The sequence below is a fragment of the Streptococcus sp. SR1 genome (assembly GCF_000526075.1).
In the GTDB taxonomy this organism is placed as follows: Bacteria; Bacillota; Bacilli; order Lactobacillales; family Streptococcaceae; genus Streptococcus; species Streptococcus halitosis.
The window spans coordinates 1-57671 of sequence record NZ_JATR01000015.1 but is presented as its reverse complement, the minus strand read 5'-3'; the positions used below and the strand labels follow the sequence as shown (position 1 = coordinate 57671).

Below are 57671 nucleotides of genomic sequence, written 5' to 3'. Positions count from 1 at the left end.
GGAGCGGTCATCCTTTTGAAAATCAATATTTCCTTGCGGTTGAATCTGGCTAAGAAAGGCAAGGTCATATCCTTCATTTTTTAGTTGTCTTTGTCTACGTTTTGATAAATCAGGCATGCTATCTCTCCTATACTTTCTCATTCATATTGTTGTATTGCTTTATAATCTGAATTTTCTTCCTGTAGCTGATATCTTGTGGAACAAAATCATTATTTCCATAAGTTTTAGCCTTACGAACCAATTCGTCCAATTCGGTTGTTGTAGGCGCAAATAACCACAGTATAAACTCTGTATTATAGACTTCTTGTCGGATGCTTTCTTCAACTTTAATTTGGCTTTGAAGCCAAATTTCACGATCCTTGAGTTGTAAAAAACGTCTATCATTTACTGATAACTTAGACATTTCTTGTCGCACTAAATCCAAATGATGGCGCAAGTCAGAAATTTGCGTATCTGTATTTGTTGGTAAAGTTGTCGTCTCCACTTGGATATTCGGTCCAAATCGAGTCAACCAGGTTTCAAAATTTTCAATAGTTCTCATAACCTCGTTATAAGACATCGATCCTAAATCTTTACCTGGTATCTCCATCAGCTGCAAGTAGCCATAATCAACTAACTGGATATAAGCCTGGCTGTTTGGAATGATTGATTTTACATCTAACAACTCAACGCAAGAATGTAAATCAAAATATTCCTGCGTTTGTTTCTTTGTTTCTTGGATACGTCCCAGAGGGCGTTTCTCGTTTTTTGAGGGTTGAATTTGTTTAATCGCCATTATGGTTTTCTCCTTCTGATATAATTCAAGCTAATATAACGTTTTCTTCTTCGTCTGAAGAAAAGAAACATGCTGTGCCAGTTCTTTTTGCCACCGTTAGCTGGTAACACCAGATACAAACTCAAAACTGGTGTTAAAAAAATGAATGCGAACATCTGTATCCACTGGCTTTTAGGAAAGATTTTTAAGCCAACGCTCAAAGCGATTACTCCAGTAATTCCTACAAAAGCAATATCTAGAATAAGAAGGCCTATAATCTTGATTTTGGCATAGATATCTCTAGGTACACCGTATTTTTCACCGTACATGAATTTCTCCTTTATATTTGTTTTGACACTCACATTATAATGAATAATCGAAAATATCTTTTAAAGGGACAATAGCATTTTTGCCATTATCTTTCAGGAAGTAAATACACAAAAAGTTATATACTTTTTTGCACAATAAAAGAAGCCTCAATCTTGAGACTTCTTAACTAAATCAAAGAATGATTCTTCAGAAAGAAAAGTAATCAATTGGCCTTCTGATAGTCTTCTAAGCGCTGCATCATGCTTCTTAGAACTTTTATCTGGATCAAAAAGATTCAACTGCTTGTGTCCTACAACCAATATATCTGTCCTAGAAGACACATAGTTTTGCACGACAGCCCCTTTACTTTCTAAAAATCGTATGGCTTCTTCTCGAGTTAGAGGACGTAAGCTTCCTGTGATAACAATATTCTTCCCTGTTAAATCCATAATTCATCCTATTCCTCCTCTTCAGGACTTTCAGCACCTGTGATATGACGTCCTCCTTGCATACGCTGTCCTGCTTGTTGCATCTGTTGGTTCATGTAATTCATTTGACTCATACTCTGTTGAAATTTTTGTTGAGAAGAGTCTGGTTGTTTCGGTGCTTGTGTCGATTCTACAACTGATTGAGATGAACCTTGGGTTGGTGGCTCCGTTCCTCCAGTTAGATGAGGTGAATCTTGAATTGGAGCTTCCGTTCCTCCAGTTGGATGAGTTGACTCTTTAATTGGTGGCTCCGCTCCTTCAGTTTGAAGTGGTGGATCTTGAATTGGGGACTCCACTCCTTCAGCTGAAGAAGTTGGATCGACAATAGGTGCGTCCGTTGTTCCTGGGTCAATTGGAGGCTCAGGAATATCAACTGGTCCAGGCTTATTAATACCAGGAACTGCATCGTTTTTCAATGCGTTATAGGTCGCATTTTGAGCAGAGACAGCCTTATCATCCAGCTTATCTAAAACGTTACCAACTGCCCCTTTCCCATTTTGCATGGCTTCAAATGCTTTCCATTCTGCCAAATCAACCATATTACTTACACCACCTTTGGCCGCATTCATCAAGCCCTGATCTTTTATAGAGTTCAAAGCACCTTGAATACCACCTCCAGTTCTGGCTAGGCTATTTCCTAGAATCTGACTTCCTTTAGACAAGGCATCTGGAGCTTTTTGTGCCATATCCATACCAAATTGACCAAGTGCCATACCACCATTAAAGAGACCGCCTGCTCCAGCCGCAAAGGCATTGCCCATCATCATAGCTCCGAGCAGTTGTTGAGCTGTTTCACTATGACCTGTTGAAACTCCAAGCCAGCGCTCAATCATGGCCACTCCTTGCATAGCTGCGAAGAATACTCCAACATAAACAAAGGCAGCTGCTAGGCACTGTTCCCACATGTTGAGTCCGTCAAAGAATCCGCCAGAAAGCTTCGATACAGCTGAGACAGAAAGGATTGGTAAATCTCTGAAAATCTCAAGGGTTACACGCATAATGATAACTTCAAAGAAGATTCCTGCCAAGGCACCGCCAATCGTTCTTAACAACTCTTTGTATTTCTTTGAGTTTGATAGAGAACTATAGCCGAGAATCGGAGAAATCATTGCTTCAATCAGAATATCAAAAACTGATTTGACGAGCTTGATGATCATGCTGACCAATAGAACAATCAGGATAATGTACTGGAGAAACATCCCTATCCAGTTGACTTTATAGCGCATGTAAACTGATTCAAAAGCACTCAATTGATTAATGAGGCGGTGTTCTGTAATGCTTTCAACTCCTGTATTATTAGAATTCAACTTATGGAGGAACAAGCCTTTAATTCCTGCTATTTTGTCGTCTTCCTGCATCCTCTTTAGCATTTCTGGATTTGTTGTACCATAGTTTGCCCCAAAATCAATCTTGGTCGCAAAATCAGTTGTATCCCGCTGTGCAGGGTCATCCGTGATATTATTGACAGGAGTAGAGCCTTCCTGAACAGGCTTGATGAAGCCATAATCATCCATTGGAAACAGCTCCGTAGAAAAATCTTTGTAGATCAAGACTTTTAAGTCTACTACATTATTTTTCATGGGCTGAAGAGCCAAGGAAGAAATCGGTTGGCTACCAGATGGCGCTTCACTGGAGACTGTCTGGATAGACATGGCATCCTGTGCCACTGCTGTTGAGATGGTGGTCAAAGCTAGTGGCAATACGGCAGTTACAGCCGTTACCAAAAGGAAATTCGTGATGACCCCTTTGTATTTGACTGGCTTTGTAAAAACTCCAGCGACAGCCGACACGACCAAAATCAGGGTGAACAAGGACGTCCCCAATAACTGAAACCAGTAAAAGAACTGGCCTATAATCGTCTTCTGGTCGCCCAGATAACCGAAGAGACCAAAGAGCTTGAACATATTATTAAAAACATGTTCTAGGCTGGAAGTGATTTGATAAAGAGCCTTGACAATCCCTCCTGGTAAATAAGTGAGAAATGCCATAAATGCAGGAGTCGGTTCTAAATAGTTGCCCCAGTAGGAATAAAATTCCGCCAGCTTTTTTGCATTCTCGCCTGTGATTTCACCATTGAGATTCTTGACCTCATTCACCAAATCTGAAAAGGTTTGATAGTGCACTAAAGGTACCTTCTTTCTTTCTAAGATACCCCTATCATATTCGATAATGGCAAAATCGTTTTTAAAGGGACAATGAAATTCTGACAACAAAAAAAGCCTCAAGTAATTGAGACTTTTGTAAATTAATCTGCGGTTCCGTTGAAATCATAGAAAGCATTGTCCTCTTTATAGCCACGAAGGAGTTCAATAATTCGGATTTTTTTACCACCCTCAGTCAAGACGACTTGATAATAGGCACCTGCATCCTCAGGCTTATCTGCATTATCACCAACAGCGATTGTAAAGTTATCCTTTCCTTTCAGCTGACTTTCTAAACTTACAATCGTTCCTCTGAAAGTGGCTGGAATAGTCTTTACTTGTTCCTCTGATAGGACACTGTACTTAACACTTCTACCGTCGTTATTCGAGATGGTTCGTTCTGCTTTATCAAATTTCAAGGTAGTTCCTACTCCACCCTTAAAAACAGAACTATCAGAACTATGTTCTGGTGAGAAGCCTGTATAGCTATCCTTTAGCACATTTTTAGCAATAGAATCAGGTGATTTTTGACCACAAGCTCCAAGTATAATCAAGGCTAAACCTACTAAAACAATTCTTAAAAAGTACTTTGCTTTCATCATTTATCTCCTAACCATTGTTTATTTTATTATAGCAAACAGCTTTTTTTCTTGCAAGTGTTTATATAACTTATTGTATATCTTTTTAGATAACTTCATCCGCAAAGAAGTCGTCTCCATCATCATAATAATCATAGTCACCGTGAATGACACTAGCTACAGCCGCCTGGAATAGTTCATCTGTAGATGTAAATGATTGGGATTGTACCTTTTGTCCTTTACTATGACGACCTGATAGTTTAGGAGTTTCCCCATTGTTGCTGAGGAGAGGCATAGTCAAACGTTGCCTCCAGTCTATGATGTTGTTGAAGGCTGTACCTGCATCAACTGCGATCTCCTGAAGTTCTAGCTCACGGTGCGCACTTTCGACTGGAATATCCGCAAGAGTCATCGATGTATCAAACTCCTCTTGTAAAAACATGTACTTGTAAGGGAAGCTGTTCTTATCATGTGCGAAGATTGGATCCGTTGTGACCTTACGTCCAGCATTATCCCGTCCCTTGACTCCACGTAAGATAACCGCTTCTCCTTCCTGGAGCTTGGCCAATTGTGTTGGTGTCAACAACTCTTGTTTTGGATTCTCGACAGCTACATTTGGATTGGCTTCGTCCAAGATATTGCTGGAGCGCCGTCTTCTGGTGATGGTACGTGTACCCAGGTCAGCACTAAATTTCTTATTGGTATCTGAAGATGTTGTTTTAACATAAACCTTCAATGAACAGTTGTCCATAATGGTTCGAGCAACATTTTGGCCGTATTTATCATCCAATTGCTCCAGATTTTGAATCCATAGGTAATAGAGAATGTTTTGTCCCAATCCAATAGATATTTTTGTATCCATGTGAGGAATCGCAGGGATATTTGTAAACTCATCTAAGATATGGAGAATCCGATTAATACATTTACGACCACTTGAGAGAGCAAGCTCATAGTTAGCATTGAATAGCTGATCTAAAAATAACGAAACAATACCATTATACTCTGTTCGGTTTGGCGGTGTTACCAGGTAGATGACTTTCGGTTTATCTGAATAGACCAGTTCAATATCCGACTCCTGAAGAAGATTTTTAGTATCTTCTTTATTCTTAAGGACGGTTATATCGATATGATCTAAAATCGGCTTCTTGCTATACTCATCTAGTTCCAGACTATCTCCGTTTCTTCGATAGACTTTTTCAGCTGAAAATTGAAAGATTTGATCTCGAACAGGGGAATGCCCATTGTTCTTATGATTGAAATCAATCGTTACCGTAAACTGATCTGGAAGTTTAGGCTCAATGGCATATGTCAGATAGCCTTCCCCGTCAACTAAAGCCGTCGCTTGCTTTATATAATCGACTTTCTTTTCGACTTTCCCCCACTTCTTCAATCCTGTAATCGTTACTTTAGCAGTTTTGTGCTTGAACTCATTTTTAAGTTGGCTATTGGTGCTTGATCTCAACTTGACAGACAATCGACGTGGGAAGCCAACAGACTCTAAATCAATAGAGTTTTTAGAAGTCAGTTTGGCCACGTTGTCTTGCAAGAACAGGTTGATTCCTGTCATCATGCTAGAGTAGACATTCCCTTTAGTCTCATCACCACCAAAGTCTGAAGCACGAAATTCGATATCAGCCATTTGTCTAAATTTCGAGAATTGTTGTTGATTGACTTGTCTCAAATTATCAAAATAGACTGTGATTTTTGACTTTTTCGACACTTGTTGTTCTCTGCTTGGATTCTCGACGATTTCTCCAGCACCATCTACAAAGACTTCTTCAGACCCCATTGTCGCCAAGAATTTCGCAACGTTAGGGATCGTAATGGTATCCCAGGCATCGTCTTCACCATTTTGATAGGTTTCATTAGCTCGATCCATCAAAGCCATTGTAAGAGCATTAAACAGGGATATAGATGACTTACGGAAGTATTCAGCATTCCCCTTCTCTCCACCTTTTTGTTTCGGATAAATGGATTCTGCGACTGCATTGACATAGGTTTGAGTCTTCTCATAGTAGCCCTTCTTTGCGGCAGCGATGGCTAGAGCTAGCGGATTGAAAGACATAGACCAATCCATATTTTGGAAAGAAAGAACATTGACATCATAGTCACGTTGCCTCATGAGTTTGTAGGAGGCTTGATAATGTTCCCCTTTCGGGTCTGCTAGTACCATCGATGGCTGCAATTCAGCACGACTGTTGATTTCAATTGCTGGAGTAATATGACCTTCACCCTTACCTGAACGAGTCATCCCAATTCCTAACAGATTCGTCGGCTTATCTTCAATGTAATAATATCCAGAAGGAAAAGCTAACGTGCCTAAAATCCGCTCCGCATTTGTCACGTATCGGCTCATTTTTCTATTTTGCCATAACATTTGAGTTCTCAGTGTTTGTCCTGCTAAATCATGAGTCAGTTCATGAAGTACAGGAGCTCCACCTTCACCTGGATAAGTTAAATCTTTATTGGGGATCTTTTTGTATTGACGACGAATTTCATCAATCGTCACAAAACGGTCATCTCCTTCTTCATTGTTGTTATAGTCTCGAAACTGCTCGAAGTTCACCCAGGCAGATTTCCAGGCGATAACTAATCCCAGTAAAAAGATTGGAAATGCTAAAATCGGTGCTATCAAGAAGACTTTAGCGTTCAATAAACTTTGAAATAAGAGGCTGTTTAAGTCAAAGTTTACGGCCTTACTAGCATCTTTAAACGACCAAATACTAAAATAGAGAAAGCGGATTGTAGCCCTCAAAACAGTAACCAGGTAATTGGTTAAGATAAAAGCAATAAAGCTAAAACCTAATCCCATATAAACAAAACTACGGTAACTTTTAAAATAAAGAATGGGTTTCATTTCTTTATCAAAACGTTTCCGTTCCCGTTTTACAAAGGGAATCATATAAAGAATTCGAAAGAGAATATTCCAAAGAATGAGGGAGACAAGCGCAATGATTTTTGGAATCAATAACTTTACCCATTTGAACAGCCCTCTGGCTGATTGCTTCCATACCTGTTCCCAATCAATCGCATTGCGACCTTTCCAACTTCTTTTAAAAATCTGCTGAAGAAAACTCTTGCTTTTTAGTAACCGCTGATACTGCCTTAAGAAGTAAGGTTGAAAGAGTCTGAAGAGGTAATAACCTGCGACTCCTAAAAAAAGTAAGGTATTGATCCAACTGGCTCGAATCAATTGGATAAGGGTATAAAATACTACTTCAAATAACTCAAACAAACTACTACCCCCTTACACCTTCCAAAAACCATTCCATTTTTCGAGTATAGAAGCTCGAAAAGAGAAATATGTGAAACTGTAGCCTTGGAGAGGCTTTCTCATAACGGTTAAAATAGTTTTCCAACCATTTCTCTCCATCCAACTGAAGAACATTCAATCGACTGGATCGACTTTGTTCTAAGTAATTGGTCACCTGAAGAGATTCTGCAATCAATTCATCAGACAGATAATTGTATTTTTGTCTTGCCATTGTTGCACTCCTTTCTTATTATCTCTTAATTCCCCTCTATTCTAAAGGATAATATCAAATTCTTTGTTAAAGGGACAAAAGATATTATTGTATAAAAAGTTATATAACTTTTTATGCAATAAATAGACAATAAAAAAGCACACAAGTGTTCTTGTATGCTTTCAATCCCTTTAGAATGGGGAATCCGCATCCATTGGTTCAGGATAGGATGTAGGAATAGAACTTGGTATCGGCTGAGAAAATCCCTGTTGTTCCTGCTTACGTCGATTAGATGCTTCCTTATTTTCAAGGAAAGTGATTCCTCCTTGTTGGTTTGGGGAAATAAACTGATACGTCCGATGTTGACCTTGTTCATCATTATATGGTCGTTGGATAATTTCTCCTTTTAAGAGGATCGGAGAGCCTTTTGATAGACTCTGAGCCATCAATTCTGCTTGTTTTCCATAGACTTGTACATGGAAAAAACTAGAAATTGGTTTATTTGTATCATCATTCATACTTGAATCACAAACAAACTCAAATTTGAAACTGGCATGACCATTTTTAGTTTGACCTACTGCATCGCTTGGGATGAATGCAACACGTCCAGAAGCAATAAATACTTGCATTTTTTCTCCTTTCAATAAAGACCACAAGAGAGTTATATCCCAGCTTGTGGTCATCTTTCATTTTAGTTCGTCAAATTAGTTTTCTTTCGACTTACGAAGACCTGCAAGACTCAACAATCCCAAAATCATTCCTACAACTGGAAGCATGCTTGCTGCTGATCCTGTATTTGGAAGTGATGGTTGAGGATTTGGTTTTCCAGGTTCTTCAGGTTTTGGTGGAGTGTGGGTTGTTACCTTGGCAGTCATTTCTTGTCCATTTACAATGTTAACAAAAGTATTCTCAACTTCTCCAGCCGCAATACGCTCAACTTCGATGTAGAAGTCTGCATCGAAGCTACCCTTGACTCCTAAAGAGTTCAAGAACTCTTTGTCAATAGTGTAAGCCCACTTACCGTCTTGTTCATTCCAAGTTACTTTTACAATCTTCTTGATAAAGTCTGAATTAGTACCTTGATTGAACTCAAAGGTAAAGGCATAAGAGCTACCTTTAGCAATCTTATCTCCTGCCTTAATCACTTTACCATTCTTCAGAATAACATCGTATGGCAACGTTAGATCTTTTTCTGCTGTGTACTCTGTACCCTTAATGATACCTTTCCAATTACCAGTATATCGGTCATGCTTAGTATCAAGCTTGTCCACACCGTCATATTGGTACAACGTATGGTGTCTTTCTGGAATAGTTACACCATCAAGAAGGTACTGAATCAATTCACCTAGCTGGACTTCTTTGCCATCAAGAACTTTCTGACCTGTTTTATCAAGCGCATGTTTTTCTGGGTGTTTTGGTTTAGGTGGCTCTGGTGTACGAGTAATAACCTTGGCAGTCATTTCTTGTTTATTGACAATATTGATGAAAGTATTCTCAATCTTATCACCAGTTTCAATACGCTCCGCCTCGATGTAGAAATCTGCATCAAAGGTTCCTTTTACTCCTAGAGAGTTTAGGAAGTCTTGATTGATAACGTAAGACCATTGCCCACCTTTGGCATCCCACTTAACAGTCACAAGTTTCTTGATAAACTCTGAATTGGTATCTTGGTTGAACTCAAAGGTAAAGGCATAAGAGCTACCTTTGGAAATCTTATCTCCTGCCTTGATCACTTTACCATTCTTCAGGATAACATCGTATGGCAACGTTAGCTCTTTTTCTGCTGTGTATTCTGTACCCTTGATGATACCCTTCCAATTACCAGTATAGCGGTCATGCTTAGTATCAAGCTTATCCAAACCGTCATATTGGTACAATGTATCATGTTTTTCTGGAACAGTTACTCCATCAAGAAGGTACTGAACAAAATCACCTAGCTGAACTTCTTTGCCATCAAGGACTTTCTTGCCAGTTCTATCAAGTACATGTTTTTCTGGCTTAACATTTGGAACTTCAACTGTTACAAGATTTGACTGATAACTATTACCAAAGTCAATTTGTTTAAAGTCATTCTTGACTTTCTCCCCTGCTTTAACCAGGAGTTTAGCTGGGAGATCAATCGTCACGTTTTTATTTTGTTTCACGTAGTTTTGGTAGAAACTCTTAGAATCCTTGGCTACCCAGAGATAGAACTCACCTTTAGGATTCAAGTTCAATTCCTTCAGGATATTCTTGATTGCATCTGTACGTCCTTTGTCTGAAAGCACGTGATACATATCAAAGAGATTTTTCACGTCTTGACCTGCTGCAGTCATTTTGATATTGCCTTGATAAACTGAGAATGCACCATCTTGAACATCATCCAGGATTCCAAACTTCTTACCAAGTGCTTTTGCTGAAGCAAGAGTTTTTGTGTACGGGCTATAATCAGTCATCAAGCGGAAGGTCACGTTGCGGTCAAATGTTGTTGCGCCGTTGATATCCTTACCAGAACGATCCAGAACAGCTTTGACTGGTTTTGGTGGTTTTGGTGTTTTGGTGGTAACAGTGTTTGAGTACACCTCGTATTTATTCACTAACACTTTATAAGTGTTGTCATAGAAACCTTTATCATAGATTGGCTTCCAGGTAATCACTGGAGCTTCTAGGCGTTTCCCTTCGTAAGTTGCAGTAAAGGTGTAAGTATTCTTTCCTGCATCGTAAGCAACGCCCCATCCAGCTTTCTCTGCTGCTGCTTTCGTCACAGTTACATCAGGAACTGCTCCAGCTTCAAGCGGATCAATGATGGTGATCTTATCCCCTTTTTTAAGGTTCGCATAGATATTGTCATGATGCAATGTATAAAGCTGAGTAGCATTTTTAGCTACTGTTTGACCGTTTGTATTGGTCTTATCTGTATCTGCTACAGATTTGCGGACAACTGGCTTATACTGCAATTTGTAGCCGTGATAACTTGCTGATAATTTCTGATTTTTGGTTTCAGAAAGAGTTTTAAGCGCCAAGGTTGGCTTAACTGGATTCTTCGCTTTAACCAACTCAGCTGATACAGGTTCAGGCTTAACTGGCTTCACGGTTGTTTTAGTAATGGTTGCAGTAGCTGGAATTTCAACAACTGGCGTTACAACCTTCGTATTCAAAGCGAACCAGTAAGTTTGACCATTTGGATTATCTGGTCCATCCCATTGGATAAATTCGGTTGTGAAGGCTGTCCCTTTCTTGAAAACACCAAGTGCAGCGCCCTTGTATTGGTAAGGTGAGTCAGATGTATCCCAAAGATGCCCTACATCTTCTTGGCGGTTGTAGTCTTCAGCGTAAACATAACCATAATTCTTGTTATAGGTTACAGTTGAGCCGTTAATTTCAACATGAGTTCCGTTAATGGCTTTCGCACCTTCCCAACCAATAATATTATGGTTGAGTGAGGAATAGGTCAGGGTTGCAGGAGTCTTTTCACTTGCTTGGAAGGCTACTTCTTTCCCATCCACATTGTAGTAGTAGGTATCCGTAACCAAGAAATTCATGTAGTCTGCTGCTCCACCAGCTCCATCATTACGAGCTACTACAAATCCTTCTGTTGGATCATTCAGGACATAGACATCATTCAATCCTGTCTTCCCTTGATTAAGAATCTCGAATTTTCGATGGATACGAGAAATATCATGCTTTTTACCATCTGCAGTTGAAACGGTCAAACCTTTCAGTTTAGTGTAGTCAACTTCTGTTTTCCATCCAGTGCCAACATCCTTGTATTTCAAGACTTTAGTTGAGTCAAGAACACGAGTATAGCCTGATGTACCATTTGATGAGGCGATGTAATCTTTAGTAGTTACATGCGCTCCTGAAGCCGAGGACTTCACTGTTGCTTCAGGATTTGCTGTCGCAACACTAAGGGCTTGCAAGACTACTTCTTTAGTGTAGCCTTCCGTACTTGTTTTAGATTGAAGTTCATTGTATTTCTTCTGCCAGTCTGCTTGTGCTTTCTTAGCCTTGTTATAAGCTGCTTGGTTTTGTTTCCCAATTTGCTTAGCTTCATCAGCTGAAGAAACTTCTTGAGTTTTAGAGGTTAAAAGTACACCAGAGTTTTTCAAATCTGTTGATTTACGATCAGCATCTTGGTTGACTTGATCACTAGCATTCTTCTTCTCTGTGTAGGCAGCCATGATGGCTTTGTTAAGCTCCACTTTGCCTTTTGCAGTCGCAATAGCCTGGTCATTTTGTTTCTTCAATGCTTCTACTTCAGCAACAGAAGAAACGGTACGTGTCACTACATTAACCGTTACGTCCTTTTTCTCCAAATCTCTTACAGCAGCTTCTACTGCCTTATTTAACTCAGAAGCCTTCTGAACATTAGAATCATAGGTCCCTTTTTCAACCAGGTAATCTGCTACTGCTTTCTTGTTCTCTGACAAGACTTTCTTAGCTGTTTGAGTAGCTTTCTTGTTTTGAGTTGCTGAACCATCTGTAGCAGTCGAACTGTCATTCGTCACTGTGACAGTTGTTTCCCCTTCATGCTTGGCTTTTTCATCAGCTACAAATTGATTGTTAGCTTGAATAGCTTTTTGCGCTTCATTGAAGGCTGTATTGTTTTCAACTTGTTTTGTAGTCGCTTCTTCAAGTTCCTTGACTTGCTTGTCCTGATCTTGTTTAATCTCAGACTTAGACTGTTCAAGTTTTGGAGCAGTGGTATCTGTTCCCTTATCAACAATCTGAGTTTCAGAAACGTTCACCCCTGCTTCTTTTGCTTTTTCAGCAGCCTTTGTAACTGATCCATTATCGATCGCTACAGACTGGCTTCCTGTTGCTTTACCAGCTTGTGTAGCATAAATGTTATTGTCGTTTTTGCTTTCAGGCTGGACTGCTTCATCCGCAAATGCTGAACCTGCAGAGAATGCTACAAAACCTGCAATTGCAATACCTGATGCTAAACCTTTAGCCCATTTTTTCTTACGGAAATATCCGTGTCCTTGTGTTTTTTCTGTCATTTTTCTTTCTCCTTCACTTAATTAAAATAGTTTCTTCTTGTAGAAATAACCTACTGCCGTCAACAACATAGACCCAATAGCACCCAAAATGCTTTCTGCTGTCCCTGTATTTGGGAGTGTTTTGAGCTTGCCATCTTTGTCAGTAACAGAGATAGTCTTATCTTCGTTAACTGTTCCGCCAACTTCTTCTGGAGCCACTACAGAACCATCCGAAAGGACTACGTTACCATTTTGAGTGCTGACAATTGCAACTCCTGTATTTGTTTCAACAGGATCTTTTATCACATCGTGAACTACCTGCCCTGTTGAGCTTGAAGTAGTTCCAATTTGTGACTTACCTTGCTGGTTCGCTTGATCAGTTGTTTTTGGCTTTTCAGCTGGGACTCCATCAAGGCTACCTGCATTATCCTTGTCCTGTGGCTTGTCTGAAGGTGCTGGTTTATCTGTTGTCACTCCGTCAAGACTTCCTGCGTTGTCTTTGTCTTGTGGTTTATCTGATGGTGTTGGTACACCATCGAGGCTACCTGCATTATCCTTGTCCTGTGGCTTATCAGAAGGTGCTGGTTTATCTGTTGATACCCCGTCAAGACTTCCTGCGTTGTCTTTGTCTTGTACACTTGGCGTTGTTGGGTCAACTGGAGTAACTGAAGGCTCTGTTGGCTGAGTTGCTGGTGCCTCTGTTTCTGTTGAAGCGCTAGGTGTTGTTGGCGTAACAACTTCTGTCGCTGGAGCAGAAGAATCAATTGGTGTTACTTCATCAGCTGATACAAATCCAGCTTGTGCTAGTGCGATTGTTGATAGTGCTAGAGTAGCTAATACTTGTTTCTTGTTCATTTTAATTTTTCCTTTTCTAATTTTTTAGATAATTTGATTCTTTTGGTTCTGTTTCTACAACAAATCCATATTTTGAAGAATCAGAAGCTTTTATATCAAAGGTTAATCTAACGCTAGATGATTTATCCCCTTTTTTGACGGACAAGATATAGGAAACCGTATATTTTTGAGTTTCTGAATCATAATTCAATTTCTCTAAAATAACGGACTGTAAAATCCCTTCTTTTGGTTTGGTAAATTTTGCATCACCTTCAGAAAGAAAATCTACTAGATTTTCTTTTTTGCCCGAGTAATAAGAAGGTAAGAAATGACGACTAAATACATCAACTTCATTTTTCGTTGAGATAAGATGTTGAGTATTTTTTTGTTCCTGATATAAGAAATTTACTTTTTCAGACTGGCTTGATAGTTGAGCGAAAGCAAAAAATACACCAACGATATTTACTACTGCAAGCACTCCTAAAAAACCTAAGAATAGATAAAATTTCTTCAGAGAAACTGACTGCTTTTGAGATACGGGAGACACAATATCTGTTTGATCCCTTGCATTTGGAACAGGTGGTAGGCGATTGGGTTGTGAAACAGCCATCGTCTCACCTTCAGCTGGGAAAATAGGAAGAGAAGAATCAGACAATCCCATACTTTGTTTATATACAGGATAAATCTGGTTCTCAAAATACTCCCTTTTTTCTTGATAGCTATAATTTGCAAATTCAGAGCGAGTAAGTATCGCTTGAATGAGGGGAAGCAAGAGGTTTTCATAGTCTTCAGTAATCAGAAATGGACTAGCATAAACCTCCCCTTCTGTCACCACGCTTTTCCCTTCCAGATGGGCGATGGCAACTTTTTTCAGCTGAAACTGACCATACATCTGTTTCAACTCTCTAAATAACAACTCTGCCTGTTGAAATGTTAGGTAGGGGAAATTTTTTGAAATCCGCTGAGAATAACCTGAACTATGATCCAATACATCGATGATAGCAAGTAACTCACTATCATCCTCTGGACCTCTTCCATCTTCCCAGGTAATTTCTAGAAATAGATCATCTGTAATCGTACAGCGACCTTTATTAAAGAGTGAAAAAGCCATAAATCACCACCCCTTAACTTTTCACGAAATCAAAAATCCATTCAATGATACTTGGTCCTGCTGAAACACCAATAATTGCAATTGCAATTGATACCCAATGTTTTTTCATTGAGGCTTTTAACTCACGTCCACCAAACGCATAAATGAGCGAGGTGACAACGGCAGCTAGACCAAATAGCGCAACACTGACTAGCTGAACTTTTGTAATTCCTTGTTTTGCCAAGTTATCCGACTTAACAAATGGATCGTCCGCATACACTGTAGATCCTGTTAGGAATAGGGAAAGGCTCAATAAAAACATCTGTGATTTTGTTTTTACTTGCTGAATTTGTCTTGTCAAATAATTTTTCATAGAAATCCTCCTTTGTTTTTTTGACAACGTTAGTATAATAGATAATTGAAAAAAATTTTTTAAAGGGACAATCATTTTTTTCAAGGTGAGTTTTAAGAAAATAAAGCTTCACCAAATGACGTATTTTCAGCTTCGACCTCGAATAATATTTTTCTTTTGTCTTCACGGTGATACTCATCTGGTGCATCACCTTCTACCCAAAGATGGAAATGATACTCTTGGTTGGGATCAGATAAGTTCAGAAACTCTTTAGAAATTAAAGGAAGTACTTTATGCTTAATCACTCTTTCAAGTGGTCGTGCACCGTCCTTTATATTTGTTCCTACATCCAATAAATAAGTAACCAAACTTTCTTCGTAAGAGAGAGTCAACTTTTTATTCTTCATTCGTTCTTGAATTTCTGATAGCTGTTTGACAATAATTTCCTTATTCACTTCCTCGTCTAACATGTTAAAAATCAATTTATATTCAATTCGATTGAGAAATTCTGGTCGGAATTTAGTCTCCAATTCCAACGTCATGCTCTTTTCAAACTGAATTTTATCCCTATCGGTTAGCTTTTTAAAATTCCCTTTCAATTCGTACTGCTTAATAATTTTTTGAGAACCAATATTCGTAGTAATAATGACAATCGTATTCTTAAAGCTCACTTGCCTTCCAGTTGAATCAGTCAAACGTCCTGCATCAAGCACCTGCAAAAATAAATCTACAACTTCCGAGTGTGCTTTCTCCACCTCGTCGATCAGAATAACGCTATAAGGTTTCTGTTTAATCTTCTCAGTCAATTGACCTTTCGTTCTAGTTTGACGATCGCCAATCAGCTTTGTGATATCTCCCTTTTGTTTATACTCAGACATATCAAAGCGAATGATTGCATCCTCATCATCAAACATCCCCTCTGCCAATGCCAGGGCAAGCTCTGTTTTCCCAACTCCTGAAGTTCCTAAAAACATGAAGGAAGACAAGGGCTTTCTTTGATCCTGTAAGCCAGCTTGTGCAACAGTTATAGCGTTCACAACAGCTTCTACAGCCTCATCTTGGCCTTTAACACGTCGTGACAGCTTTTCTTTTAAACCATCTAGCCTTTCCTTGTCACCTTTTAAAATCGTCGTGACAGGAATACCTGTTTTATTTTTCAGCACCTCTGCAATTTCTTGCTTACCTACATGGCCTAACCCATTTGTAGAACAAATTGTCGCTGCTTCATCTATTAAGTCGAAGGCTTTATCAGGTAAAAATTGATCAGGTATGTAGCGAACAGATAGAAGTACAGCTTGTTTTACAGCATCGGAACTAATAGACACCTGGTGAAATTTTTCATAAATAGTTTTAGCTTGTTCAAGAATTTCAATCGCTTGAGTAGTTGTTGGCTCCTCAACTATAATTGGCTGCATCCTTCGCTCTAGCGCTCGATCCTGTTCGACATACTCATGAAATTCATCTAAAGTAGTTGCGCCAATCAATTGCATCTCACCACGTGACAAAACTGGCTTTACAATATTTCCAGCATCTAAAGCGCCCTTATCTGAACCACCAGCACCAACAATAGTATGAAATTCATCAATAAAGAGAAGATTCTCTCCTTTGGTTTCTACCATCTCCTCAATAATTTTTTTAAACTTAACAATAAATCCTCCATCCTCATCTGACATTAAGCTAGATAGTTCCAGAGAACGCACGGTCAAATTTTTTAATTTTGGAGATACCTGGTTTCTTAAAATGGCTAAAGCAAATCCTTCAACAATAGCTGTTTTTCCAACTCCAGCTTCTCCTACCAAAATAGGATTATTCTTAGTTCGCCTGAGAAGAGTGGTCTGAACAGCTTCTACTTCTTTATCACGTCCGTACACCTGATAATCTTCCGCTTTTTTTGAAACTTTTTCTGTCAAATTATCTGTATAACGATCTAAATAGGGTGTTTTTTTCTTTTCTTCAGTAGTCACACTTAGTCACCTCTTTCTTTTACTTCCTTGATTTGAAGAGTGAGCTTATCTTTTATCGCATCCACAAATTCTCGTGGATTGATTGTCCCTTCTCCAATCTGAGATAGAAACATTTCCCAGCCTCCTGTTGTCTCTGGATCAGAGAATTCATTGTCATAGAGATAATTGATAAGTAGATAGGCCTTATTGGTGGGAGTTAGTTGACCTGTTTTTTTATCTTTAACAACATAACCCTTACTTTGAATTTTTTTAATGATTTCTCCTCTAGTGGCTTGTGTTCCCAAGCCATATTTAGGAAATATTTGGCCAATCAATTGGCTTTCAGTTAGTCTTTTAGGTGGTTTCGTTTCACCCCCTACAATCTGAACCTGCGTATCAATTTTATCTCCCACTTGATAATCAGGAACTTCAACTGGACCTCGTACCTTTCGTGAACTCCATTCAGCCCATCCTAATTTATGAAGCGTTCTACCCTTTGTTTTAAAAACAAGACCATTATTTTCTACTTCAATTGTTTTGGTTGAATAATAACAATCATCCGCAAACATCAAGATTGCCTGCTTCACAACTGCTTCATAAATCAGTCGTTGGTCAGTTTTTAAATTTGAAAGGTTTGGAATTCTTTCAGTCGGAATCAAGGCTGAGTGGCTTGTACCAGATACTTTTTCATCATTGACATAATCTTCTCTAGGCTCCAAAAACGCTGGCTGAAAATGACAATTAATAGCTTTTTGATAGGCAGATAGATTTTCTTTTAAATCGTTAAACTCAAATTGATTGATGTATTCTGAATCTGGTCGTGGATAGGATAGAAATCCTTCCAAATACAGTCCCTCAACAATGCTCTCTGTTTTATCTGAGTCAAATTTCCAAGCACTTGCTGCAAAACTTTGTAATGCAGACAAGGTAAATAATTGTGGAGCTGATTTCTGATGATTTTCTATCTCAACTGAAGAAATAACAGAGGTGGTTGATAATCCCCTTGAAGAGGCTAAAATAGCCTCACTATCCTTAGTTTTGTCTTTTGTGGTGAAAAATACCCCATTTTTCTTATCCTCCAACTGAAGCTTCCAATATTTTTCTGGAGTAAAGTTGCGAATCTCTAAATCATTCTCACAAACTAGTCTGACCGCTGGTGTTTGAACTCGGCCAACAGATAGATGGCTACCTTTTGTTCGAGGGAGTTGCCCTCTTGCTTGAAGATCAATCGTTGCAAGAGGTGATAAATTCATGCCTACCAACCAATCGCTTTGTGCACGTGCTTCAGCTTCTAAATAGTAATTATAGGTTTCTGAAGGTTCCTTCAATTCCTGAAAAGCTTTTTGAAGAGTTTTCTTTGTCATGGAGCTTGCCCAAAGACGTTTCCAAATTTTCTCCTTGCCTCCTGGTATATGCGATAAAATAGAGTACGCAATCCGCTCTCCTTCTCTATCAGCATCCGTCCCAATAATCACTTGATCCGCTGCTACCACTTCATCATAAATTCTCTTGAATTTTTCTCTTGAATTTTTGTCCTCTTTGAGATGTTGCTTAAATGAAACATTTGTCAGAGGTAATTTATCAAGTGACCAGTTGTCTGGTTCACTGTATTCAAATAGGTGCCCTTCAGCAGCCACCACATGAACTTCAGCTGGAAAATAGAGTGGTTGCCTGATAACATAGACACCTTTCTTTTTACTAAATTGTCCTAAAGCTGTAGCGTAAGCTTCTGCCTGTTTCTCTTTTTCAGCCAGAATAACTATAACCATATCATTCTCCTTCTACTTCATTTTCTGTCATTGTAAGCTATAATTAAAAAATATTTTGTAAAGGGACATTGACACAGAGTAGAACGAGTTCATATCAAAGAACAACACAAAAAGTTATATAACTTTTTATACAAAAAAGAGGCTCATAAAGAGCACTCTTTCTATACTTTAAGCCCCTTTTTTGGGCTTTGGATAAAATTTTGATTTTGTCCCACCTGTCTATTCAACTGATAAGGCTTTGTATGTTGTTCAACACTTTTTACAATCTTAGATACTGTTCCATGAATCCGTTTCATAGATTGCGCTAGTTGTTGATCATCAAGAGAGGTCAAATTATCAGTCCAAATTGCCATATAGCGAATGGCTTTCTCAGAGGTATCTAATCCAAAATGGTTAGAAACGAGATAACTTGTCATCTCAGCTTCAAGTTCTCTACGATCTTTTGAGACTTCTTCCTTATACGAGTTAGCAAATTTAGGATTATGTAGACTAGCATGCGCCAACTCGTGAATAGTGGTTGCAACGACTTCTCCAGGAGTATTATCTGGATTCAAAAGTATCTTTTGTTCATCTGGATAAAAAGCTCCTTTCGCACTCCTCAACTCTTTTGCATCGTCTTGATAGATTGTTACCCCAATATTCTTAGCATAGTCTGAAAGTCCTTCAAGCACCTCTTTTGTACGAATATGATCCATATTAAAGTTATAGTGACGATTTGGCATCGCTTTGGGATAAAATTCAGGCTTCAAGGTTGTTTGGGACAACTCAAATACTTTATACGTAGCGAATTTAGCTAAGCCTGTATTTGAATCTCTTTCTTGGAAGAAGCGAGATTTCAATTTTCCTTCTTTCTTTAAAACCTTTTCTTCAGGTGTCGCTTCAGAAAGTCTTTTATATTTTGGATTGCCTTTTCCATTTTTTACCTGGTTCCCATTTTCATCCAATACAGGAATCATTTCAACCATCATAGGTCTAAACAAGGTAATATGTGATTTTTCTCCTGTCTTAACCGAAAGATTGTTATGGACAACTTCTCTTGTTCGACCTGTTTTTTTATTGGTGTAGGTATTTCTCGTTTCAAATACCTGATCTGAAGTAATTCCAAGAACTTCCCCCATTGATTGCCATTGATTATAGGTTGCGACTGCACTCGCTCCTGGCCACTGTTCCTGAATCAAAGCTACATTTCTAGGAGAAAGTTCTGGAAACTTACTCATAAAATTCAGATACTCTTCTAACCGTTCTGGTGTTTCTGTGTACTCCCTCACTTTTTGAAAAGCAACTTCACTCAATTCATGAGGCGTTAAAGTAGCATAATCAATGCTAGTTGAGTTTACTTCAGGGGTCTCCAAATCCGAAATAGGTTCCTCTTTCAGAATCTCCTCTACACGCTGAAGCAAATTAGTTTTAGTTTCTTGCTTAGAAGATTGAAAAGCTACCGTTTTTCTTGTATCAGGAGTTTGACCTTCTCCCTCTTCCGTCAATCGAGACGATTCATTTGCTTCCTGGGAAATTTCCTTATTCACCACTCTATTTTCCAGCTGAGAAAGAATTTCTTCATCCATCGATGCTAGTATAGATTGACCGTTGAGTCGACGATATCCTAATCCTAGCATTTGTGAAATTGGTGTAGTCTCATCTCCAATATCATAACGAATTCCCTCCTTAATCAATTCACCACCTGGAGCATAGACATCAAACTTAATTTTAGTAGGAGGGATATAGCCTTCAGTATTGCCTGCAGTTACTTGTTTCATTCCTTCTTGATGAATTGGATAAAAGTCCTGATTGGCTTTGTAAAGCTCTCTAGCAAAATCTTGATAAGATATCAGATCTGTTTCTTTAAAGGGCAATTTCGGCCCATCTGGGCGCTCCTCAGACCATTGGAGACGTACATGGTAGTTTTCCTTATAGATATGATCTTGTATCCATTCTTTATAAAAATCTGAATTTGTATCTAGGAGATGATCTGCACCAGCTGAAGCAACAATCTGATCAAAATTATCATTGTGCTGTTTTGCATAGTCAAGATACTGATTCCAGGCTTGATGAAATTCTTCTGGAGTTTTTGAGATGTCACCTGGCACACCTAAATTATAGACAGTATCTAAGACTTGAGTAAAGGTAGCTGAATCAAGTGAGGTTTTATTCAGTGTGTTCTCTGGAGCTGGTAGTTCAGGTTCATCAGAAACCTCCTCATACTTCTTATTTTTTAAGATAGATAACATTTCCTCGCCACCATCTTTAACATATTCATCATTAATCGATAGTTGTTCAATCTGGCCATCACGTTCACGGAACACACCAAGAATAGGTGTTTTATCTACCGTATCTAGTTCCTTGGTAATTTTTGTCCGAGACTTAAAAACTGATATTGGAATATAGTTTTCTTCCTCTAACTCTTTGAATAGCAAGATAATATCTTTATCATCAGACTTTATAAGACTATCAAAACGTCCATCATATCGCCTAAGATTAGTTAAATCATCAAAATAGAAAGAAGTACTTTCTGTTGCGACTGAAAGATCTGATAAGACCTTTAGTTTGTCAAAAGCCGCTTCATTATTAGCCAATAAAATATTGTCAAAATGCCCATTTCCTTCTGCAAAATCATGTAAAGTTTTCTCAGGTGTCTGCCCTAATGCAATTGGCTTAATTCCTGTTAGGTGCATGAAGTGCTTTTCTTCAAAATGCACTTGTACAGTCTTATCAGGGGTAACATAATAAATCTTTGAGTTTGCCAACTCATCCAAATAATATTGTGCTGCATTTTGCAAAGCTAGTCTACGGATTGGACGATTTAATTTAGTTAATTCATCCAAGGAAATAGAGTGATAGTAGCCATCATTACTTGACTGAAACTCTTCATTTATGGTAAAATAAAGTAAATGAGAGGATGTCGTAGGACGACTGGTAACAGAGCGTTCAAAGGTGCCAACTTTTGGTACGGGTGTGGGACTGCCTTCAGCTTCAGGCTGTAAAGACCCCAGACTACCACTGGTCCTCTCATTTTTTTGTTGCTCCAAAATCACATCTAGCTCTTGAGATTTCTCAGGGGCTTTTTCTTCTGAAGTCTCCATTATCTTAATAGGATGAGTCTCAAGACGTGACATCAAGTTATCCAACAATTCATGATTTAAAACCACTTCTCCCTCTTGCTCATCCAAATAGTGAAACAATGTATTTGGTGTTGTCACAAAACCGTAGGCAAAGTCTCTTGTTCCAGATTCAATCAATGGATACTCCAGCATTCGCTCAACCGATTGTGAAAGATTATCAAGAGTTCTTTCACCAAAATAGACACCAAAACTGTCACTTGACAGGCTTTCTATCTGCTTGTTAGTATTGTAGGCTGCTATTGCAAGTTCACCAATAAACTGGGTTGAAATATCTACTCCCAAATCTCTCTGATGAGGTTTCAATGCTTGATACAAAGAATCCTGCTCAGAAGTCCCTTTTTTCTTGTATAAATCAACCGTTCGATCATCAATAGAGGCTAAAAGTGAATGAATAGGAGACAATACTTCCATTCGTTTAGCGTTGAGGTATTTAGTAGGATGGCTATTTCCTAACTTCGCAAAGACATCATACAGATAGAAATCTGGTGCAAATTCGATTGATAATTCTCCAGATTGAATCCGATTATTTAATCTCTTAGTTAATGCTTCGTTTTCCTGCTTTACCTCTTCGTAGCTCATCAATCTTTCAGCATTCTTTTCTGTATTGGCAATAGATTCTTGATTGCTTGGAATATGTTTGTCTTCCATAGTCAGATCTGTTTCAGAGGATCTAGTCGACTGAACAGAAAAAGAGATATTATTCCAATTTTCCTTCAACCATGTTGCATCTTCAGGAGAAAGGTGGCTGGTATCAGGAAAGGGACTTGATTCTGATAAAGTTGCTTCAGCCTTTTCTTCAAATTCTGATTCTCGACTATCAGATTTTTCTTCCTGCTGATTCTTTAGAACATCATTCCAGTCCGTTTTATCTTGCCCTGATCTTAGTTCTGGTAGATCCGAATTGATAACAGCTCCTTTTGCTTCCAATTCTTGAATGAATGTTCTACCTGCTTTATCATTATCTAAAGCTAGGGTGATTAAATCCGCATTTTTCCCATCTTCAAAAAAGTGATGATCAATAGCTACTTGAAGCCCGTCTGCCATTTGTTCAGGTGTCCATCTTAGTGGTTTTCCTGAAATTTCAGCTTGAATTTGAGATAGATGACGCCCAATAGTCGATTCTTTCAAACCATCCATAGAAACTAATCTGACGTCCTGAAGACTATCCTTGTGCAATTCATAGTAGGACATTAAATCGATTGGACTCTCAGTGAAAATCAATCGTTTTGGACTGCCAATATCAACATGAATACCAGTCATAGGATCGGAGTTTTTCATAATCACTTTAGCATATCCATGTTTTGGCCACTTCTCCCAATTTTCCTGTATTCCTTGTAAAGAGGCTCCAACAACTTCACCTGAAGAAGAAAGGGACTTGAATACAATGACTGGCTCAATCGCATTTGTTGAATTTCCGCTATTACCTTCCGCAAAGTAGTCAAGTTTGGCATTAGCTTGGGCTAAAACGCCCTGTTCCAAAAAATAATCAATCGTTTCATCGGATAGCCCACGTTGATTTCGTAAGTAGTCTCGTCCAGCTGATAACGGCTGCTCGTATTTCTCAAGATAGTATTTAAAATCCTCTTGAGGCCTTTCAACCATTTGAAACTCTTTAAAATTTCCATCATTTAAAAAATCTACCGATTGGTTAAAATCTACTTCCTTTATTGTCTCAACCAAAGAAATCGCATCTCCACCTGTATTTCTAGAAAACCATTTCCATAAATTCTTATCAGGTGAAATAACTAGGCTATCATGTTCTTTCCATCGATAGTCTCGTCCAGATTGAACCAGCTCCATCTGGAGCTCGTTTGCAACATCCAAAATATCTCTAGAACGTGCAAATTCAACACGTTCTCTACGACTTTTCCCACGTCTTGATTCTTGTTCTGTCATATAAAATCTCCTTAAAATCCTTCATACTGTGGTTTGTACGGCTCTTTCTCTGCTTGTAGAAACGTTTCTGGATCTAAGTGAACCAATTCCCCTACTGAAAAAGATTCAAATAGCTCAGAATTTTCCTTAAAATCTAGAACCATTTCTAAATCAGAATTTCTTCCTTGACCCTCAAAATGCACTTGCTTATTATCGGCATTCATTGCCGTAATTAACCATTCAGCTGAAAAGTCAAAGGCTTCAACTGCTACATCTGGAAATACTAGCTCCATTTTTCTTCTCCTTTCTCTTTTTATCCTTCTATTCTATGTAATAATCGAAAAATCACAGTTAAAGGGACAATATAATTCCATTTTCAACAAAAAAGTCATTGCTTTTACAATGACTCTTATATACTTTGTCCTTTTTCCTCAAGTTCTTGCCTCTCATCACTTCTCTCACGTTCCATAAGGGCTTTTTTATTTGCACGTTGGGCCCTTTGAAGAGAATTGGTCAAATTTCTCATAAAATCTGTATTGATGATTGCTTTGCCTTGGGATTGTTGGACGTTTTTTCTTTGCAAGTTCTTCCTTTCTTGCATTTTATGTGAAACAGCTTGAGCTAACTGACTTTTCTGATTGCTTTCTTCCTCTGGCAATATTTTTTGATAGAGTGATTTGAGTTCAGAAAATCCTTTCGCATTCTCCCGTTTTAATTTTTGAATAGTCGTTTGATCAGTCGTTTGTGAAATTTCCTTGTTTCGACTGTAAATCTGATGTTTCAGCTGAAAAATTGAGATATGGGTCTGTAGCTCTTCTATATAGCTATCTTTCGTAACAGGATAGCCCTTTAGAATAGTCAGCACTCCTTCATCTTGAAGAGGTTGAACTGCCGCTAATTCTCCCTTCAGACGTTTAATAGGTGCTTGAATTGTTAATGAATCAGCCTTTTCTACTGAAAAAGAAACACTATCTTCAAATTGGTTAGCAAGAGATTGTTTTAAAGATTGGTCTGCTTCACCTAGTTTATAATTTGGAGTCAGTTGCAATTCAGTCAGCTTCAGTCTTTGAAGAATCTCCTTCTTTTTCAATTCAACAAATGGCTGATCCGTTTCAAGTGGTTGAATTTGATCAAAAAGAGTTTTACGAACTAATAAACTACTTTGTTTTTCCTCCAATAAACTCAATTTTAAAGCATAGCGAAATGTTCCTAACTCCTGGCGCTCTTTTAATGATCGATCACTTTTCTTTTTAGCTGCTTCTACAAGATCTTTCAAATCAGCCGAAGAAAATAGCGATAAGTCTCGTAAACCAAGTTGCTTCTTCAGTAAGTCTTCTTTCATCTGACTCACATCATAAACTAATTCCGTAACATATTCAGGACGTCCCAAACCTGTTCCGTGTTTGTCATAAGCAGCATAGACTGGTTTTGTAATTTCAATGGGCTTTGCCCCATCTTTCAAATCATAACCCAGTTTTTTCCAGGAATCTAGTGTTTTGATAACACTTGCATTTGGATCCTGTTCTAAAATCCTTTGTTGGTTCTTTACTGAGAAATTGGCCAAATTTTTTTCCAGCCGAACGTCAGCTATTTCAGGAGCATTCTCACGAAATAGGTGCAAGATCTTATTTGCTAGTCGTTCTCTCAATTCCTTCTCTCGACTCGCTATTAATTGCTGCAGATGATAGCCTGCAGCCTCCTGTTGTGTTTTCTCAAAACGACCATCAACTTTCCGAATCTTCTCGTAGGTTGATTTTTTTTCAGCTGAATAAGCTCCTCTATAGGTTTCTAGAAAGTTCTTCGTTTCTTTCAGAAATTCTTGATAGAGCTCTTTCCCATCATTTTCTAAATAGGAGTCCAGATAGCGGTCAAGGAAGAATTTACTGACTGCAAAATCTCTTGCATTTGATCCATAACGCCATTTTTTATCCATTGGCAAATGGTTGTAAGCCTGCTCCAAAAAATTTTTTTCAGCCGAAGAACGAACCTTCTGATCTCTAAATACAGAATTAATCAATTCACTTCTGATATTCGCCAAGATTTGTTCTCGTCGAACAATCATTCCTCTAGTCTGTTCATTCAACAGACCATGAAAAACATCACTTTTAAAACGCTCAATAGTTTTCAGGGAAAAGTTTCCTCTAAATTCCATTCGTCCACGAGGTCGATAGAAAATTTTTTCTCTTGCAGATTCAACTTCAGATAAACCAAAATGCACATGAATATTGTCCGTGTTCAAGTGAATATTGGCCCACCAAAATGATGAATCAGATAAGCCTTCTTTTTCAATCAACCTTGGCAATGCTTCACGTATGACAGACTTGATAGCTTGCTGATCGACTTTCCCAGTTTCCAAATCATATAATCCTTCTTTGGCTAAAAAATCATTATCAAAAGAGATAACACCCTGCCATAGAAGAGAGCCATTTTGATAAGCCTGTTCTAACTTACTTTTCAATTCAGTTACTTTGCTACGCTGCAAGTAATTGGCCTCTTTTGTAAAAATCGCTGTCATCTCTTCATTTTGGTTTTCAGTAGCATAAGAACGATTCATATAATCGATGTACTCCTGGAAATTAAGTTTTGTTTCTGGAACTTCAGCTTGGATTTTTTGTAGTTCATCTTCAGTTAGAGACTCAATATTTTGTCTGTGCGTTTCTAAATTTAATTCATTATCAACCTCGACAGCTTCGTCTCTATTGGTGTAGTCTACAAACCCACTATTTGCTTCTGTATATTGCAGCATAAAGGTAATACTTGGACTAGAAGATACGTTCATTATTTTCCTCTCTTTGAATTAAAATAGTCCATTTTTTCTTAAAAGAGCATAGTCTTTTAATAACGGTTGTAATTCTTCAGGTTCAACTTGAAAATCATTGATCCACCGTCCTGATTGAGAAATGTGTAATTCTTTTTGCTCTTCAATAAATTGCATGGGAATCAATAAGATATTTGGTTCTTCTAACTCTGAACCACTTTCTCGTTCTAAAAAGGCGACAATAAAATCTTGATTTCCTTTTGTCCTCAATTGCCAGTGATGAGAGTTCCCGTTTTTCCTTTTATACAATGAGCTGTATTTTACATCAATCGTTAGACCATCTAGCCAAAAATCATATACTGGATTATTTTTCTTGAAATACTTATTCGCATCCGTTGCATCTGGAACATATTTTTGAAAAAGCTCCTCGGCCATTCCCCCGAGCTTAGCTGTCCTAGAACCATACTGAATTTTATCTTGAATTTTAAGGCAGCCACTCTTTATTAATTTCAAATGAGCTATATGAGTAGGCAGCCCTGACTGTTTCACCGCTTCATGAAAATCTCCTGTTTCTAAATAGATTTCAACAATATCTACCATTTACTGTACCTCAATGAGAATGTTTGATAGTTTGACCACGTGCAATATCTTCTTGAATGACATCGTTGATTCTTGCCATCAATTCATGCTGTGTAGGATCCAATCGTGAATGAATAGATTCCAATTCTTGAACATCAAAATCATCTTTCGTAATAGCATGAAAGTTGGTTAGCGTTAGATAGAGAATTTGATCAAGTTGACGATGAATTGCCTTGTTATCATTTCCAGAATCAAAGGCATCCTCCAAATTTTTTTCCAGCTGAGTCAGTCGCTCATAGAAATTTTTTCCTTCTCCTAATTCAATAAAAAGTTTATAAAAAACTTCAATCAAAGTGACAAGCGTTGCTGAATTATTTCGATACTGTTTCTGCAAAGCAGACGATTCTTTCAAGTAGGATTTTATTTCCTTAAATTTTTCATGTGTTTCTTCGCTAAAATATAAGCTAAGTCTTGGATTCATTTTTCCCTCCTCAATTTTTCTGAGATGATCCTGTCAAATAATTGATTTTGTATCCTGGTTGAATATTAAAGATATATACATCAAATGAGATCTCATCATCTTCAATACTCTGTGCTTCCATACGAACTCCTCTAGCAACTAATTCCACATTTCTAAATATAGGTGTTACTCGATAGCGGACATGGTGGTTCGTATTTTTTATGTAGTTAGCAATCTTATTTTCATAGTAAACCATTGATGATTGTTCATCTTCAAAATTTGCATTTAAAGCACGTGTACCTGTAAATAAATTTTTAGCATTCGCATTCTCTCCACTTAATTGAAAACCGATTAAGTGAGAACGATTATATAAATAATCTTCTTTTCCGTTGAAAATTATTTTTTTATTTTTCCATCCTGTTGGTGTAATAGACGAAATAGATTCTCTATCTTCAGTTGGCATCAAATCTTTTCCCAACATCGCTTCAGCAATTCCTACACGATTTAAAAAATCTAGATCAGAATATTTTTCCCAGCTGCCATTTTCTAAACTCAATTCGTCTTTTGTAAATTGTGATTTTTCATTGACGACAATCACTTGATTTTTTTCATCATACTCCTTCGATTTCAAATCATCATTTTTCAGAGTAGGATTCAAATTTGAGTTGGAATTTTTTTCTTCAGCTGAATCGACTATGTTCAATTGATTTGGGATATCATTTTGTGTCAAGCCAGATTTGATAGCATTAAAATTGTTAGGTTGTACGATAAAGATCGCAAGAAAAATGAGAATGATGAACAGTGATTTATTCTTCTTCATTTTCAAACACCACCTGACCGTCGTTCAGCTTCAAGTGCTGATACATCATCCATAAAATGTAACCAATTTGTGGTTAGTTCGTTTACAATATCTTGTTTAACATTTAAAGCTAAAAGAGAAATTTCATTCTTCAACATCAATTCTAAAATCTGACTTTGTTGTTGTTTGATATCAGATAATGTTTCTGCAAATTGATTATTGTACAAATTCAATCCGTCATTCATTACGATATTTTGAACTTGCGATAACATAAACTCATTGAAACTTGGATAGTTATATTTTTTTGAAATATCTCGAAGTTGTTCAAACATATCATCAGGTATATTTCTGATTTTGATTTCTTTAGTCATCACTTTCCACCTCTCCTTCATACTCTAACCAACGTGAAATATGATTGCCATAGCGATCCATTTTTTTTTCAAATTCAGAGAGTATCCCTGTCTGTTTTTTCATTTGTTCCAGAACATGGTCAGAAGCTAATTTCATATTTTCTAAATGAGCCACATACAAATCTTGAGCACGATTAAATTTTCCGTACTCAATTTTTTCACGACAGATTGAGAGCAGAAAATCATTAAAGGATTTGGCTTTATTTTTCTTAGCAAGAGATTTTAGATAATTAATTTCATCATCAGTAAGCCCTCTAATCTCAATTCGATTTTGTTTTATATTTGCCATTATTTTAAATTTTCCTTTCTAAAAAACAGCGCCCTTCTTTTTTCTTTTGTCGAAGCAAAAGCAAAAAGAAGCAAAAAAGAAAACTTCAACCTCGCAACATCACGAACCGATACGGTTCTATTTTTGCGGTTTTTCAACACACTAACACACACAGAGGGACTAAGGTCCTTTTTAGGTGTGTTGTGGTAGAAAAGAGCATAAGGGAAACTGTCCCCACGAAGCGTGTGGAGTTGATAGTATCAACGTTTCCAGTACCGGTAATTTTCTCGGTTTCACCTACTTACACACACATGCTATACTTACCTTTACACACTTTATAGGTGTTATACTTACACTGTATTTCTTCTTTACATACTTTTACTTACACCGTTTTTGACTTCGTTTAGAAGTTCAAAACTCAAAAATTAAGACTGATCTTCAGCTGGAAAGTTTCCTTCTTCACGATTTTTCTTCGCTGCTAAACGTTGTTCTTTTTCATCTTCTTTGATGAGGTTTAATTCCATTTTTAACTCTTCAAAAATTGATTCATACGACTGATTTTTATTTTTCTTCAATTGAATTTGAACATAAATTTTACCAATTTGTTTTTGAAGATTCTCTTCTACTTCTTTACGTTCCTGTTCCAAAGTGGCAACTTTTTTCCTTGCCTCTTCTAGTTGATTATCAATTTTTTTTAAATCATTTTTAGCCATTATTACTTCTCCTTTTTTCTAATTTCGTATTTCTTAATTCCTTAATTTATTTCCTGCAAAGCTGGTAATTTTTTCTTTTATAATTTGGAAGTTGCTCCACAAATCGCCATCTAATTTTTTCAAATCAATCACATAAACTTCATGATCATTTTTCTTGATGGTTAGTGTGAAAGAACGTTCATCAATTTTAATTTCCTGTAGAACGATGTACATTGAAGAAAACATTTCTCCTTTATATCCTGGTTTACTACGATAGGTCATTCCATATTCATCAATATCCAGCACAACCCATTTCTGTTTTCTAATCAAACCTTTTGTACTTGTGAATACAGTACGATGCTTTCTAACTGGTTGATTTTCCTTTGGTGCTAATTTAAGTTGTTCTTTCATTTTTCTGCCTTTCTTTTTTTGATTGATTCTAGTATAAGAGATAAATGAAAAAAATTTTTTAAAGGGACAATCATAAAAAATAAACCCCCTTAATTCAAAAATTAAGGAGATTCATTCTCTTTATTCACTATCGTTTATCTTATCCCACAAGGGTTGGAACCAAATAGAGCTTAACAATGGACGATATAATATCTTTGTCAAAATTGTAGAAATTAAAATACTAAACCATAGTACACTCATGGTATCGTAATAATAAAGAATTGTAGAAGAATTAAGATTTACAAACCACTGATAAGTAAGAAAGGCCGACACAGTAAGTAAAATATATAGAGTGAAGCAACAATCAATCATTATAAAAAACATTACATGGTAAAGCTTTTTAAAACTTTTCTTTGATTTCATTTTATTTTACCTCACTTTAATTCATTTCTACAGTTTCAATAGGGTTTGAAAATTCAAATGTTCCATCTTTGACTGCCTGTTTTTTCTTGTCCAAAGACTCCAATTTAGCCTTCAACTTTTCAATGTTTTTATAGGCTGTTTCGATGGTTCTATTCTTCGTTTCGATGTTTGTATCCAGAGTAGCAATATTCTTTTGATTGGCTTCGAGATCATCACCTGTTAGATATTTTGCTTCTGCTTGAAGACTCGCTTTTCGTGAGTTATCATCTTCAATAGATTCCTTCAATTGAGAAATTGATGTTGTCAATTTTTGAGACTGTTCATTCTGGAAATTGATCTCTTTTTCGATTTCCTGAAGAGTAAATTCTTCTCTGGAGACAACTTCAATAGCTTTGATTTCAAGCTGAGGATTTTGAGGAGTTACAAAGAATTGTACAGTGTCCTCTTCTCCAGATTTCTTCTGAGAAACCTTTTTAGAATCACTAGATGGCGATGAAATATTCACATCAATTGAGCTAGAAGAGACTGTCTGATTCGTCACATCGATCGCAAATGCACCAAAATTTTTCGGAACTCCTTTAATAATAACTGATACTTTATTATCAATGATTGGCACAACATCCATCTCTATTTTTGAGTCTTTATGTTGCGCATAGAGTTTCCATTTCAATCGTTTGGCATCGATGCCCCGATCTATCGAAGTCGTAGCATCTTTTGTCTCAAATTGTAAAACGATAATTCCAGTATCTGGTGAATATTCCTGGCTGACCAGTTTTATCTCACCGCTACCATTCGCAAAAACCTGCTTTGTTTTGAGTTGTTCTGAGGTGTATGTTTGTCTTTGTGGTGAGAAAATCGCTCCCATCAAAAGGCTTAACCAGGTCAAAAATAACATTGAGAAAATGACTAGTTTTCTCTTAATAATATTCTCTTGAAACCAAACTTTAGTCTTAATAAATGGCTTCAAAATTGGGCTAGATTTTATCTTTTCAATCCAGGGTTTGAATATTTCAATTAAAGTAGACATTTTATTTCTCCTTCCTGATTTTTTCATAAAACTGATTTGTTAAAGAGTTTATATCTGTCTTTTTTTCAGTAGCCCTAATTATATATAATGATAAAGAAAAAACTATAATAGCTACAAAAATAGTTACAAACATATCTCTCATAAACTCGACATTTCCAAAATAGAATGATTCAAAGACTGTCATAAAAGAAACTTCTTTTACTCCTACCAATTGAAAAAAATTTGAATTCATATCAACTAAATTTACAATTACATATGCATTAAATCCTAAAAAGAGATTTAGTGATACTAAAACTAGGGAAATAAAACCAGATACGAATCCTAAAATTGCAAAGACTCGATACTTCACATTTGTTGCCAACAACATAGCAGAAGTTGATACATCGTCGAAACTTTTTTGTTCACTCGATAGCTTGTAATTTTTTATACCTCTTAAATGTTTGTTAGCTCTTTTCTGCTTCAAACTAGATGATTTAGTTCTTCTCATGCTTCTTATATCCTTTCCAAATAAATGAAACCTTACTTTTCGGCCAAACACTTTTTAGTAACATTAAGAACGCTAATGGCACCCTCTTCGTTTTGATTTCATTTCCAAAGTTATCACATATAGTTATCCTGAAAAGCGGTACAAACCAGATCGCAATCAAGATAGTTCCAACCACCCCATGCGCAATAGCATTTAAAATTTGATACATACTGCCTCCTTAAATACAACCTAACTTTTCAGGTGCCAAATCCAATGTTAGCCAAAGAGCCTCATCTTGAGAAATATGTGTTAGTCTTCCTCCCTCGTCATTAAAACGATGTAGGGTAAACGTTCCATCTGATAATTTTCCTAAAACAACCATTCCTTCATTTGTCCTAGTACGCCATAGTTCACAATCATTTTGAAAGGCTGTCTCGGCCCATTTACTTAGCTTTAACCTTTTAGTCATTTATGGCCTCCTGAATACTTTTCTCATCTGCTACAATCTTTTCCTCTGAATCTCTTGAAGCATATAGATATTTCTTTATTTTCCCCTTACGAATCTTGATGATAGTTGCAGCTTTTTCAACCTGGTATTTTTCTACCAACTTTTGACCTTCTTCTGTCTGAGTGTCAATGTAAAATGTAGGATAGGAACCTTTATTGGCTGCATCTACAACTACACTTTTTCCAACCTGACAGTAAGGACAATCTTTTTTATAAAATACTAGATTTACATTTTGATCAAGTACAGTATTCTGGTATTCCTTCTGAGTAAGGTGAGGATCATAATCTAAGATAAAATAATCTTTATACAGCCTATATCCTCCTAAAACTGCGAGACTCACAAGTAAAATGACAAGAAGAGCCCCTAGAGCTAACTTAACATGCGTAAAAAGCTCTTTCATCCTATCTCCTCCTCATCTATAAAATCAAATATGGAACCTTGAACATAATCAATCTTGGCCAATTCTTTTATTTCTAATTTCAAGTTAGTGAACGTTGTCATCACTTCTTGAAAGAGTAAAGGATCAAATTCCTCGGAATCCAATACACGGACAATTGGCAACATTGGATAATGATCTCTCAACTCCTCCTGCAGGTAATCTGAAATCATTTTATCATTCGAGATAACACTATCTACTCTAATGATCGCTGGAATGCTAGAAATACTCTCCTCGTTTTGATAAAAAGTTAAAGCCACATCCCCTGCAGAAACAGACTCAAATTTTAAATTATCCGATGAAAGTTTAAAATAATAAGCCAATGGTTCCTGACCAACCCCTGTTAGGTAGTATCCTCTAATGATTTTGAATAACTCTGACATCGACCTTTCTCCTTCCTAACAAACTTTTAAAAGTCTAAACGGAGCTTGATACACATCAGGATAGTGAATCAATCTCTTTTTTCTTTGTTCAGGAAGTGGTTTACGGTAATGTTTTTGAAGATACTGAAAAGCTAGTCCCAAGGTATCAAAAACTAAAACTTTATTCTCCCCATTACAAATATAGTCACCTAATTCAAAACTGAAAATTACGTACTTCATTCTTCTTCTCACTTTCTATTTTGGCCAATCATTGCCAATCGATCTGTCTCTAATTCAGAATCATATCCGTTTTCAAAACGAACTTGTTGACGAATCCCTATAAGTGAGAGAACTAAGAAAAGTCCTCCTACAAATATAAGGCTAAAGAATCCAACTAAAATCAAAATCATATCATTCCTCCATAGATTATTTTATATACATTTATATCTGAGTAATAATCGTAGATATAAATGTAAGGCAGATTGCGGGTTTTTAAAATTATCCAATATCAAGCTCAAATAAAGATAGTTGTTGTGTTTGTTTAAAGCCATCTTTAACCCTTTCTATCACTCTCTGAGTGAACTCTATACTTTCTTCAAAGAAAGCAGCAATATTGGCCATATAAGCCTCCTGACGTTCTTTCTTCACCTTGATAAGGGAAAGCAAGATTGCTTTGATAGAGGCTAATCTGATGCCTCCTCCACGGCCGTGTTTGACTGTGAAGAAGATCTTTTGTTCTGTTTTGAGAACCTTCAATACTTTGTCTAATGAGCGCTCAGGAATGTTCAACTTCTCTCGTATCTCTTTTTTCGTCGTCTGGATAAATGGATCCTCGGATTGATAGAAACCTTCTAAATAGGCCATTACGTCTGTTTTCCATTCATAGAGATGACTATTCTTCCTGTCAGCACGTTTCTTCTTAAATTTGTACCAACGTTGCTTCACAAAGAGATCTGAAGCCTTGAGTTCCTGATTGACCCATGCTTTACATAAAGTCATCACATAATCACGACTAGCAGCTTCATATTTTCCTGAGTAGGCGCTTGTAATAATCTTATGATATTCAGCTGAAGAGAGTGGTTCGTCTAGATTCGCATTAAAACTAGAAAGAACCTCCTCACATTCTTCCTGATCGATTCCTGAAGAGAAGTTGGCTAAAGCTAACGTGAAAAGAACGTTGTTTCTTCCCATCAATGCTTTTCCACCTTTGATATTTCCCTCTCTCATCAGCAATTGATACCAGGGTTCATCAATCTGTTTCACCCCTTCAGAGCCTGAAATAACCGTCAAATTGGGCTTTTTACTTGGGAAAGGAAGTTCTGATTGCTTCATTGACCAATCTAACCACTCCTGGAACGAATAGGTATAGTCAGGTTCAAAGAATTCGACATTATCAGTTCGAGGAATACGAGCAATCCCAAAATGGTTACAAGTCAAATCTACTGGTAAAGTTTGAGCAAAGTAATTTCTCAAATTTTGAGAGATAGCTTTAGCCACCTTCACCACTCGAAATTGAGAATGAGCTGTAACATAAGCTGATTCTGAGAGGACAAAATAGGCTTGAAATCCCTTATCAGATTTTAGAATCAACGTTGGCATAAAACCTAACTCCAGAGAAGCGGTTAAAATATCTCCTGTCGTCATTTCTTCAGCTGCAGAGGTAATATCGAAGTCAATGTAGAATGTGTTAATCTGTCTAAGATTATCTTCAGAGTGCCCACGTGTAATCCGTCGACCAGCATCGCTATAGCTTCCGTAGCAATATACGTTAGGGGTCCAGTGCGTAAACTGATCCTGGTTCTCCAGCAATGATTCGACAGAGGTTAAAACAACACCACGTGCCTTAACCATATTCGCTTTTGAACGATAAGCAAATACCGATCCTCGTCTTCCTTCTTCAGCTGAAGAGATGAGCTGTAGATGGCTATTCTTAAATTTTTGTGTTCTTAATCCGTCCTTTGTGATGATGGATAAGCATTTTAATAAATCAATCTTTTTCATGTTTTTTAATTTCTACAAATCAACTATAAGAATCTCTTGTTTTTTTAATCCACAAAATGGACAATACCCATATTCAGTAGTACTTGTATTGTGCTGATTCTCAACACTCACTTCTGCTATCCAAAAATACTCTTTTCTACAAGATGTTTTAATTGGAACTAAATCAATTTCATCCCTCTCCACCTTTGTTTCGTTTTGTAATAGTTCATCTAGAAGACGTTCCCAAGTACAAACATGCTCCTTTAATACTGCTTCTTTCATGATAATTACTCCTCATTGATTCTCATACTTTTAGGTAGCTTTTTACTCGGTAAACAGTAACCTTCAGATAAGTCCCTTTTGCTATAAAATTCAGGACTATATGTCATGATGTGATCACTTCTTCTCCATCCTCGACGAAGTTGTTTGTAAGATAAAGAAACACGCTTCTCAATTTCTTTAAAACTAAATCCCAGCTTCAAATAGGTTGTTACAATAGTTGTAGCATGTTCTTTGGACTCTTCGCTTCTTGTTCTTCTCTGAAAGTTAATCTGCTTATCTTCTTCATTTAATGCTATCTGATAGGCAATAAACAACTTCCGCATTTCCATAATTTTATGTTGCCAGACCAAGCTGTAAGGTTGTCCTGAATATCGATTCACTAAGTCCTTTACGGGTTGTTTAAATTTCAGCTGAAGAGGATCGAATTCTCCAAGGTCAGAAAACGGATCAATGAAACCTAATGGTTCGCTTTGAATTAATTCATTGTATAGCGCTTCTCTGTCCATTCCAATATATCTCCTTCTGTCAAATGCACGTCATTGAGTCAAATAAGCTTAATTGGATGGCTGTAGGCGCTTGTTCGCTGTTTCCATTCTTATCATGATCGATAACGTCAAAGATTTCTAACGTGTCTAAATTCATTACAATCTCTAATCCTATCATCATTTAACTCCTTTCAAATAGAATTTTAAGCGAACAAAAAAGAGAACAGATTTCTCTGTTCTCCTAAAAATATTGAATTATTTGATTTTCTAAAAACTCTTACTACTTACTGATAGATTTCGATCTTGCTCTCGATTAAAAATAATAAAAGAGGCTCAAATCGAGCCTCTTCGTTTCATTCATTAGTTTGGATAAATGTAAGTAACATAACCTTCAGATGTTGTAGTTGGGTTGAACCATCCACGTTTGTTACCGATTGTACGATCTCCACCATAGTTTGATTCTGATACTTGAATACGAGTAGTTGAATCAACTGCTGTAACAACCGCTACGTGTCCATAGCCACCATCATTCCAACATGCAATCGCACCAACTTGTGGTTGAGAACCAGTACGGAAACCTGCAGCTGCTGCACTTGTAGCCCACTGTGCTCCGTTACCCCAGTAATCTCCAGCCCAAGGTGCTAATGTTTTAGCTCCCCAAGTACATTCACCAGTTGGATAACTTGAAGCATTTGTACTGTATGTTGGACGTTGTCTAGTAGGAGTCGGAGTAGGTGTAGGTGCTGGAGTGTAGCTTGAGTCCTCGTCGTCAGATGCTGATGCTGACGTTGATGTAGATGTAGATGTTGCTTGCACTTGAGCTGAGAAACTTGTGTTTCCAGAAGCAACAACTGATTGTTGTTGACTTGTTTGACGTGCTTTATAAGCTGCCTCTGCTTCAGCTGCTGCTTTCGCTTCTGCCTCTGCTGCTGCTTTTTGTTCCAACAAGGTAGCTTTCTCGCCTTCTGCAGTAGCTTTCTCTGCAGCAAGGTTCAACTCAGCAACTTTTAACTCCGCCTGTTTTGTTGTCAATGTCTGTGCATCGTCAGCAAGCGTTTGTTGGTTCGCAATGACAGTATTGATTGCTTCATTATTTGCGACTTGTTTTTCTGAAATTGATTTTTTATCAGCTTTTTGTTGCTCTAACATTTTGTTGTTAGCCGATACAATCTCGCTCATAGCCGCAACACGGGAAATAGCTTCTGTAATTGATTTTGAATTTACAATTGTGTTGATATAGCTAGTTGCAGCACCGTTTGTTTGTGCGCTACGTGCTTGTTTTTCCAAAGATTCATTACGAGCAACAATATTCTTAGAGAGCTCTGTAATTTCTCCTTCAAGTTTTTTAGATTCCGCTTGTAGTGTTTCATTTTCAGCTTGCAAGTTTGCTTGCTGTGTTTGAATGGCTGTAACTTGCGTTTGGATTTCATCTACCTGTTTTTGAGCTTCTTTTTGTTGAGCTGTCAAGTCACTAATCTTACTATCTTGAGCAGCAATTTTTTCATCAGTTGTTTCAGCATGAACAGTTGTTAACACTGCCACTTGAGACACCAATACTGTACTTAATAAAAGTGACGCTAAGATTTTTTTCTTCATATTGTGTAGATACTCCTTCTATTTAAGACATTACTAGTATACCAAAAAAAGACATAATAAATATTACGCCTTTGTTACATTTTTATTTCTTTCTTATAGATAATATTTTTCAAAAATATATTGGAAAATAAGCATCCATAAAAAGTTTAAAATCATTGATGGGACAAGGCTGTAAACAATGAAAACTGGCATTGATTCTACTGTCAGTCCTATAGCAAGGGCCAGAAGATAACTACCCATATCAAATAGGAAGCTCATCACAACTATTGTTAACATTCTCGTCCAACGGTTCAACAAAGTTACACTATTAAACTTGTGAAGTGAGGCACCTATCAAGATAAATAAAAGTGTCGCAATTCCTATCGAGTGGAAAAAATAGATATCGTACACCAAACCTGCTATACAGCAATAAGCTAAATAGAAGTATTCTGATACCTCAATTGTCTCAAACAAGAGAAATAAAAACAGGAAATGACTTGCTAAGTGAAAATGTGGATAAAAGGATTCTACTAATTGACCAATATGTGCATCAATTAGCACAAGAAAAGGAAGTAAAAAGAAAATACCAACTTGTTTTAACAGTCTCATTGCTAATTCCCCACTAACTCTACCACATGAAGATCTTTAGTATCAGCACTTAACTTTACTGTTACCTCTCGTGTTAGATAATCACTGCTATGAGTTGTAGCAACAACCTCTCCAACAGGAATATCCTTAACATTAAAGTTTCCAAGCCCCCCTGTAGTCACCCTATCTCCGGCACTAATGTCGTTGTTACTGTTTAATTGACTAATTTTAAGAAGTTCGGTTTCTTTGTCATAACCAACGATAATTCCGTAAATTTCAGTAGAACCATGCAAGATTTTAACGGAAATTTTGTCTGAATTTTCGGTGTTTGTCAATAGGTTGATCGTTGTTGAATGATCCTCCACTTTTGAAACACTGCCAATCAAGCCCCCGTTTGCAATGGCCAACATATTTTCAGAAGCACCCTTTGAACTTCCTGCATCTATCGTTAACTCTTGCTTCCAAAATACCGGTGAGCGCGTAATCACATCTGCTGCTAAGTTTTTTGTAGCCTGCAATTTTGACTTCATATCCAGCAACTGACGTAGTTGTTCATTTTCATTTTTTAAACTTTCTGATTGATTAGACTCCACTTCTAGTTTGTAGAGTTGCTTTTTTAAGCTTTCGTTTTCATTGTAAGTCTGCGTCAAATGTCCCAAATCTGATTTGAAAGTATCAAACCACTGAAAGGGTTTTTGGACAATTCTATCTACTAAGGAAATCCCATCTCCTAGTTTTGTCACGATAGCGCTTGAATAGGTTGTCACTAATAGTACAGAAACTGCCAGAACTGTGACAAAAACGATGATTAGATATTTTGATTTTTTAAAACGGTTCATATTCCTACCTTTATACTAAAAATCTGCTACAGTGAGCTTCTTATCAATCCTACAAACCTGCTAAGATTTTAAGAAAAATAAGAAACATCCCAGTACCAAAATCACAAGAATTGCCAGTGTATCCTTTTGACTCCATCTCAATTGTCTATACTGACTTCTACCCTTTCCTCCCTGATAACCACGCGCTTCCATGGCTATTGCCAATGAATCTGCACGCTTTAAGCTCGTCGCAAAAAGAGGAATTAAAATTGGAATCATAGCCTTTACTTTTTGAACGATGCTTCCCTCGCCAAAATCAACTCCACGAGCTTTTTGAGCATTCATAATTCTCGTCGTGTCATCCATCAAAGTTGGAACAAAACGCAAACTCATTGATAACATCAGACCAATTTCATGAACGGGAACTTTCACGCGTTTCAGCGGTGCTAAAAGAGCTTCAACTGCGGCTGCCAGACTCAAAGGCATGGTCGTTAAGGTTAGCAAGGTTGAAAAGAAAATAATTAACACAAAACGACAGAAAATGATTCCCGCTTGTTGCAAAGCATAATCCGTTATTCTTATAAAAGAAAACTCAAATAGGACATTTCCACTTGAAATGAAAAAGAGCTGAAAAAGAGTCGTAAAAGCAATCAAGAAGAACATGGATTTTAATCCCTGAATGAAAAATGAGAGGGAAACGCCTGACAAAGCGATAAATATACCTGTCGCTATAAACAAAATGAGATTGGTGAGAGGATTATTGGCCCAAAATACAATCAAAATCAGCAGAATCATGGCAAGCAATTTACTACGTGGATCCAAACGATGAATGATGGAATCCCCCGGTATATAACGCCCTAAAATCATACTATCCATTTAGCGACTCCTTAAACTCCTCTATCTTGATTGGCAGTTTTTTAAAAGCTACACCCCTATCTGCCAAACGTTTACAAAAGGCTGTTATTTTAGGCACACCTAACTGTACTTTTTCCATAGAGGCTACATCTTGGAAAACTTCGCTCGGTTTACCACTTTTGACTAAACGCCCCTTTTCCATAACATAGACCTGATCAGCATACGTAGCTACGTCATCCATCAAATGCGTTACCAGAACGATTGTCATTCCAGAAAGGTGGAGTTTTTTAAACAAGGTCATCAATTCTTTTCTGCCCAGAGGATCTAGCCCTGCTGTTGGCTCATCCAAAACCAGGACAGTTGGCTCCATGGCTAGCATACCTGCTATAGCCACACGTCTCATCTGGCCACCCGAAAGTTCAAAAGGACTGCGCTCAAAAAGTGACTCATCAATGCCTACCAAGGCTAACTTTTCACGCGCAATTTTCTTGGCCTCTTCCTCAGAAACTCCAAAATTTTGCGGTCCAAATGCAACATCTTTCAAAACAGTCTCTTCGAAAATCTGATTTTCAGCAAATTGAAACACTAGACCAACTTGCTTTCGAATCTGACGAATTTCTTTATTTGTTGATGTAGGGGTAATGACGGTATCGAAAACTCGAACAGAACCCTTACTTGGTACCAATAGGCCATTTAAAAGCTGTAAAATCGTTGATTTCCCACTACCTGTGTGCCCTACTAAAGCTGTATAGGAACCATCCTCAATCGTCAAAGAAACATCAGTCAAGGCTGATGAAGATAGGGGAGTCCCCTCTTGATAAGTAAAGCTCACATTTTCTAGAGTAATTCCCATAGCTTGTCCTCTAGCTCTCCTTCTGTCAAATAGCTATCCGGCAACTGATAGCCAGCCTCTCTCAAAGATCCTCTCAATTGATTAGTAAAAGGCTCATCTAACCCTATCTGGTCAAGGTCATCCCGAGAAAAAAGTTCTCTTGGGCTGCTGGTTGACTCCACTTGGCCTTTTTTCATGACCAAGACACGGTCACTCATCGCAACTTCTTCCAAGTCATGTGTAATGGAGACGACTGTCATCTGGTGGTCTTTTCGGATCTCTTGAACTGTCTGAATCAGTTCTCTGCGGCCCTCGGGATCCAACATACTTGTAGCCTCATCCAGAATTAAAATAGCTGGCCTCAGGGCAACAACTCCTGCAATAGCCACCCGTTGTTTTTGTCCACCAGATAAACGAGCTGGTTCTCTCTTCTTAAAGTCCAGCATCCCTACCAACTCCAAAGATTCAGACACTCTCCTCTTCATTTCTTCACGAGGAAGTCCCTGATTTTCTAAGCCAAAGGCGACATCATCTTCAACAGTTGCCCCCACAAATTGGTTATCTGGATTTTGAAAAACCATACCAATTTGACGGCGTAAGTCCCAAACATTCTCAGAGGACAACAACTGCCCATCTATCCAGATTTCCCCAGACTCTGCTTCAAGCAAGCCATCAAGCAAACGGATAGTTGTCGATTTCCCACTCCCATTATGACCTACAATCGAAAGCCATTCTCCCCGTTTCACGTGAAACGAGACATTATTAACGTCATAATGTTCCTGGTCTTCCTTGTAACGAAAAGACAGATTTTTTACTTCAATAATCGATTTCATTTCGAACCAAATGTCCCTTTGAATACATGAGCGCTACCCTTAAAATAATCATAGCCAGAGTAGATAGTGAAAAACAAAGCGATATAAAGCAACAGTTGACCAATTAAATTCCAATGTAAGAGCAAAAAGATAATGGCAAACATCTGACTAAAGGTCTTGATTTTCCCTGGCATCGCTGCTGCTAGAACTGTCCCTCCAGTCTCAACAAGCAACAAGCGTAAGCCTGTCACCGCAAGTTCACGACAGACGATAATAGCAACAACCCAAGCTGGAGCCATACCTAACTCAATCAACATGATGAAAGCTGACATAACCAACAGCTTATCGGCCATCGGATCAGCAAATTTTCCAAAATTGCTGACTACATTCCATTTACGAGCAAGGTAGCCATCGAGATAATCCGTTATACTAGCAACTGCAAAGATGATCGCTGCTAGCAAATGACTGCCTTGTGAATGGCCCAAAGTCAAAATAAGAATAAAGAGAGGTATAAAGAGAATTCTACCAATAGTTAATACATTAGGAATTTGTTCTTTTTTCATTGATTTTTCCTTAATCTGTAGTAAATGTAAGTGTCACAGTTCCAGTCTGAGTTGTCAGCTTCGAAGTATCAATCGTTTGATTGTCCACAGTCACAGTAACTCCCTTTACCACACCCAAAGTAATAGTTACAGAATCTTTCGTTGAAACTGTTGTTTTTGCATTCTTATTGTCTGCGGATAGTGTCACACCACCTTCCAACTCACTTCCCGAAACACTAACCCAGCTAGTCGTATCTGAAACTGCCAGCTGAACAGTAGCTGTTTCCTTACTCGTTTTATAGAGAGCTTCAATGCGGTTTCCTTCGCCTGACACTGTAATAGTTGATTCCGTAGTAGAAGACGAGCTAGACGTCTGACTACTAGAAGATGAACTAGATGAGGTTGTTGAACTAGTTGAGTTCACAACGCTATAATTAGCTGAAGAAGGACTTGGCTGAGTTTGGATGTAGTTCCAAACATAGTAAGTCACAAAAATTAAAATCGACAAAGCAAATAGAACGAAATAAAACAAAGGAAGATAAGACGTTTTTTTCTTATTTGATCGTCTGCGACCAGACAAGTCTTCTTCATCAACATCAACCTCTTCATAAGTGATCATACTACCTGAATCATAGGCGTCCAAAACAATTCTCTCATCCAACTCTACTGCCCAGGCATATTTTCTTAAAAAAGAACGAGCGTAGAAGGTACTAGGAAGTAAATCGAAATCATCAGCCTCCATGGCCTCTAGAAAATGCAACTGAATTTCAGTTTTTTCCTGTAATTCTTCCAAACTCAATCCCTGGTTAATTCTAGCTAAACGTAGAACCTCGCCAATTGTTTTTTTTCTCATACGTATCATTCCTTCTTTCTAGTATTAGTCATCTTTTAAGCTGGAAAGATGGTAAAATCAACTAAATCACCATCATCAATCAAACGATGTCCAGCTTCTAGAACATCTTCCAAAGTAATTTCCTGTAAAATTTTTGGAAAATCAAAAATTGTTTCTCCGCGATCCATCGGATCGTATTGAGTTGCAATAAATTCCAAGGAGTTCATGCTACTGAAAAACTCCCCAAACATCTCACTCTTAACAAGATCTAAATGTTCCTCTGTAATATCCGTATCACTACTAAACTGACGAATCGCTTTCCGAAATTGATGCGACAGAGAAACAGGCTCTTTGGTATCCATTGTCAATATCACAAAATGAAAGCGACTGTTGACTTCAACCTCAAGTGACAATGACGCATCTAACTTCCCAGACTCATATAACCTTTGAAAACGATCTGAGGTCCAGCCAAACATCATCGTAAATAGTATTTTCAATAAAATATTGTAACGATAAGACTCAGCTTCTATTATTTGCCCATTACCTCTAATCGCAACAGCAAGTTTGGGTGAAGAAACTTCCATCCGAAGACTATCTGTTTGCTTCACAGGCTGCAAGGGTAGTTTCTCTTTTGTAACTGTAAACTGTTCTAAAGTCTTCTTTTCCTTTTTCGAAAAGTATTCCTCTACAACTTTTACATCAATATTTCCAGCTAAAAACAATGACATGTTGACAGGTTTGTAAAACTCTGTAAAGTTCTCTTTTAAATTTGAAACCTGAATCTCAGAAATTGATTTTTCACTTCCAACAATATCTGTTGCTAAAGGAGTATCAGGATAAAGGTTGGCTAATGTTGCAAAAAATAAACGTGAGTCTGGATCGTCTTGGTACATCTCTCGTTCTTGCTGGATAATAGCCTGTTCCCTCAAAACAGACTCTTCTGTAAAATGAACATCTCCGACTAACTCATTTAGCATATCTAAATTCTCTAATAGATGGTCAATTGTTGAAAAAAGATAGCTGGTCTTAGTAAAGCTTGTAAAGGCATTACTGTCCGCACCTAATCGAGTAAAAGCTGCCATCATATCCTCAGAATTTTCTCTTTCAAACAATTTATGTTCAAGAAAATGTGCAATTCCTGCTGGATGATGACGTAAACCTTTTTCCAAGCTTGTATAAGTTGCATCTACAGAACCAAATTGAACCGTTACAATCCCATAAACCTCATTGAAATCTTGCTTATGGAGTAAAGAAACTGTCAATCCATTTGACAATTGTGTTTTGTAGACTGTTTCCTTTACAGCAGGATAGTATTTTTCTTCAAAAGTAACCTTTGTCATTCTACTCCTTCCATAAAGTAAATCGCTTGTAACTTCAAACTGTTGGCAACTTTACATACAGCTTCTTTATCAACACTCTCTAATTTTGCCACCAATCGATCAATATCAAAGCTTGATTTCCCCAATAGAGCATTCAAATAGGCTCTTTCAACCAGGGTCTGTTGATTATCTTGAGCCATCAACAAAGATCGTCGAATCATCTCCTTGGTTTGTTCAAGTTCAAAATCTGTAAAGTTACCCTTTTTCAGATCTAGCAATTGATGATTCATCATTTTTCTAGCCTGATTTCGATTTTCTCTATCAATACCCGCATACATCCTTAACAGACCACTAAACAAATCCAATTGACTAGAGACTGAATAGGCTATTCCAGCATTTTCACGAACATTTGTAAAGAGTTTCGAATGTGCGAATTCACCCAACAGACCATTCATAACAAGCATGGGCAAATGCTCATCATCACCATATTCTACAGGAGAATGATAGCCTAATTCCAAAATAGATTGCCCAACATTCCTCTGAAACATTCCTTCTCGTAGAACATTCGAATAAGATTGATGGTACTGGATAGTGACGCCGTTCTCTCTAGCTGTAAAGGGTAATGACTTCAGTGATTCTGTAATTTCTACTTCGTTGAAATCACCTAAGAAAAAGAAATCAATACAATCATTCTTCAGAGCATTTTGAAAGCACGTGTAGCTACTTTCCGGAGACTCATTTGAAATGCTATTTCGTAAATCACTGTATCTCAATTGAAGACGCTCATCATGGAAGAACAAGCTATCCAACTCCTTATGAGCAAAATAAAATGAATCATCCATATCAGTAGCTAAACTAGCCAATAATTGTTTTTTTTCAATTTTAAATAAGGCTGGCTCAAAAGCACCATCTTGAACTAAGGGGGAAAATAAAGTCTGTTTCACCAATTCCAAAATTTGAGAAGTCAAGACATTCTTTTTACTTAAAAAATCATCTCTCACATAGGTAAATGTTAGATCAAGAATATGTGCCTGTCCCCTACGATAAGCACCTGTAGAAATATCTGTTCCATATAAACTTGCCAAGTATCTGCGAAATGCTTGTGATGTTGGGTAAGCTTGATTTGCCGTCTCCAACATACTTGCACTTAACATGCGTCCTGCTATTGTCTCAAGAGATAAGGGAGCAGTAAAACGAATAGTAATTTTATTTGTTTTAAACTTTTTGGATTGAACAAAATGTGCTGAAATTCCAGGCACCAATTCCATACCTTACCTCCTTACATATAGAGTTCTATTATACCACGAAAATCAAAATTTTTCTTGTTCTCTTTATAGCTTTAAAGAGTAAAACCGTTTTCATTTCAACTGACTTTCCTTCAGCTATTTCGATGAAAATATGGTATAATACCAAAGATTGAGGTGAATTATGGAATACAAATTATTTGAAGAATTTATCACGCTCCAAGCCCTCCTAAAAGAGCTTGGAATTATACAAAGCGGCGGTGCTATCAAAGCCTTTTTAATAGAGCATCAAGTTTACTTTAATGGTGAGTTAGAAAGTAGACGTGGGAAAAAAATCCGTATTGGAGATACAATTGACATTCCTGATTTAAAGGTTGACATCACCTTGACACAACCAAGTTTAAAAGAGCAAGAAGAATATCAAGCAGACAAGATTGAGAAAGAGCGAATTGCTAAACTTGTCAAAGAGATGAATAAAGGTGTCAAGAAAGAAAAACAAAAAACTTCTTCATCACCTAAGACCAAACAAGCTCCACGTTTTCCAGGAAGATAACTATGTGGCTCCAACATTTAACAATTAAAACCTTTCGAAACTATAAAGAGGCAAAAATTGATTTCAATCCAAAATTAAATATCTTTCTAGGTCAAAATGCACAAGGAAAAACCAATATTCTAGAAGCAATCTATTTCTTGGCCTTGACACGTAGTCATCGGACTCGGACAGATAAAAATCTCATTCATTTTGATGACGAGCAACTCCATCTTTCTGGCTTGCTACAGAAAAAAACAGGTTCTATTCCTCTAGAAATTGATTTAACGCCAAAAGGGCGTGTGACTAAAGTCAATCACTTAAAGCAAGCTCGCCTCTCAGACTACATCGGACATATGAATGTGGTCCTCTTTGCACCTGAAGATCTCCAGTTAATTAAAGGGGCCCCCTCTGTTCGTCGAAAATTTATAGACATTGAACTGGGACAAATTAAACCAATCTACTTGTCAGACCTATCAAACTATAACCATATACTCAAACAAAGAAATACCTACCTAAAATCCAGCCAAAAGATTGACGAAACATTTCTGTCAGTCTTAGATGATCAGTTAGTAGAATACGGTTGTCGCGTCATAAAGCATCGGATAAAATTCATTAAAGAGTTAGAGAAATTTGGTCAAAAAAAACACTTAGAAATTTCAAATCAATTAGAAGAGTTGTCAATATTTTATCAATCATCTGTCAACTTCACTGATGAAGAACAGCTAACGAATTCTTTTGAAATCGCTTTAGAAAAAAGTAGATCCAGAGATTTATTTAAAAAGAATACTGGTGTTGGTCCTCATCGAGATGATATTTCTTTTTATATAAATGGGATGGATGCTAGTTTTGGAAGCCAAGGCCAACATCGTAGTCTCGTCCTGTCTATAAAATTAGCAGAAATCGAACTAATGGAAAGTATTACTACAGAATCCCCGATATTATTGCTTGACGATGTTATGAGCGAGCTTGACAACACTAGACAACTAAAATTATTAGAAACGATTTCTCAGTCAATCCAAACCTTTATCACAACAACAAGCTTAGACCATCTTCAAAACCTACCAGAAAATCTAAGTATCTTCACTATTCAGGATGGTAAAGTTGCTGTAAACTAAAATTGACAATATTGTAAAAGAACTCCTGTTTTCACGGGAGTTCTTTTTATCTCTTTTACATAGAATAATTTGGTGCCTCATTAGTAATTTGTACATCATGAGGGTGGCTTTCTTTCAAACCAGCACCAGACATTTCAATAAATTGAGCATTATCGTGTAGTTCTTTAAGGTTAGCTGCACCACAGTAACCCATACCAGAGCGGATACCACCAATCATTTGGAAGACAATATCAGCTACCGCTCCTTTATAAGCAACACGACCTTCAATTCCTTCTGGAACAAGTTTGTTTGCTTCATTGACAGAACCTTGGAAGTAACGATCGCTTGAACCTTTCTTCATTGCTGCGATTGATCCCATACCACGGTAAGTCTTGAATTTACGTCCTTGGAAGATTTCAGTTTCACCTGGTGCTTCGTCTGTTCCAGCAAACATTGATCCAAGCATAACAGCATTTCCACCTGCAGCAAGGGCTTTTACAATATCTCCAGAATACTTGATTCCACCGTCAGCAATGATCGTTTTTCCATATTCACGCGCAACAGCTGCTGCATCATAGATTGCTGTAACTTGTGGTACACCAACCCCTGCAATCACACGAGTGGTACAGATAGAACCTGGTCCAATTCCAACTTTGACAACATCTACACCTGCTTCGTAAAGAGCACGCGCACCTTCTGCAGTGGCAATATTACCCGCAATCAAAGTGCGGTCTGGGAAGTGAGCACGAATTTCAGCAATTTTACGTAGAACACCAGCAGAGTGACCATGGGCAGTATCAATAACAATTGCGTCAGCACCTGCTTCAAAAAGGGCTTCGGCACGTTCAAATGTATCTGAAGTAACACCTACTGCACCTGCAACTAAGAGACGACCAAACTCATCTTTGGCAGCATTTGGAAATTCAATCACTTTTTCAATGTCTTTAATAGTAATCAAGCCAGAAAGACGACCTTCTTCATCAACTAAAGGAAGTTTTTCAATACGGTGTTCTTGAAGAATGCTCTCAGCTGTTGCAAGATCTGTACCAACAGGAGCAGTAACAAGATTTTCACTGGTCATGTGGTTTGAGATTGGCTGATTGTAATCTGAAATAAAGCGAAGATCTCGGTTTGTTAGAATACCAACCAATTTACGATTTTCAAGTGTCTCTACAACTGGAACACCACTGATACGGTAACGTCCCATCAGTTCATCTGCTTCAGCAATAGTGTGTTCTGGAGTCAAGAAGAATGGATCAATAATAACACCATTTTCAGAACGTTTTACCTTGCGAACTTCATCTGCCTGTTGCGCAATAGACATATTTTTATGGATTACTCCAAGACCACCTGCACGAGAAATGGCAATAGCCATTTGACTTTCTGTGACTGTATCCATGGCGGCTGTTATAATTGGGATATTTAAAGTCAGATTATCTGCCAATTTTGTTGTTAAATCTGCATCATTAGGCAACACATGACTTTCTGCTGGAATGAGCAATACATCATCAAAGGTAAAACCTTTTTTCAAAAATTTAGTATCCCAATTAGACATTGAAGTTTCCTCTTTTCTTTCTTTTTGAGCTTGACTCTTTTTGTATTGTATCTATCATACCATTCTATGAAAATTTGTCAATTATATTTATGGTAGAAATCATAAAAAAACTATCCCTGTGATCCTATGGAAGAGATAGTTTTACGATTCATATTTTATCTATAATTTAAAATAATTTAGTCCCATTGCTCCCTTAACTTCAGATAGAGTTTGCCCCGCAACCTCACGCGCTTTCTCACTACCTTTTTGAAGCATATTGTACACTTCTCCCATATCCTTAGCAAATTCGATACGGCGCTCACGAATAGGACCAAGTTCGCGTTCTAATATTTCAAGTAGATAACGTTTCGTCTTTACATCACCAAGACCACCACGTTGATAATGTTCTTTCATATCCGCAATTTCTTGAGCATCTTCTGGACGACCAAACACATCTAGATAATGGAAAACCATATTTCCTTCAATCTTACCTGGATCCTCTACTCGAATATGGTCCGGATCAGTATACATACTCATGACTTTTTTACGCAAAGTATCTGCATCATCAGCTAGATAAATACCATTATTAAGGGATTTAGACATTTTAGCATTTCCATCTAAACCAGGCAAACGCCCTGCTCTCTCATTTTCTGGATAAATACCTTCCGGCTCCACCAAGACCTCACAATTATAAGCATGATTAAAGGAACGAACAATCTCGCGAGTTTGCTCAATCATTGGTTTCTGATCTGTCCCAACAGGAACATAATTAGCCTTGAAGGCAGTAATATCTGCTGCTTGCGCAATCGGATAAACTAAAAATCCTGTCGGAATACTTTCTCCAAACCCTTTCTGAGCGATCTCTGTTTTCACTGTAGGATTGCGCTCTAAACGTGCTAGTGACACCAAATTCATATAGTACATAGACAGTTCAGCTAACTCTGGAATCTGACTTTGAATAAAGATAGTTGATTTACTTGGATCCAATCCAACTGCTAGATAATCCAAGGCAACATTCCCAATTGATTCTACAATCGTTTGAGGATCTTTGGCGTGATCTGTCAATGCTTGTTGGTCCGCCAAAAAAACAAACATCTCATACTTGTCTTCTTCCTGCAGTAATACTCTATTTTTAAGACTCCCAACATAATGTCCAATATGCAGTTTTCCTGTTGGGCGATCTCCTGTTAAAATAATGGGTTTCGTCATTTTTTTCTCCTTCAAAATGGTCTCTTCAATTATAGCATTTTTTTGTTAAAATAACAGAAAATTATTAAAATCAAACAACTAACTCATTGTAAATAGACCTGTAAACTTAATTGACATAAAATTGACAAACAAAAATTTGAATATTTCTCTCTTTTCTAGTAGAATAAATATATTACATATTATAGGAGAAAAACATTGCTTACAGTATCTGATGTTTCACTACGTTTTAGTGATCGCAAACTTTTTGATGATGTCAATATCAAATTTACAGAAGGAAATACATACGGATTGATTGGTGCTAATGGTGCTGGGAAGTCTACATTCTTAAAAATCTTAGCTGGTGATATCGAGCCAACAACTGGTCACATCTCTCTTGGTCCAGATGAACGTCTCTCTGTTCTCCGTCAAAATCATTTTGACTATGAAGATGAACGAGTTATTGATGTCGTCATTATGGGAAATGAAAAACTTTACAACATCATGAAAGAAAAAGATGCCATTTACATGAAGGAAGATTTTTCAGATGAAGATGGTGTTCGTGCAGCCGAACTCGAAGGTGAATTTGCTGAACTTGGAGGTTGGGAAGCAGAAAGTGAAGCGTCTCAACTACTTCAAAACCTAAACATTCCAGAAGAATTGCACTATCAAAACATGAGCGAATTGGCCAATGGTGAAAAAGTGAAGGTTCTCCTTGCCAAAGCACTTTTTGGCAAACCAGATGTTCTTCTCTTGGACGAGCCGACCAACGGGTTGGACATCCAATCTATTACTTGGCTAGAAGACTTCTTGATTGACTTTGATAACACCGTTATCGTAGTATCCCACGACCGTCACTTCTTAAACAAAGTGTGTACTCATATGGCCGACCTTGACTTTGGAAAAATCAAACTCTATGTCGGAAACTACGACTTCTGGAAGGAATCTTCTGAGCTTGCTGCTAAATTGCTAGCAGACCGTAATGCCAAGGCAGAAGAAAAAATTAAGCAATTGCAAGAATTCGTTGCTCGATTCTCTGCTAATGCTTCTAAATCAAGACAAGCAACGTCTCGTAAAAAAATGCTTGACAAGATTGAATTAGAAGAGATTGTGCCATCTAGTCGTAAATATCCATTTATCAACTTTAAAGCAGAACGTGAGATTGGTAATGATCTCTTGACAGTAGAAAATTTAACTGTAAAGATTGATGGCGAAACTATCCTAGACAATATTAGTTTCATCTTGCGTCCAGGTGACAAGACTGCTCTTATTGGACAAAATGACATCCAAACGACTGCATTAATTCGTGCAATTATGGGTGACATCGACTATGAAGGAACTGTCAAGTGGGGAGTTACTACTAGCCGTTCTTACTTGCCAAAAGACAACTCGGCTGATTTTGCAGGAGGAGAGTCAATCCTTGACTGGTTGCGTCAATTTGCAAGTAAAGAAGAAGATGACAATACCTTCCTACGTGGTTTCCTTGGTCGTATGCTCTTCTCTGGTGATGAGGTTAACAAACCTGTAAACGTCTTGTCAGGGGGAGAAAAAGTACGTGTCATGCTTTCAAAACTCATGCTCTTGAAATCAAATGTCCTTGTACTTGATGATCCAACAAATCACTTGGACTTGGAATCTATCTCAAGCTTGAACGATGGATTGAAAAACTTTAAAGAATCAATCATCTTTGCTAGTCATGACCACGAGTTTATCCAAACTTTGGCAAACCATATCATTGTTTTGTCTAAGAATGGCGTCATTGATCGTATTGATGAAACCTACGATGAATTCCTAGAAAATGCAGAAGTACAAGCAAAAGTTAAAGAACTTTGGAAAGATTAAATAAGACTTCAAAACTCAGTTGGGGTAACCAACTGAGTTTTCTATCATTCTACGAGGTAACATGAAATCATTTTTTAAAACATATTGGACCTATTTTGTTTCTTTCATCATTCCTTTAGTAATTATGACTGGAGTATACTTAACTCAAGGTATCTACTGGAATAGCGATGCATCTCCACTATTAGGAGACGGTTTCCATCAATACGTTATTTTTGATGTAGCTTTACGAAATATTCTGCATGGAAATGGCAGTTTGTTTTACACCTTTACAAGTGGCCTCGGACTGAATTTCTATGCTCTATCTAGTTATTACTTGGGTAGCTTTCTTTCACCCATAGTTTACTTTTTTAATCTGTCGAATATGCCAGATGCTGTCTATCTAACCACTCTCTTAAAATTTGGATTGATTGGTCTGTCAACCTTCTTTAGTTTGACTAGATTATTTAAAGATATCCCAAAATTTTTAAAACTTGCATTATCTACTTCCTATGCTTTAATGAGCTTCACTGTCAGTCAGTTAGAGATTAAAACCTGGCTAGATGTTTTTATCTTGATTCCTTTAATTATAACTGGTTTACACCTACTTATAACACAAAAGAAGCGCCTACTATACTTTACAAGTTTGTCAATCTTATTTATTCAAAATTATTATTTTGGGTATATGACAGCATTGTTTCTTATTTTCTGGTATCTCTGCCAAATTTCTTGGGACTTTAAAACTCGAAAATCATCTTTTCTTGATTTTGTTGTTACCTCCTTTTTAGCTGGAATGGCTAGTTTGATTATGACTCTTCCTACACTGTTTGATTTACAAACTCATGGAGAGAAGTTGACTGCCATCACAAAATTAAAGACAGATAGTAGCTGGTATTTGGATATTTTTGCAAAACAATTCATTGGATCTTTTGATACAACTAAATATGGATCTATACCAATGATTTTTGTTGGATTGCTTCCTTTTATTTTGACTATTCTATTTTTCACAATAAAATCCATAAGGTTTCACGTGAAACTTACCTATGCAATTTTCTTTACTTTTTTAATAATAAGTTTTTATATAGAAGCACTTGATTTATTTTGGCAAGGGATGCATACCCCGAATATGTTTTTGCATCGCTATGCTTGGATTTTTTCTACTCTGTTAATTTATACTGCAGCAGAAGTCTTAAACCGTCTGAAAGAACTGAAGCTCTGGAATCTATTTGTCTCACTTTTTCTTGTACTAACAGGATTTTTGGCTACTGTCTATTTTAAATCACACTATTCTTTTTTAACTGATTTGAATATCCTACTCACTCTTGAATTTCTTCTAGTTTATGCTCTTTTACTTCTTGCAGTCATTAGAAAATTTATCTCTGTAAATCTATTTGCAATTCTTTTGTCTTTATTTATAACAGCTGAGATAAGCTTAAATGCATCATCTCAAATGGAAGGAATAGCTAAAGAATGGGCCTTTGCTTCTCGTAGCGCCTATAATAGAGATATCACCGCTATGGAATCCATTCTAAATCAAATTGACAATCCATTTACACGTACTGAAAAACTGCAAATTCAGACTGGAAATGACAGTATGAAATTTAACTACAATGGAATCTCTCAATTTTCGTCTGTACGAAATCGTTCAGCTAGCACTAGTTTGGATAAACTTGGATTCAAATCCTCTGGAACTAACCTCAATCTCCGTTATGCTAATAACAGTCTTTTAGCAGATAGTTTATTTGGAATCCAGTACAATATTTCTGAAACTTCACTTGATAAGTATGGCTTTCAAGAGATTTATCAAAAGGATCATTTAACCTTATATAAAAATCAACTCTCTTTACCCATTGCCTTTGCCACTCAATCTATTTACACAGATGTAAACTTTAATAATCACACTCTGGATAATCAGGCTTTATTTATAAACCAGCTTGCTAATCTCAACTTAGATTACTTCTCCCAAATAGCATATGATAAAACAGATAATTCTGAAGGTTTAACAAGTATCACAGGTTCTGCGAATGAAGATGCAAAGATTGATTATCAAATTGAGGTTCCTCAAAATAGCCAAGTCTATCTCTCTTTTTCAAATCTTCATTTTACAAACGATAAGCAAAAGAAAGTTGACATCATTGTCAATGGAGAAAAAAAGACTTTTACAACTGACAATGCATTTAATTTCTTTAATTTGGGTTATACTGAAGAACAAAAAACTTTCAATATCAGTGTTAGTTTCCCTGGAAATTCTCAGGTGTCCTTTGAATCTCCAACCTTCTATCGTTTAGATACTCAGGCTCTTACTGAGGCAATTCAAAAGATTAAAGAACAACCTGTAGAAGTATCCACCTCTAAAAATAAAGTCTTTGCTACATATGAAGTAAAACAAGATACCTCTATTTTCTTCACTATTCCTTATGACAAAGGTTGGTCTGCATACCAAGATGGGAAAAAACTTGAAATCAAGCAGGCTCAGACTGGTTTTATGAAAGTTGATGTTCCAGAGGGAAAAGGCACTATTACACTTTCCTTTATCCCCAATGGTTTTGTTATTGGAGCAGTCTGCTCAGTAACTGCCCTTCTTCTTTTTGGAATCTATAATCACAGACGAAATTTATCTAAGACAGAAAAAGATTGACCAATTCCTTGGCCAATCTTTTTAATCTTCTTCCATTTTCTTAGGTTGATAAGCTAGCATACCTAAAGCAGTAAATAAAGCTAGAGTTATAATAAGGAAAATCACTTGATGATGAATATTTCCTGTCATAGAGATTGTTTGTCGTAAGCCTGATACTGAGTAACTCATTGGTAACCATGGATTGACACCTTTAAAGAAATCATTTGTCAAAGCAAGGGGATAAGTTCCTGCACTTGATGCTAACTGTAATAAAAGTAAAATAAGAGAGAAGAAAGCTCCTATACGGCTATTCCAAGTTGTTAAAGCTGTCACCATAGACATGAAAGCTAAACTTGTGATTATAATTAGAATCAAGGTCCTCATCTCATGGTTCGAAGTCAATCCAATAAGATGGACACCTCCATAAACTAAAACACCTGCTAAGACAGCTATAATCCCATTTATTTCAGAGCGAGACTTCAACCAAGCCCAACGACTCTCTGGATGACGTCCAGAAGGCAACTTAGCAAAAATCATATTGGTAGATATAGCAGCAACAAAAAGAGCAACTGATATCATATAAGGAGCCATGGCAATCCCATTTACAGGAACTTGGTCATTGTCTGTTTTTGAGAGAACTAGAGGATCAGATAATGTTTCTGCATTTTTAGATTCTGTCGAAGCTGATTTAAGTTGAGTATTTGCATTACCTAATCCTTGTCCTAATGAATCAACTCCTGTCTGTAAATTTTCAAGACTAGAGGTTAAGGTTGTTCCACCATCTGCTAGTTTTCCAGCACCATCTGCAATCTTCATAGCGCCACTTCCTAGTTGAGATGCTGCAGAAAGTAACTGTGTTGATTTATCTGTTAATTGACCAGAGCCAAATTGTAATGTAGTAAGACCTGCTATCAGCTCTGGACTCTTATTGTTCAATTGGGCAGAACCAGTTGACAAGCTTTCTATACCTGTTACTAATTCTGGAGTTTTCCCAGCTAGAGTATCCAAACCAGTTGTCAATTTTGAAGAGTTTTCTGTCAACTTGGTTGAGCCAGAAACCAATTGATCCAAACTTGTTGTTAAACTTGTATTCTTTTCACTTAGTTGATTTACACCTAAAGAAATAGTATCCAATCCTTTAGTATACGCATTAACTCCATTTTCAATTGATTGACTTCCGGGAACTAACTGATTATCTACAGCATTTTGCAACTGTGTAAATCCACTTGACATAGATGTCAAGGAACTAGACGCTATAGGTAAAAGTTGATTTGCTTTAGTCTGTAAAGTAGAAAGATTAGAGACTGGTTGGTTTATACTTCCTAAATTTTCTTTTAAATCTCCTGCCGTCGTTAAAATTGCTTTTGCTGACTCTATCGTAGAATTAGAATTATTTGAAACAGCTTCAGTCAATTCTTTTTTCTGAGTTTCAGTGAGAGATTGATAAGTTGCTGTTGCTTGAAGATTTGTAAGAGCTTTCTCTTGCTCTGCTTGACTATTAGTCACAATAGTTTGAGCAAGAGTCGTTATATTTGTTAAGTCATTAGATATTGTATTTTTAAGATCAGTATTATCTGAAACTGTAACTGATTGGAGAGCCTTATTCAACTCATCTAAACTGCTTGCTAACTGTGTTATATCCTCTTTCTGTTGAGATAAAGTATTTAATTGTGTGGATATTTTTTTGATTCCTTTATTTAATTGAGTAATACCGTCTCTCAATGTATCTGATTGACTTGATAGTTGGTTTGTACCAACAGATAATTTGTCAACTCCGCTTGTATAGGCATTGGCACCAACCGAAAATTTACTGAGACCTGAATTGAGTTGTGAAACTCCACCTGTATAGGTCTTTATACCTGTATTCAGCTGATTTACACCTGTCACCAACTCAGGAGTTCTTGAGGCCAATTGACCAAGTCCAGTGTCAACCTGTGAAACTGCATTTGTATAACTTTGTAAACCACTATTAAAAGTTCCTAAACCAAGATGTAATTGCTCTATGGCAGATACATAGGCAGACAATCCTTTTGTAAATTGATTAGCACCATTTGAAAAAGTTACACTTGAGTTAGCTAGAGTATTGAGATTTGTCGTCAATGTTTGACTTCCTTTTGCTAACTGATTAGTCCCATCAGCCAGTTGTTCACTTCCATCAGCTGCTTTATTTATCCCAGACTTCAAGTCACTCATTTTTTGAAATAGTGCCTTGGTATATGTTTCAGTTACATTCGTAGAGACGGTTTGTTTTAATTGTGTCATTGCAGAATCACTCATCTTACTTGCAATAAAGCTACGACCGCTTGAAGTTTGATAATCAATTTGCATCTGTTCAGGGTGATTTGTTAGGATCGAAGTAGCTTTTTCAGATAAATCACTTGGTAAAGTCACTACCATATAGTATTCGCCATCATCTAACCCCTTTTTCCCCTCTTCTTCATTGACAAAATGAAAATCCAAAGTCTTATTTTCTTTTAAATTAGACACCATGTCTTTTCCTATAGCCATTGTATTTCCATTATAAGAAGCTTCCTTATCATTATTAACAACTGCTACAGGTAACTCCGATACTTGACCATATGGATCCCACATTGACGATAAAAATATGATATTGTATAAAGCTGGAATAAGAGAAATCCCTATCATTACAATAATGAATGTCGGTTTTTTAAAAATTGCTTTCCATTCTTTAAACATATTTCCTCCTTTTTTTAAACATATTGTCTAAATTTTTGATATAATAGATTATACATTAAAAAATCTAAATTACAAGATAAAAAATATTTTTTTAGACATATAGTCTAAATTGTTCAAAAGGAGAAACTATGAAAGAAAGTAACAAACGATTAAAAACAAAGAGAAATATTGAAAATGCCATGGTTCAATTATTGATGGATCACCCCTTCGATCAAATTACTACAATTAAATTAGCAGAAAAAGCTGGAATTAGTCGTTCTAGCTTCTATACCCATTACAAGGATAAGTATGATATGATTGAACACTATCAAAGTAAGTTATTTCATACATTTGAGTATATCTTCCAAAAACATGCTCATCATAAAAAAGATGCCATTTTAGAAGTATTTGACTATTTAGAATCTGAACCATTATTAGCTGCTCTTTTATCTGAAAATGGTACCAAAGAAATCCAAAATTTCTTAAGAAATAAGCTTCATATCATGCTGAGCACAGATCTTCAGAAGCGCTTTATGCAACTACAACTAAATTCAATTGAATTAGAATATAGCAGCATTTATCTGACAAATGCCCTATTTGGAGTTTGTCAAACTTGGATTGCTCGTGGAAAAAAAGAAAGTCCGCAAGAAATGACAGACTTCCTTATGAAAATGCTAGGTGATGCCAACTAAGAACAAAAAAGAACACCATCTGGTGTTCTTTTTATCTAACTCCGCCAGTAGGACTCGAACCTACGACATCATGATTAACAGTCATGCGCTACTACCAACTGAGC

The 57671-nt window shown here is 37.1% G+C and carries 54 protein-coding genes (1 of these 54 running past the window's edge); 5 read left to right on the top strand and 49 right to left on the bottom strand.

Annotation, left to right across the window (positions count from 1 at the left end; translation table 11 throughout):
- The 46 genes from HMPREF1518_RS05275 to yfmF all read right to left on the bottom strand — a co-directional run.
- On the bottom strand, positions 1 to 117 hold the beginning of the coding sequence (locus HMPREF1518_RS05275) for a virulence factor (protein WP_033584671.1). The gene continues 1830 nt to the left of window position 1, outside the view; only the first 117 of its 1947 coding nucleotides appear in the window; its start codon is at positions 115 to 117; its stop codon lies beyond the left edge, outside the window.
- Between the two features lie 10 nt (positions 118 to 127).
- Positions 128 to 775 carry a hypothetical protein gene (locus HMPREF1518_RS05270; protein WP_033584669.1) on the bottom strand — a complete coding sequence of 216 codons (648 nt, stop codon included), beginning with the start codon at positions 773 to 775 and terminating at the stop codon, positions 128 to 130.
- The gene (locus tag HMPREF1518_RS05265) at positions 775 to 1083 is read right to left on the bottom strand and encodes a DUF5592 family protein (protein WP_000274176.1); all 309 of its coding nucleotides are present in this window, start codon (positions 1081 to 1083) and stop codon (positions 775 to 777) included. The genes HMPREF1518_RS05270 and HMPREF1518_RS05265 overlap by 1 nt, the downstream gene beginning before the upstream one ends.
- Before the next feature lie 147 nt (positions 1084 to 1230).
- On the bottom strand, positions 1231 to 1512 hold the full coding sequence (locus HMPREF1518_RS05260; RefSeq protein ID WP_006151897.1) for a BRCT domain-containing protein: 282 nt from the start codon (positions 1510 to 1512) through the stop codon (positions 1231 to 1233).
- 8 nt (positions 1513 to 1520) lie between these two features.
- Positions 1521 to 3674, bottom strand: a complete 2154-nt coding sequence (locus tag HMPREF1518_RS05255; RefSeq protein WP_025170327.1) for a pLS20_p028 family conjugation system transmembrane protein — start codon at positions 3672 to 3674, stop codon at positions 1521 to 1523.
- A 122-nt stretch (positions 3675 to 3796) separates the two neighbouring features.
- A complete protein-coding gene (locus tag HMPREF1518_RS05250) occupies positions 3797 to 4294 on the bottom strand; it encodes a hypothetical protein (RefSeq protein WP_080561297.1) in 498 nt (165 codons plus the stop codon).
- An 82-nt stretch (positions 4295 to 4376) separates the two neighbouring features.
- A complete protein-coding gene (locus HMPREF1518_RS05245) occupies positions 4377 to 7505 on the bottom strand; it encodes a VirD4-like conjugal transfer protein, CD1115 family (protein ID WP_033584665.1) in 3129 nt (1042 codons plus the stop codon).
- Between the two features lie 4 nt (positions 7506 to 7509).
- The gene (locus HMPREF1518_RS05240) at positions 7510 to 7755 is read right to left on the bottom strand and encodes a hypothetical protein (protein ID WP_000113750.1); all 246 of its coding nucleotides are present in this window, start codon (positions 7753 to 7755) and stop codon (positions 7510 to 7512) included.
- A 170-nt stretch (positions 7756 to 7925) separates the two neighbouring features.
- The gene (locus HMPREF1518_RS05235) at positions 7926 to 8363 is read right to left on the bottom strand and encodes a single-stranded DNA-binding protein (RefSeq protein WP_001195795.1); all 438 of its coding nucleotides are present in this window, start codon (positions 8361 to 8363) and stop codon (positions 7926 to 7928) included.
- 75 nt (positions 8364 to 8438) lie between these two features.
- Entirely contained in the window at positions 8439 to 12716 is a 4278-nt protein-coding gene (locus HMPREF1518_RS05230) for an SspB-related isopeptide-forming adhesin (RefSeq protein ID WP_033584663.1), read from the bottom strand.
- A gap of 21 nt (positions 12717 to 12737) precedes the next feature.
- On the bottom strand, positions 12738 to 13550 hold the full coding sequence (locus tag HMPREF1518_RS05225) for an LPXTG cell wall anchor domain-containing protein (RefSeq protein WP_033584662.1): 813 nt from the start codon (positions 13548 to 13550) through the stop codon (positions 12738 to 12740).
- Between the two features lie 16 nt (positions 13551 to 13566).
- Positions 13567 to 14640: a hypothetical protein gene (locus tag HMPREF1518_RS05220; RefSeq protein WP_033584660.1), complete on the bottom strand. Its 1074-nt coding sequence runs from the start codon at positions 14638 to 14640 to the stop codon at positions 13567 to 13569.
- 13 nt (positions 14641 to 14653) lie between these two features.
- Positions 14654 to 14992 (bottom strand): hypothetical protein, encoded by a 339-nt coding sequence (locus HMPREF1518_RS05215; protein ID WP_006152148.1) that lies wholly within the window; start codon positions 14990 to 14992, stop codon positions 14654 to 14656.
- A gap of 92 nt (positions 14993 to 15084) precedes the next feature.
- On the bottom strand, positions 15085 to 16935 hold the full coding sequence (locus HMPREF1518_RS05210; protein WP_033584658.1) for an AAA family ATPase: 1851 nt from the start codon (positions 16933 to 16935) through the stop codon (positions 15085 to 15087).
- A 2-nt stretch (positions 16936 to 16937) separates the two neighbouring features.
- A complete protein-coding gene (locus HMPREF1518_RS05205) occupies positions 16938 to 18683 on the bottom strand; it encodes a type IA DNA topoisomerase (protein ID WP_033584657.1) in 1746 nt (581 codons plus the stop codon).
- A gap of 161 nt (positions 18684 to 18844) precedes the next feature.
- Entirely contained in the window at positions 18845 to 23698 is a 4854-nt protein-coding gene (locus HMPREF1518_RS05200; RefSeq protein ID WP_033584656.1) for a PBECR4 domain-containing protein, read from the bottom strand.
- Positions 23699 to 23709: 11 nt separating this feature from the next.
- Complete coding sequence (locus HMPREF1518_RS05195) at positions 23710 to 23970, bottom strand: hypothetical protein (RefSeq protein ID WP_000424244.1); 261 nt, start codon at positions 23968 to 23970, stop codon at positions 23710 to 23712.
- Between the two features lie 116 nt (positions 23971 to 24086).
- Positions 24087 to 26456 carry a MobP2 family relaxase gene (gene mobP2, locus HMPREF1518_RS05190; RefSeq protein ID WP_033584653.1) on the bottom strand — a complete coding sequence of 790 codons (2370 nt, stop codon included), beginning with the start codon at positions 26454 to 26456 and terminating at the stop codon, positions 24087 to 24089.
- Between the two features lie 18 nt (positions 26457 to 26474).
- The gene (locus tag HMPREF1518_RS05185) at positions 26475 to 27035 is read right to left on the bottom strand and encodes a hypothetical protein (protein WP_000227716.1); all 561 of its coding nucleotides are present in this window, start codon (positions 27033 to 27035) and stop codon (positions 26475 to 26477) included.
- 10 nt (positions 27036 to 27045) lie between these two features.
- Entirely contained in the window at positions 27046 to 27495 is a 450-nt protein-coding gene (locus HMPREF1518_RS05180) for a hypothetical protein (protein WP_006152167.1), read from the bottom strand.
- 10 nt (positions 27496 to 27505) lie between these two features.
- The gene (locus HMPREF1518_RS05175; protein WP_033584651.1) at positions 27506 to 28294 is read right to left on the bottom strand and encodes a DNA/RNA non-specific endonuclease; all 789 of its coding nucleotides are present in this window, start codon (positions 28292 to 28294) and stop codon (positions 27506 to 27508) included.
- A 2-nt stretch (positions 28295 to 28296) separates the two neighbouring features.
- Complete coding sequence (locus HMPREF1518_RS05170; RefSeq protein WP_033584649.1) at positions 28297 to 28644, bottom strand: hypothetical protein; 348 nt, start codon at positions 28642 to 28644, stop codon at positions 28297 to 28299.
- Positions 28637 to 28972, bottom strand: a complete 336-nt coding sequence (locus HMPREF1518_RS05165) for a hypothetical protein (protein WP_033584647.1) — start codon at positions 28970 to 28972, stop codon at positions 28637 to 28639. Before HMPREF1518_RS05165 ends, HMPREF1518_RS05170 begins: the two co-directional genes overlap by 8 nt.
- A 404-nt stretch (positions 28973 to 29376) precedes the next feature.
- Entirely contained in the window at positions 29377 to 29664 is a 288-nt protein-coding gene (locus tag HMPREF1518_RS05160; protein WP_033584645.1) for a hypothetical protein, read from the bottom strand.
- Between the two features lie 33 nt (positions 29665 to 29697).
- Positions 29698 to 30054 carry a hypothetical protein gene (locus HMPREF1518_RS05155; protein WP_006151673.1) on the bottom strand — a complete coding sequence of 119 codons (357 nt, stop codon included), beginning with the start codon at positions 30052 to 30054 and terminating at the stop codon, positions 29698 to 29700.
- Positions 30055 to 30472: 418 nt separating this feature from the next.
- Complete coding sequence (locus HMPREF1518_RS05150) at positions 30473 to 31483, bottom strand: hypothetical protein (protein WP_006151724.1); 1011 nt, start codon at positions 31481 to 31483, stop codon at positions 30473 to 30475.
- A 1-nt stretch (position 31484) separates the two neighbouring features.
- A complete protein-coding gene (locus HMPREF1518_RS05145; RefSeq protein WP_006152162.1) occupies positions 31485 to 31970 on the bottom strand; it encodes a hypothetical protein in 486 nt (161 codons plus the stop codon).
- Positions 31957 to 32178, bottom strand: a complete 222-nt coding sequence (locus tag HMPREF1518_RS05140) for a hypothetical protein (protein ID WP_025170325.1) — start codon at positions 32176 to 32178, stop codon at positions 31957 to 31959. The genes HMPREF1518_RS05145 and HMPREF1518_RS05140 overlap by 14 nt, the downstream gene beginning before the upstream one ends.
- 9 nt (positions 32179 to 32187) lie before the next feature.
- The gene (locus HMPREF1518_RS05135; protein WP_025170324.1) at positions 32188 to 32418 is read right to left on the bottom strand and encodes a hypothetical protein; all 231 of its coding nucleotides are present in this window, start codon (positions 32416 to 32418) and stop codon (positions 32188 to 32190) included.
- Positions 32411 to 32857 carry a thioredoxin domain-containing protein gene (locus tag HMPREF1518_RS05130; protein WP_006151967.1) on the bottom strand — a complete coding sequence of 149 codons (447 nt, stop codon included), beginning with the start codon at positions 32855 to 32857 and terminating at the stop codon, positions 32411 to 32413. The genes HMPREF1518_RS05135 and HMPREF1518_RS05130 overlap by 8 nt, the downstream gene beginning before the upstream one ends.
- Positions 32854 to 33276, bottom strand: a complete 423-nt coding sequence (locus HMPREF1518_RS05125) for a hypothetical protein (RefSeq protein WP_006152172.1) — start codon at positions 33274 to 33276, stop codon at positions 32854 to 32856. The genes HMPREF1518_RS05130 and HMPREF1518_RS05125 overlap by 4 nt, the downstream gene beginning before the upstream one ends.
- Positions 33277 to 33291: 15 nt before the next feature.
- Positions 33292 to 33495 (bottom strand): hypothetical protein, encoded by a 204-nt coding sequence (locus tag HMPREF1518_RS05120; RefSeq protein ID WP_000878299.1) that lies wholly within the window; start codon positions 33493 to 33495, stop codon positions 33292 to 33294.
- An 8-nt stretch (positions 33496 to 33503) separates the two neighbouring features.
- The gene (locus HMPREF1518_RS10910; RefSeq protein WP_000600806.1) at positions 33504 to 33665 is read right to left on the bottom strand and encodes a hypothetical protein; all 162 of its coding nucleotides are present in this window, start codon (positions 33663 to 33665) and stop codon (positions 33504 to 33506) included.
- 88 nt (positions 33666 to 33753) lie between these two features.
- Positions 33754 to 35256, bottom strand: a complete 1503-nt coding sequence (locus HMPREF1518_RS05115) for a primase C-terminal domain-containing protein (RefSeq protein ID WP_006151615.1) — start codon at positions 35254 to 35256, stop codon at positions 33754 to 33756.
- Between the two features lie 12 nt (positions 35257 to 35268).
- Positions 35269 to 35517, bottom strand: a complete 249-nt coding sequence (locus HMPREF1518_RS05110; RefSeq protein ID WP_033584637.1) for a hypothetical protein — start codon at positions 35515 to 35517, stop codon at positions 35269 to 35271.
- A 5-nt stretch (positions 35518 to 35522) separates the two neighbouring features.
- A complete protein-coding gene (locus tag HMPREF1518_RS05105) occupies positions 35523 to 36023 on the bottom strand; it encodes a hypothetical protein (RefSeq protein ID WP_006151489.1) in 501 nt (166 codons plus the stop codon).
- Positions 36024 to 36362: 339 nt separating this feature from the next.
- Positions 36363 to 37598, bottom strand: coding sequence for a peptidoglycan hydrolase PcsB (pcsB, locus tag HMPREF1518_RS05100; RefSeq protein ID WP_000726999.1), 1236 nt, complete (start codon positions 37596 to 37598; stop codon positions 36363 to 36365).
- A 93-nt stretch (positions 37599 to 37691) separates the two neighbouring features.
- Positions 37692 to 38186, bottom strand: a complete 495-nt coding sequence (mreD, locus tag HMPREF1518_RS05095; protein ID WP_033584633.1) for a rod shape-determining protein MreD — start codon at positions 38184 to 38186, stop codon at positions 37692 to 37694.
- Between the two features lie 2 nt (positions 38187 to 38188).
- Entirely contained in the window at positions 38189 to 39004 is an 816-nt protein-coding gene (mreC, locus tag HMPREF1518_RS05090; RefSeq protein ID WP_001078968.1) for a rod shape-determining protein MreC, read from the bottom strand.
- Between the two features lie 60 nt (positions 39005 to 39064).
- On the bottom strand, positions 39065 to 39859 hold the full coding sequence (locus tag HMPREF1518_RS05085) for an energy-coupling factor transporter transmembrane component T family protein (RefSeq protein WP_033584631.1): 795 nt from the start codon (positions 39857 to 39859) through the stop codon (positions 39065 to 39067).
- Positions 39852 to 40691, bottom strand: a complete 840-nt coding sequence (locus HMPREF1518_RS05080) for an energy-coupling factor transporter ATPase (RefSeq protein WP_033584628.1) — start codon at positions 40689 to 40691, stop codon at positions 39852 to 39854. Before HMPREF1518_RS05080 ends, HMPREF1518_RS05085 begins: the two co-directional genes overlap by 8 nt.
- The gene (locus HMPREF1518_RS05075; RefSeq protein ID WP_033584626.1) at positions 40676 to 41503 is read right to left on the bottom strand and encodes an energy-coupling factor ABC transporter ATP-binding protein; all 828 of its coding nucleotides are present in this window, start codon (positions 41501 to 41503) and stop codon (positions 40676 to 40678) included. The genes HMPREF1518_RS05080 and HMPREF1518_RS05075 overlap by 16 nt, the downstream gene beginning before the upstream one ends.
- Positions 41500 to 42045 (bottom strand): CDP-diacylglycerol--glycerol-3-phosphate 3-phosphatidyltransferase, encoded by a 546-nt coding sequence (pgsA, locus tag HMPREF1518_RS05070; protein ID WP_000712151.1) that lies wholly within the window; start codon positions 42043 to 42045, stop codon positions 41500 to 41502. The genes HMPREF1518_RS05075 and pgsA overlap by 4 nt, the downstream gene beginning before the upstream one ends.
- A gap of 10 nt (positions 42046 to 42055) precedes the next feature.
- Positions 42056 to 42877, bottom strand: a complete 822-nt coding sequence (gene rodZ / locus HMPREF1518_RS05065) for a cytoskeleton protein RodZ (RefSeq protein WP_033584624.1) — start codon at positions 42875 to 42877, stop codon at positions 42056 to 42058.
- 35 nt (positions 42878 to 42912) lie between these two features.
- On the bottom strand, positions 42913 to 44196 hold the full coding sequence (gene yfmH / locus HMPREF1518_RS05060; RefSeq protein WP_033584622.1) for an EF-P 5-aminopentanol modification-associated protein YfmH: 1284 nt from the start codon (positions 44194 to 44196) through the stop codon (positions 42913 to 42915).
- Positions 44193 to 45443, bottom strand: coding sequence for an EF-P 5-aminopentanol modification-associated protein YfmF (gene yfmF, locus HMPREF1518_RS05055; protein WP_033584620.1), 1251 nt, complete (start codon positions 45441 to 45443; stop codon positions 44193 to 44195). The genes yfmH and yfmF overlap by 4 nt, the downstream gene beginning before the upstream one ends.
- Positions 45444 to 45603: 160 nt before the next feature.
- Here yfmF and yaaA point away from each other — a divergent pair, with 160 nt between their 5' ends.
- A complete protein-coding gene (gene yaaA / locus HMPREF1518_RS05050) occupies positions 45604 to 45972 on the top strand; it encodes a S4 domain-containing protein YaaA (protein WP_033584618.1) in 369 nt (122 codons plus the stop codon).
- A gap of 2 nt (positions 45973 to 45974) precedes the next feature.
- Positions 45975 to 47066, top strand: coding sequence for a DNA replication/repair protein RecF (gene recF, locus HMPREF1518_RS05045; protein ID WP_033584616.1), 1092 nt, complete (start codon positions 45975 to 45977; stop codon positions 47064 to 47066).
- Positions 47067 to 47121: 55 nt separating this feature from the next.
- Here recF and guaB read toward each other — a convergent pair whose 3' ends face one another.
- Together guaB and trpS are read right to left on the bottom strand one after the other, a co-directional pair.
- Positions 47122 to 48600 (bottom strand): IMP dehydrogenase, encoded by a 1479-nt coding sequence (gene guaB / locus HMPREF1518_RS05040; protein ID WP_033584615.1) that lies wholly within the window; start codon positions 48598 to 48600, stop codon positions 47122 to 47124.
- Positions 48601 to 48759: 159 nt separating this feature from the next.
- On the bottom strand, positions 48760 to 49788 hold the full coding sequence (gene trpS, locus HMPREF1518_RS05035) for a tryptophan--tRNA ligase (RefSeq protein ID WP_033584613.1): 1029 nt from the start codon (positions 49786 to 49788) through the stop codon (positions 48760 to 48762).
- 195 nt (positions 49789 to 49983) lie between these two features.
- Between trpS and HMPREF1518_RS05030 the strand changes: the two genes are divergently transcribed.
- Both HMPREF1518_RS05030 and HMPREF1518_RS05025 read left to right on the top strand, forming a co-directional pair.
- Positions 49984 to 51606 carry an ATP-binding cassette domain-containing protein gene (locus HMPREF1518_RS05030; protein ID WP_000958793.1) on the top strand — a complete coding sequence of 541 codons (1623 nt, stop codon included), beginning with the start codon at positions 49984 to 49986 and terminating at the stop codon, positions 51604 to 51606.
- A 61-nt stretch (positions 51607 to 51667) separates the two neighbouring features.
- Complete coding sequence (locus HMPREF1518_RS05025; RefSeq protein ID WP_033584611.1) at positions 51668 to 54220, top strand: YfhO family protein; 2553 nt, start codon at positions 51668 to 51670, stop codon at positions 54218 to 54220.
- A gap of 21 nt (positions 54221 to 54241) precedes the next feature.
- Here HMPREF1518_RS05025 and HMPREF1518_RS05020 read toward each other — a convergent pair whose 3' ends face one another.
- Entirely contained in the window at positions 54242 to 56896 is a 2655-nt protein-coding gene (locus tag HMPREF1518_RS05020; protein WP_033584609.1) for a YhgE/Pip domain-containing protein, read from the bottom strand.
- A 128-nt stretch (positions 56897 to 57024) separates the two neighbouring features.
- Here HMPREF1518_RS05020 and HMPREF1518_RS05015 point away from each other — a divergent pair, with 128 nt between their 5' ends.
- Positions 57025 to 57567 (top strand): TetR/AcrR family transcriptional regulator, encoded by a 543-nt coding sequence (locus HMPREF1518_RS05015; RefSeq protein ID WP_000665084.1) that lies wholly within the window; start codon positions 57025 to 57027, stop codon positions 57565 to 57567.
- The last annotated feature ends 104 nt before the right edge of the window (positions 57568 to 57671 follow it).

What these genes read in the sequence shown, in the direction of transcription:
- HMPREF1518_RS05270 (WP_033584669.1), bottom strand. Translation starts at nt 775, where the DNA reads ATGGCGATTAAACAAATTCAACCCTCAAAAAACGAGAAACGCCCTCTG.
- HMPREF1518_RS05265 (WP_000274176.1), bottom strand. Translation starts at nt 1,083, where the DNA reads ATGTACGGTGAAAAATACGGTGTACCTAGAGATATCTATGCCAAAATC.
- HMPREF1518_RS05260 (WP_006151897.1), bottom strand. Translation starts at nt 1,512, where the DNA reads ATGGATTTAACAGGGAAGAATATTGTTATCACAGGAAGCTTACGTCCT.
- HMPREF1518_RS05250 (WP_080561297.1), bottom strand. Translation starts at nt 4,294, where the DNA reads ATGATGAAAGCAAAGTACTTTTTAAGAATTGTTTTAGTAGGTTTAGCC.
- HMPREF1518_RS05240 (WP_000113750.1), bottom strand. Translation starts at nt 7,755, where the DNA reads ATGGCAAGACAAAAATACAATTATCTGTCTGATGAATTGATTGCAGAA.
- HMPREF1518_RS05235 (WP_001195795.1), bottom strand. Translation starts at nt 8,363, where the DNA reads ATGCAAGTATTTATTGCTTCTGGACGTGTTGCATTCATCCCAAGCGAT.
- HMPREF1518_RS05230 (WP_033584663.1), bottom strand. Translation starts at nt 12,716, where the DNA reads ATGACAGAAAAAACACAAGGACACGGATATTTCCGTAAGAAAAAATGG.
- HMPREF1518_RS05225 (WP_033584662.1), bottom strand. Translation starts at nt 13,550, where the DNA reads ATGAACAAGAAACAAGTATTAGCTACTCTAGCACTATCAACAATCGCA.
- HMPREF1518_RS05220 (WP_033584660.1), bottom strand. Translation starts at nt 14,640, where the DNA reads ATGGCTTTTTCACTCTTTAATAAAGGTCGCTGTACGATTACAGATGAT.
- HMPREF1518_RS05215 (WP_006152148.1), bottom strand. Translation starts at nt 14,992, where the DNA reads ATGAAAAATTATTTGACAAGACAAATTCAGCAAGTAAAAACAAAATCA.
- HMPREF1518_RS05205 (WP_033584657.1), bottom strand. Translation starts at nt 18,683, where the DNA reads ATGGTTATAGTTATTCTGGCTGAAAAAGAGAAACAGGCAGAAGCTTAC.
- HMPREF1518_RS05200 (WP_033584656.1), bottom strand. Translation starts at nt 23,698, where the DNA reads ATGACAGAACAAGAATCAAGACGTGGGAAAAGTCGTAGAGAACGTGTT.
- HMPREF1518_RS05195 (WP_000424244.1), bottom strand. Translation starts at nt 23,970, where the DNA reads ATGGAGCTAGTATTTCCAGATGTAGCAGTTGAAGCCTTTGACTTTTCA.
- mobP2 (WP_033584653.1), bottom strand. Translation starts at nt 26,456, where the DNA reads ATGAACGTATCTTCTAGTCCAAGTATTACCTTTATGCTGCAATATACA.
- HMPREF1518_RS05185 (WP_000227716.1), bottom strand. Translation starts at nt 27,035, where the DNA reads ATGGTAGATATTGTTGAAATCTATTTAGAAACAGGAGATTTTCATGAA.
- HMPREF1518_RS05180 (WP_006152167.1), bottom strand. Translation starts at nt 27,495, where the DNA reads ATGAATCCAAGACTTAGCTTATATTTTAGCGAAGAAACACATGAAAAA.
- HMPREF1518_RS05175 (WP_033584651.1), bottom strand. Translation starts at nt 28,294, where the DNA reads ATGAAGAAGAATAAATCACTGTTCATCATTCTCATTTTTCTTGCGATC.
- HMPREF1518_RS05170 (WP_033584649.1), bottom strand. Translation starts at nt 28,644, where the DNA reads ATGACTAAAGAAATCAAAATCAGAAATATACCTGATGATATGTTTGAA.
- HMPREF1518_RS05165 (WP_033584647.1), bottom strand. Translation starts at nt 28,972, where the DNA reads ATGGCAAATATAAAACAAAATCGAATTGAGATTAGAGGGCTTACTGAT.
- HMPREF1518_RS05160 (WP_033584645.1), bottom strand. Translation starts at nt 29,664, where the DNA reads ATGGCTAAAAATGATTTAAAAAAAATTGATAATCAACTAGAAGAGGCA.
- HMPREF1518_RS05155 (WP_006151673.1), bottom strand. Translation starts at nt 30,054, where the DNA reads ATGAAAGAACAACTTAAATTAGCACCAAAGGAAAATCAACCAGTTAGA.
- HMPREF1518_RS05150 (WP_006151724.1), bottom strand. Translation starts at nt 31,483, where the DNA reads ATGTCTACTTTAATTGAAATATTCAAACCCTGGATTGAAAAGATAAAA.
- HMPREF1518_RS05145 (WP_006152162.1), bottom strand. Translation starts at nt 31,970, where the DNA reads ATGAGAAGAACTAAATCATCTAGTTTGAAGCAGAAAAGAGCTAACAAA.
- HMPREF1518_RS05140 (WP_025170325.1), bottom strand. Translation starts at nt 32,178, where the DNA reads ATGTATCAAATTTTAAATGCTATTGCGCATGGGGTGGTTGGAACTATC.
- HMPREF1518_RS05135 (WP_025170324.1), bottom strand. Translation starts at nt 32,418, where the DNA reads ATGACTAAAAGGTTAAAGCTAAGTAAATGGGCCGAGACAGCCTTTCAA.
- HMPREF1518_RS05130 (WP_006151967.1), bottom strand. Translation starts at nt 32,857, where the DNA reads ATGAAAGAGCTTTTTACGCATGTTAAGTTAGCTCTAGGGGCTCTTCTT.
- HMPREF1518_RS05125 (WP_006152172.1), bottom strand. Translation starts at nt 33,276, where the DNA reads ATGTCAGAGTTATTCAAAATCATTAGAGGATACTACCTAACAGGGGTT.
- HMPREF1518_RS05120 (WP_000878299.1), bottom strand. Translation starts at nt 33,495, where the DNA reads ATGAAGTACGTAATTTTCAGTTTTGAATTAGGTGACTATATTTGTAAT.
- HMPREF1518_RS10910 (WP_000600806.1), bottom strand. Translation starts at nt 33,665, where the DNA reads ATGATTTTGATTTTAGTTGGATTCTTTAGCCTTATATTTGTAGGAGGA.
- HMPREF1518_RS05115 (WP_006151615.1), bottom strand. Translation starts at nt 35,256, where the DNA reads ATGAAAAAGATTGATTTATTAAAATGCTTATCCATCATCACAAAGGAC.
- HMPREF1518_RS05110 (WP_033584637.1), bottom strand. Translation starts at nt 35,517, where the DNA reads ATGAAAGAAGCAGTATTAAAGGAGCATGTTTGTACTTGGGAACGTCTT.
- HMPREF1518_RS05105 (WP_006151489.1), bottom strand. Translation starts at nt 36,023, where the DNA reads ATGGACAGAGAAGCGCTATACAATGAATTAATTCAAAGCGAACCATTA.
- pcsB (WP_000726999.1), bottom strand. Translation starts at nt 37,598, where the DNA reads ATGAAGAAAAAAATCTTAGCGTCACTTTTATTAAGTACAGTATTGGTG.
- mreD (WP_033584633.1), bottom strand. Translation starts at nt 38,186, where the DNA reads ATGAGACTGTTAAAACAAGTTGGTATTTTCTTTTTACTTCCTTTTCTT.
- mreC (WP_001078968.1), bottom strand. Translation starts at nt 39,004, where the DNA reads ATGAACCGTTTTAAAAAATCAAAATATCTAATCATCGTTTTTGTCACA.
- HMPREF1518_RS05085 (WP_033584631.1), bottom strand. Translation starts at nt 39,859, where the DNA reads ATGGATAGTATGATTTTAGGGCGTTATATACCGGGGGATTCCATCATT.
- HMPREF1518_RS05080 (WP_033584628.1), bottom strand. Translation starts at nt 40,691, where the DNA reads ATGGGAATTACTCTAGAAAATGTGAGCTTTACTTATCAAGAGGGGACT.
- HMPREF1518_RS05075 (WP_033584626.1), bottom strand. Translation starts at nt 41,503, where the DNA reads ATGAAATCGATTATTGAAGTAAAAAATCTGTCTTTTCGTTACAAGGAA.
- pgsA (WP_000712151.1), bottom strand. Translation starts at nt 42,045, where the DNA reads ATGAAAAAAGAACAAATTCCTAATGTATTAACTATTGGTAGAATTCTC.
- rodZ (WP_033584624.1), bottom strand. Translation starts at nt 42,877, where the DNA reads ATGAGAAAAAAAACAATTGGCGAGGTTCTACGTTTAGCTAGAATTAAC.
- yfmH (WP_033584622.1), bottom strand. Translation starts at nt 44,196, where the DNA reads ATGACAAAGGTTACTTTTGAAGAAAAATACTATCCTGCTGTAAAGGAA.
- yfmF (WP_033584620.1), bottom strand. Translation starts at nt 45,443, where the DNA reads ATGGAATTGGTGCCTGGAATTTCAGCACATTTTGTTCAATCCAAAAAG.
- yaaA (WP_033584618.1), top strand. Translation starts at nt 45,604, where the DNA reads ATGGAATACAAATTATTTGAAGAATTTATCACGCTCCAAGCCCTCCTA.
- recF (WP_033584616.1), top strand. Translation starts at nt 45,975, where the DNA reads ATGTGGCTCCAACATTTAACAATTAAAACCTTTCGAAACTATAAAGAG.
- guaB (WP_033584615.1), bottom strand. Translation starts at nt 48,600, where the DNA reads ATGTCTAATTGGGATACTAAATTTTTGAAAAAAGGTTTTACCTTTGAT.
- trpS (WP_033584613.1), bottom strand. Translation starts at nt 49,788, where the DNA reads ATGACGAAACCCATTATTTTAACAGGAGATCGCCCAACAGGAAAACTG.
- HMPREF1518_RS05025 (WP_033584611.1), top strand. Translation starts at nt 51,668, where the DNA reads ATGAAATCATTTTTTAAAACATATTGGACCTATTTTGTTTCTTTCATC.
- HMPREF1518_RS05020 (WP_033584609.1), bottom strand. Translation starts at nt 56,896, where the DNA reads ATGTTTAAAGAATGGAAAGCAATTTTTAAAAAACCGACATTCATTATT.
- HMPREF1518_RS05015 (WP_000665084.1), top strand. Translation starts at nt 57,025, where the DNA reads ATGAAAGAAAGTAACAAACGATTAAAAACAAAGAGAAATATTGAAAAT.